The sequence below is a fragment of the Allorhizobium borbori genome (assembly GCF_014196535.1).
GTDB lineage: Bacteria > Pseudomonadota > Alphaproteobacteria > Rhizobiales > Rhizobiaceae > Ectorhizobium > Ectorhizobium borbori.
This window is the reverse complement of record NZ_JACIDU010000008.1, coordinates 56,691-113,624: the sequence shown is the minus strand read 5'-3', so window position 1 is coordinate 113,624 and position 56,934 is coordinate 56,691. Positions and strand designations below refer to the sequence as shown.

50 protein-coding genes (2 of these 50 running past the window's edge) are annotated in these 56,934 nt (G+C 62.1%); 33 read left to right on the top strand and 17 right to left on the bottom strand.

Annotated features, from left to right (window positions below; all coding sequences use genetic code 11):
• The 4 genes in view from GGQ66_RS11410 to GGQ66_RS11395 are tightly spaced (at most 3 nt apart) and all read left to right on the top strand, a layout consistent with a single transcriptional unit that may run on beyond the window.
• Positions 1–88: the 3' portion of a sugar ABC transporter ATP-binding protein gene (locus GGQ66_RS11410; protein WP_183792560.1), read on the top strand. It extends 1,433 nt beyond the left edge of the window; the window shows 88 of its 1,521 coding nt (coding positions 1,434–1,521); its start codon lies beyond the left edge, outside the window; its stop codon occupies positions 86–88.
• A complete protein-coding gene (locus GGQ66_RS11405) occupies positions 85–1,122 on the top strand; it encodes an ABC transporter permease (RefSeq protein WP_183792558.1) in 1,038 nt (345 codons plus the stop codon). The genes GGQ66_RS11410 and GGQ66_RS11405 overlap by 4 nt, the downstream gene beginning before the upstream one ends.
• Positions 1,119–2,114, top strand: a complete 996-nt coding sequence (gene yjfF, locus GGQ66_RS11400; protein WP_183792556.1) for a galactofuranose ABC transporter, permease protein YjfF — start codon at positions 1,119–1,121, stop codon at positions 2,112–2,114. The genes GGQ66_RS11405 and yjfF overlap by 4 nt, the downstream gene beginning before the upstream one ends.
• Before the next feature lie 3 nt (positions 2,115–2,117).
• On the top strand, positions 2,118–2,846 hold the full coding sequence (locus GGQ66_RS11395) for a FadR/GntR family transcriptional regulator (RefSeq protein WP_183792554.1): 729 nt from the start codon (positions 2,118–2,120) through the stop codon (positions 2,844–2,846).
• 35 nt (positions 2,847–2,881) lie between these two features.
• Here the strand turns inward: GGQ66_RS11395 and glpK are convergent, their stop codons facing one another.
• The 8 genes from glpK to GGQ66_RS11355 all read right to left on the bottom strand — a co-directional run bounded on the left by glpK (position 2,882) and on the right by GGQ66_RS11355 (position 12,068).
• On the bottom strand, positions 2,882–4,387 hold the full coding sequence (gene glpK / locus GGQ66_RS11390) for a glycerol kinase GlpK (RefSeq protein ID WP_183792552.1): 1,506 nt from the start codon (positions 4,385–4,387) through the stop codon (positions 2,882–2,884).
• Between the two features lie 70 nt (positions 4,388–4,457).
• Entirely contained in the window at positions 4,458–6,179 is a 1,722-nt protein-coding gene (locus tag GGQ66_RS11385) for an ABC transporter substrate-binding protein (protein WP_183792550.1), read from the bottom strand.
• 79 nt (positions 6,180–6,258) lie between these two features.
• Positions 6,259–6,552, bottom strand: a complete 294-nt coding sequence (locus GGQ66_RS11380; protein WP_183792549.1) for a DUF2160 domain-containing protein — start codon at positions 6,550–6,552, stop codon at positions 6,259–6,261.
• Positions 6,553–6,555: 3 nt separating this feature from the next.
• On the bottom strand, positions 6,556–7,428 hold the full coding sequence (locus tag GGQ66_RS11375) for a carbohydrate ABC transporter permease (protein ID WP_370686338.1): 873 nt from the start codon (positions 7,426–7,428) through the stop codon (positions 6,556–6,558).
• Between the two features lie 48 nt (positions 7,429–7,476).
• A complete protein-coding gene (locus GGQ66_RS11370) occupies positions 7,477–8,343 on the bottom strand; it encodes a carbohydrate ABC transporter permease (protein ID WP_183792547.1) in 867 nt (288 codons plus the stop codon).
• A 2-nt stretch (positions 8,344–8,345) separates the two neighbouring features.
• The gene (locus tag GGQ66_RS11365; protein ID WP_183792546.1) at positions 8,346–9,416 is read right to left on the bottom strand and encodes an ABC transporter ATP-binding protein; all 1,071 of its coding nucleotides are present in this window, start codon (positions 9,414–9,416) and stop codon (positions 8,346–8,348) included.
• An 11-nt stretch (positions 9,417–9,427) separates the two neighbouring features.
• Complete coding sequence (locus tag GGQ66_RS11360; RefSeq protein WP_183792545.1) at positions 9,428–10,510, bottom strand: ABC transporter ATP-binding protein; 1,083 nt, start codon at positions 10,508–10,510, stop codon at positions 9,428–9,430.
• Between the two features lie 37 nt (positions 10,511–10,547).
• On the bottom strand, positions 10,548–12,068 hold the full coding sequence (locus tag GGQ66_RS11355; RefSeq protein WP_183792544.1) for a glycerol-3-phosphate dehydrogenase: 1,521 nt from the start codon (positions 12,066–12,068) through the stop codon (positions 10,548–10,550).
• Between the two features lie 375 nt (positions 12,069–12,443).
• On the opposite strand from GGQ66_RS11355, the gene GGQ66_RS11350 reads away from it, so the two are divergent.
• Genes GGQ66_RS11350 through GGQ66_RS11310 form a run of 9 tightly spaced genes read left to right on the top strand, consistent with a single transcriptional unit; the run spans position 12,444 to position 22,847 of the window.
• Positions 12,444–13,430: a BMP family protein gene (locus tag GGQ66_RS11350; RefSeq protein ID WP_183792543.1), complete on the top strand. Its 987-nt coding sequence runs from the start codon at positions 12,444–12,446 to the stop codon at positions 13,428–13,430.
• A 7-nt stretch (positions 13,431–13,437) separates the two neighbouring features.
• Positions 13,438–14,829: an amidase gene (locus GGQ66_RS11345; RefSeq protein WP_183792542.1), complete on the top strand. Its 1,392-nt coding sequence runs from the start codon at positions 13,438–13,440 to the stop codon at positions 14,827–14,829.
• Positions 14,826–16,349: an ABC transporter ATP-binding protein gene (locus tag GGQ66_RS11340; RefSeq protein ID WP_183792541.1), complete on the top strand. Its 1,524-nt coding sequence runs from the start codon at positions 14,826–14,828 to the stop codon at positions 16,347–16,349. Before GGQ66_RS11345 ends, GGQ66_RS11340 begins: the two co-directional genes overlap by 4 nt.
• On the top strand, positions 16,339–17,388 hold the full coding sequence (locus GGQ66_RS11335; protein WP_183792539.1) for an ABC transporter permease: 1,050 nt from the start codon (positions 16,339–16,341) through the stop codon (positions 17,386–17,388). Before GGQ66_RS11340 ends, GGQ66_RS11335 begins: the two co-directional genes overlap by 11 nt.
• A complete protein-coding gene (locus tag GGQ66_RS11330) occupies positions 17,385–18,329 on the top strand; it encodes an ABC transporter permease (protein ID WP_183792536.1) in 945 nt (314 codons plus the stop codon). The genes GGQ66_RS11335 and GGQ66_RS11330 overlap by 4 nt, the downstream gene beginning before the upstream one ends.
• 22 nt (positions 18,330–18,351) lie before the next feature.
• Complete coding sequence (locus GGQ66_RS11325; RefSeq protein WP_183792534.1) at positions 18,352–19,647, top strand: amidohydrolase family protein; 1,296 nt, start codon at positions 18,352–18,354, stop codon at positions 19,645–19,647.
• Between the two features lie 56 nt (positions 19,648–19,703).
• On the top strand, positions 19,704–20,378 hold the full coding sequence (locus GGQ66_RS11320) for a response regulator transcription factor (RefSeq protein ID WP_183792532.1): 675 nt from the start codon (positions 19,704–19,706) through the stop codon (positions 20,376–20,378).
• Complete coding sequence (locus GGQ66_RS11315; RefSeq protein ID WP_183792530.1) at positions 20,368–21,771, top strand: sensor histidine kinase; 1,404 nt, start codon at positions 20,368–20,370, stop codon at positions 21,769–21,771. The genes GGQ66_RS11320 and GGQ66_RS11315 overlap by 11 nt, the downstream gene beginning before the upstream one ends.
• On the top strand, positions 21,768–22,847 hold the full coding sequence (locus tag GGQ66_RS11310; protein WP_183792528.1) for an ABC transporter substrate-binding protein: 1,080 nt from the start codon (positions 21,768–21,770) through the stop codon (positions 22,845–22,847). Before GGQ66_RS11315 ends, GGQ66_RS11310 begins: the two co-directional genes overlap by 4 nt.
• 6 nt (positions 22,848–22,853) lie before the next feature.
• Here the strand turns inward: GGQ66_RS11310 and GGQ66_RS11305 are convergent, their stop codons facing one another.
• The 3 genes from GGQ66_RS11305 to GGQ66_RS11295 are packed head-to-tail and all read right to left on the bottom strand — an operon-like array spanning position 22,854 to position 25,395.
• Positions 22,854–23,504: a response regulator transcription factor gene (locus tag GGQ66_RS11305; RefSeq protein WP_183792526.1), complete on the bottom strand. Its 651-nt coding sequence runs from the start codon at positions 23,502–23,504 to the stop codon at positions 22,854–22,856.
• Positions 23,501–24,886, bottom strand: a complete 1,386-nt coding sequence (locus GGQ66_RS11300; RefSeq protein ID WP_183792524.1) for a sensor histidine kinase — start codon at positions 24,884–24,886, stop codon at positions 23,501–23,503. The genes GGQ66_RS11305 and GGQ66_RS11300 overlap by 4 nt, the downstream gene beginning before the upstream one ends.
• Positions 24,883–25,395 carry a putative pterin-binding protein gene (locus GGQ66_RS11295; RefSeq protein WP_183792522.1) on the bottom strand — a complete coding sequence of 171 codons (513 nt, stop codon included), beginning with the start codon at positions 25,393–25,395 and terminating at the stop codon, positions 24,883–24,885. The genes GGQ66_RS11300 and GGQ66_RS11295 overlap by 4 nt, the downstream gene beginning before the upstream one ends.
• Positions 25,396–25,539: 144 nt before the next feature.
• Between GGQ66_RS11295 and GGQ66_RS11290 the strand changes: the two genes are divergently transcribed.
• Both GGQ66_RS11290 and GGQ66_RS11285 read left to right on the top strand, forming a co-directional pair.
• Positions 25,540–26,529, top strand: coding sequence for an OmpA family protein (locus tag GGQ66_RS11290; protein WP_183792520.1), 990 nt, complete (start codon positions 25,540–25,542; stop codon positions 26,527–26,529).
• Positions 26,530–26,654: 125 nt separating this feature from the next.
• Positions 26,655–27,854: an AGE family epimerase/isomerase gene (locus tag GGQ66_RS11285; RefSeq protein ID WP_272872533.1), complete on the top strand. Its 1,200-nt coding sequence runs from the start codon at positions 26,655–26,657 to the stop codon at positions 27,852–27,854.
• 12 nt (positions 27,855–27,866) lie between these two features.
• On the opposite strand, the gene galE is transcribed toward GGQ66_RS11285, so the two are convergent.
• Both galE and GGQ66_RS11275 read right to left on the bottom strand, forming a co-directional pair.
• A complete protein-coding gene (gene galE, locus GGQ66_RS11280; RefSeq protein WP_183792518.1) occupies positions 27,867–28,841 on the bottom strand; it encodes a UDP-glucose 4-epimerase GalE in 975 nt (324 codons plus the stop codon).
• 159 nt (positions 28,842–29,000) lie between these two features.
• Positions 29,001–29,942: a LysR family transcriptional regulator gene (locus GGQ66_RS11275; protein ID WP_183792516.1), complete on the bottom strand. Its 942-nt coding sequence runs from the start codon at positions 29,940–29,942 to the stop codon at positions 29,001–29,003.
• Between the two features lie 141 nt (positions 29,943–30,083).
• On the opposite strand from GGQ66_RS11275, the gene chvE reads away from it, so the two are divergent.
• The 9 genes from chvE to GGQ66_RS11230 all read left to right on the top strand — a co-directional run bounded on the left by chvE (position 30,084) and on the right by GGQ66_RS11230 (position 40,683).
• Entirely contained in the window at positions 30,084–31,145 is a 1,062-nt protein-coding gene (chvE, locus tag GGQ66_RS11270) for a multiple monosaccharide ABC transporter substrate-binding protein (RefSeq protein ID WP_183792514.1), read from the top strand.
• A 70-nt stretch (positions 31,146–31,215) separates the two neighbouring features.
• Positions 31,216–32,754 carry a multiple monosaccharide ABC transporter ATP-binding protein gene (gene mmsA / locus GGQ66_RS11265; protein WP_183792512.1) on the top strand — a complete coding sequence of 513 codons (1,539 nt, stop codon included), beginning with the start codon at positions 31,216–31,218 and terminating at the stop codon, positions 32,752–32,754.
• 41 nt (positions 32,755–32,795) lie between these two features.
• A complete protein-coding gene (gene mmsB, locus GGQ66_RS11260; RefSeq protein WP_183792754.1) occupies positions 32,796–33,938 on the top strand; it encodes a multiple monosaccharide ABC transporter permease in 1,143 nt (380 codons plus the stop codon).
• Positions 33,939–33,943: 5 nt separating this feature from the next.
• Positions 33,944–34,912: an AraD1 family protein gene (araD1, locus tag GGQ66_RS11255; RefSeq protein ID WP_183792510.1), complete on the top strand. Its 969-nt coding sequence runs from the start codon at positions 33,944–33,946 to the stop codon at positions 34,910–34,912.
• On the top strand, positions 34,909–35,685 hold the full coding sequence (locus GGQ66_RS11250; RefSeq protein WP_183792508.1) for an SDR family NAD(P)-dependent oxidoreductase: 777 nt from the start codon (positions 34,909–34,911) through the stop codon (positions 35,683–35,685). Before araD1 ends, GGQ66_RS11250 begins: the two co-directional genes overlap by 4 nt.
• Positions 35,682–37,439: an L-arabinonate dehydratase gene (araD, locus tag GGQ66_RS11245; RefSeq protein ID WP_183792507.1), complete on the top strand. Its 1,758-nt coding sequence runs from the start codon at positions 35,682–35,684 to the stop codon at positions 37,437–37,439. The genes GGQ66_RS11250 and araD overlap by 4 nt, the downstream gene beginning before the upstream one ends.
• Before the next feature lie 201 nt (positions 37,440–37,640).
• Positions 37,641–39,158, top strand: coding sequence for an aldehyde dehydrogenase (NADP(+)) (locus GGQ66_RS11240; RefSeq protein ID WP_183792505.1), 1,518 nt, complete (start codon positions 37,641–37,643; stop codon positions 39,156–39,158).
• Positions 39,155–40,078, top strand: a complete 924-nt coding sequence (locus GGQ66_RS11235) for a 2-dehydro-3-deoxygalactonokinase (RefSeq protein ID WP_183792503.1) — start codon at positions 39,155–39,157, stop codon at positions 40,076–40,078. Before GGQ66_RS11240 ends, GGQ66_RS11235 begins: the two co-directional genes overlap by 4 nt.
• A complete protein-coding gene (locus GGQ66_RS11230) occupies positions 40,075–40,683 on the top strand; it encodes a 2-dehydro-3-deoxy-6-phosphogalactonate aldolase (protein WP_183792501.1) in 609 nt (202 codons plus the stop codon). The genes GGQ66_RS11235 and GGQ66_RS11230 overlap by 4 nt, the downstream gene beginning before the upstream one ends.
• Positions 40,684–40,686: 3 nt before the next feature.
• Here GGQ66_RS11230 and GGQ66_RS11225 read toward each other — a convergent pair whose 3' ends face one another.
• The gene (locus tag GGQ66_RS11225) at positions 40,687–41,424 is read right to left on the bottom strand and encodes a response regulator transcription factor (RefSeq protein ID WP_183792499.1); all 738 of its coding nucleotides are present in this window, start codon (positions 41,422–41,424) and stop codon (positions 40,687–40,689) included.
• Between the two features lie 36 nt (positions 41,425–41,460).
• Positions 41,461–42,675 (bottom strand): sensor histidine kinase, encoded by a 1,215-nt coding sequence (locus tag GGQ66_RS11220; RefSeq protein ID WP_183792497.1) that lies wholly within the window; start codon positions 42,673–42,675, stop codon positions 41,461–41,463.
• Positions 42,676–42,953: 278 nt separating this feature from the next.
• On the opposite strand from GGQ66_RS11220, the gene GGQ66_RS11215 reads away from it, so the two are divergent.
• The 6 genes from GGQ66_RS11215 (at position 42,954) to GGQ66_RS11190 (ending at position 49,368) form a co-directional block, all read left to right on the top strand.
• Positions 42,954–43,973 carry an ABC transporter substrate-binding protein gene (locus GGQ66_RS11215; protein WP_183792495.1) on the top strand — a complete coding sequence of 340 codons (1,020 nt, stop codon included), beginning with the start codon at positions 42,954–42,956 and terminating at the stop codon, positions 43,971–43,973.
• A gap of 126 nt (positions 43,974–44,099) precedes the next feature.
• On the top strand, positions 44,100–45,566 hold the full coding sequence (locus GGQ66_RS11210; RefSeq protein ID WP_183792493.1) for an ATP-binding cassette domain-containing protein: 1,467 nt from the start codon (positions 44,100–44,102) through the stop codon (positions 45,564–45,566).
• The gene (locus GGQ66_RS11205) at positions 45,563–46,495 is read left to right on the top strand and encodes an ABC transporter permease (protein ID WP_183792491.1); all 933 of its coding nucleotides are present in this window, start codon (positions 45,563–45,565) and stop codon (positions 46,493–46,495) included. The genes GGQ66_RS11210 and GGQ66_RS11205 overlap by 4 nt, the downstream gene beginning before the upstream one ends.
• A 9-nt stretch (positions 46,496–46,504) precedes the next feature.
• A complete protein-coding gene (locus GGQ66_RS11200; protein ID WP_183792489.1) occupies positions 46,505–47,455 on the top strand; it encodes an ABC transporter permease in 951 nt (316 codons plus the stop codon).
• A gap of 17 nt (positions 47,456–47,472) precedes the next feature.
• Positions 47,473–48,375, top strand: a complete 903-nt coding sequence (locus tag GGQ66_RS11195; RefSeq protein WP_183792487.1) for an SMP-30/gluconolactonase/LRE family protein — start codon at positions 47,473–47,475, stop codon at positions 48,373–48,375.
• A 69-nt stretch (positions 48,376–48,444) separates the two neighbouring features.
• The gene (locus GGQ66_RS11190; protein ID WP_183792485.1) at positions 48,445–49,368 is read left to right on the top strand and encodes a sugar kinase; all 924 of its coding nucleotides are present in this window, start codon (positions 48,445–48,447) and stop codon (positions 49,366–49,368) included.
• Here the strand turns inward: GGQ66_RS11190 and GGQ66_RS11185 are convergent.
• Positions 49,359–51,329 carry a CHASE2 domain-containing protein gene (locus tag GGQ66_RS11185; protein ID WP_183792483.1) on the bottom strand — a complete coding sequence of 657 codons (1,971 nt, stop codon included), beginning with the start codon at positions 51,327–51,329 and terminating at the stop codon, positions 49,359–49,361. The two genes, GGQ66_RS11190 and GGQ66_RS11185, sit on opposite strands and share 10 nt — an antisense overlap.
• On the bottom strand, positions 51,329–54,988 hold the full coding sequence (locus tag GGQ66_RS11180) for a FecR domain-containing protein (RefSeq protein ID WP_183792481.1): 3,660 nt from the start codon (positions 54,986–54,988) through the stop codon (positions 51,329–51,331). Before GGQ66_RS11180 ends, GGQ66_RS11185 begins: the two co-directional genes overlap by 1 nt.
• 108 nt (positions 54,989–55,096) lie before the next feature.
• Between GGQ66_RS11180 and GGQ66_RS11175 the strand changes: the two genes are divergently transcribed.
• The 3 genes from GGQ66_RS11175 to GGQ66_RS11165 all read left to right on the top strand — a co-directional run.
• On the top strand, positions 55,097–55,651 hold the full coding sequence (locus tag GGQ66_RS11175) for a Pycsar system effector family protein (RefSeq protein ID WP_183792479.1): 555 nt from the start codon (positions 55,097–55,099) through the stop codon (positions 55,649–55,651).
• A 99-nt stretch (positions 55,652–55,750) separates the two neighbouring features.
• Positions 55,751–56,410 carry an ABC transporter ATP-binding protein gene (locus GGQ66_RS11170; protein WP_183792477.1) on the top strand — a complete coding sequence of 220 codons (660 nt, stop codon included), beginning with the start codon at positions 55,751–55,753 and terminating at the stop codon, positions 56,408–56,410.
• A protein-coding gene (locus tag GGQ66_RS11165) for an FtsX-like permease family protein (RefSeq protein WP_183792475.1) crosses the window boundary here: on the top strand, positions 56,407–56,934 show its beginning. Its footprint extends 1,881 nt past the window's final position; the window shows 528 of its 2,409 coding nt (coding positions 1–528); it begins with the start codon at positions 56,407–56,409; its stop codon lies off the right edge, out of view. The genes GGQ66_RS11170 and GGQ66_RS11165 overlap by 4 nt, the downstream gene beginning before the upstream one ends.

Sequence of the window (56,934 nt, the reverse complement as noted above, 5' to 3'; positions counted from 1 at the left end):
TACCCATCTGCGGGAACTGACGGGCGATGAAATCAACGCCGCGACCATCGTCAATGCCATGGCCATGGCCGCCGGAGAAGCTGCATGAGGAAACTGAAGCGCCTTGCCCCGCAAATCGTCGCCCTTGTTCTGGTGCTGTTTGCCGTCACGCTTGCCGTGCCGGGATTCCTGTCGATCTCCGTCCAGAATGGCAGGCTTTATGGAAGCCTCGTCGATATCTGCGTGCGGGCCGCTCCCGTGGCTCTGCTTGCCATCGGCATGACCTTGGTCATTGCCACCCGCGGCATTGACCTTTCGGTCGGCGCGGTCATGGCGATCACCGGTGCGATTGCCGCCACGCTGGTGGCAGACAACCAGCCGCTCGTGGTGGTGCTGCTCGTTTCGCTCGGCATCGGCCTGGCCTGCGGCCTGTGGAATGGTGCGCTTGTCGCGCTTCTCGATCTCCAGCCGATTATCGCAACGCTCATCCTGATGGTCGCCGGGCGTGGCATCGCGCAGCTCGTCACCGGCGGCACCATTCTCACCTTCAACGATCCTGCCTTTTCCTTCATCGGCTCCGGTGCTTTGTTCGGCGTGCCCATGCCGGTGTTGATCTGGCTGGTCGCCGGGCTTGTGGTCGGGCTCGTGGTGCGCCGCTCGGCCCTTGGTCTTCTGATCGAAGCCGTCGGCGTCAACCGACGCGCCTCCAGCCTTGTCGGCGTGCGCTCGCGGTTCCTCATCGTCGCGGCCTACGCCATTTCCGGCCTGTGCGCCGCATTGGCCGGCATGATCGTGACGGCGGACATCCACGGTGCGGATGCCAACAATGCCGGCCTTTGGCTTGAACTCGACGCCATTCTCGCCGTGGTCATCGGTGGCACGTCGCTTTCCGGCGGGCGCTTTTCCATCACCGCTTCGCTGATTGGCGCGCTGATTATCCAGTCCCTCAACACCGGCATTCTCATGTCGGGCTGGCCGCCGGAGTTCAATCTCATCGTCAAGGCTGCGGCCATCGTCGTCATCCTGACGCTGCAATCGCCAACCGTCGCCACCGCGCTCAGCGGCCTGCGCGCGACCTTCGGTTCCGCCAGCCGCAGCAACTCCCATGAACCCACAGGAAAAGCCGGAGCCCGTGCGAAATGATCCGTAACCGCAACCTGCCCTTCGCCGCCACGGTTCTCGTCTTCGCCGGCATCTACCTGCTTTGCGTCCTGCAGTTTCCGACCATGCTGTCGTTTCGCGTTGCCGGCAACCTGCTCACCGACAACGCCTTTCTCGGCGTCGCCGCCGTCGGCATGACCTTCGTCATCCTCTCGGGCGGCATCGATCTTTCCATCGGCGCGGTTATCGCCTTCACGTCGGTGTTCGTTGCCGTTCTGGTGCGCGCTGGCGTCCATCCGGCGGTGGCATTCGCGCTGGCGCTCACGCTCTCCACCGCCTTCGGCGCGGTCATGGGCATGACGATCCACTATCTCGCCATGCCTGCCTTCGTCGTCACGCTGGCAGGCATGTTTCTGGCGCGCGGAGCCGCCTTCCTCATCACGACGGACAGCGTGCCGATCAGCCATGAGTTTCTGGACATGCTGAAGAGCCTTTACATCCAGCTTCCTGGCAAGGGACGGCTCACTTTCATCGGCATGGTCATGCTCGCGACCTTCGTCATCGGCATGGTGCTGGCGCATCGCACACGCTTCGGCGCCAATGTCTATGCGCTCGGTGGTTCGCAGCAATCCTCCGAACTGATGGGGGTTCCTGCAGCGGCAACCACCGTTCGGCTCTATGCATTGTCCGGCTTCCTCGCAGGGCTGGCCGGTCTCGTCTATACGCTCTACACATCTGCCGGCTATTCGTTGGCGACGGTCGGGGTCGAACTCGACGCCATTGCGGCGGTGGTCGTTGGCGGCACACTTCTGTCCGGTGGCAGCGGCCTCGTTCTCGGCACCCTGTTCGGCGTGTTCATCCAGGGGCTCATCCAGACTTACATCGTTTTCGACGGCTCGCTTTCTTCGTGGTGGACGAAGATTGCCATTGGCATTCTGCTCTTCGTCTTCATTGTGCTTCAACGTGCCACCTTGCTTTTACCGCGCAGGAGCGGCAAAGCAGTCGCTTTCACCCCAATCCCACGCGGAGGATGATGCATGGGGCTCCTTGAGCGCCGGATATTCGGACCCACGCAGCGGTCGAGCCACGCCATGGTCGTGGAAGAACTCGGGCGCTCGATCGTGACAGGCCGGTTGGCCGAAGGTTCGATCCTGCCCGGTGATCAGGAGCTGATGGAACGGTTCGACGTGTCCCGCACCGTGCTGCGCGAAGCGATGAAAACCTTATCCGCCAAGCGATTGATCGAGGCGAAAGCGCGGGTGGGTACGCGGGTCTGTTCCAAGGATACGTGGAACATGCTGGATGCCGACGTGATCGACTGGCGGCTGCGCGATGGTATCGATTCCGAGTTCGTAACGCAGCTTGCCGATATGCGTCAGGCCATAGAACCCGCCATGGCCGCGCTCGCCGCCCGCCACGCATCGAGCGAGGAAATGGTGGCGCTCTACGCCATCGCCGCGCGTTTCGACGATGCCAACCACACCCGGGAAAGCATCGCGCGGGTCGATCTTGAATTTCACCTTGCCATTGCCCGTATGTCACGCAATCCGTTCATGCGGTCGGCGTCCAGCCTTATTGAAGCGGCCTTGGCTGTCTCGTTCCAGATCTCCTCACCGGCGCTGAGCCGCGAGGGCATTGCACGCTGTGCGGCGGATCACCTCAAGATCGCGCACGCCATCGCCTCCCGCGATGAAGGCAAGGCGAGGGCCGCAATGATCCACGTAATTGACGAGGGTGTGGTCCGGACACTGGCGGCGCTCAGTTAGGGCATGTCCGGTGATCCTGTAGTTACCGGAATACTCTAGGCGCGGGTCAGGCAGCGTCGGACGCTGTCGCGCCAGCCATCGATGGCCGTTTCGCGTGCCGCATCATCCATCCCCGGCTCGAAACGGCGGTCGCGGTGCCAGCGGGCGGCGAAGCCAGCGCGGTCTGGCCAGATTTTCGCGCGCGACGCAGCAAGCCATGCGGCACCCAGAATGGTGGTTTCGAGGAAGACGGGGCGATCCACCGGGGCCGCCAGAATGTCGGCGAGGCGCTGCATGGTCCAGTCGGAGGCAACCATGCCGCCATCGACACGCAGAACCGTCTGGCCCTTGTCCTGACCGGTGTCGCCCGCCCAGTCGTGGCGCATCGCTTCCAGCAGGTCAAAGGTCTGGTAGGCCACGCTTTCCAGTGCGGCGCGGGCAAATTCTGCCGGGCCTGTTCCGCGGGTCAGGCCGAAGATCGCTCCGCGCGCTTCCGCATCCCAATAGGGCGCACCGAGGCCGGTGAAGGCGGGCACGAGGTAGACGCGCTGGTTGGGGTCGGCCTGTTGCGCCAACGCGCTGACTTCGGAGGCGACCTTGATGAAGCCGAGTTCATCGCGCAACCATTGCACGGCAGCACCGGCAATGAAGATCGAACCTTCCAGCGCATAGGTCGTGACGCCATCCAGCCGGTAGGCGATGGTGGTGAGCAGCCGGTTCGAGGAGGTTACGCGTTCGGTGCCGGTGTTCAGCAGCGCAAAACAGCCGGTGCCGTAGGTGGACTTCATCATGCCGGGTTCGAAGCAGGCATTGCCGATGACAGCGGCCTGCTGATCGCCTGCTACGCCGAGGATCGGGATTTCTGCCCCGAACAGAGCGGAATCCGTCACGCCGAAATCGGCGGCGCAATCGAGAACCTCCGGCAGCATGGCGCGGGGGATGTCGAGGATCGACAGTAACTCGTCATCCCAGACATTGCGTTCGATGTCATAGATCAGCGTGCGCGAGGCGTTCGTGGCATCGGTCACATGCCGGCGGTGGCCCGTCAGCCGATAGATCAGAAAGCTGTCGATGGTGCCGAAACAGATTTCGCCGCGTTCGGCGCGGTCTCTCAGCCCCTCGACATGATCAAGAATCCAGGCGAGTTTCGTGCCGGAGAAATAGGGGTCGAGCAGCAGGCCGGTGCGCTCGGAAAACAGCGGTTCCAGCCCCCGCTGCTTCAGGAACTCGCAGATCGGCGTGCCGCGCCGGTCCTGCCACACGACGGCGCGATGCAGTGCCACGCCGGTTTTCCGGTCCCAGACCACGGTCGTTTCCCGCTGGTTGGTGATGCCGATGGCGGAAATCGCAGCGGCTGAAAGCCCGGCATCGGCCAGCGCCAGCCGGATGGTTTCAAGCACGCTCTGCCATATGTCTTCAGGTTCGTGTTCGACCCAGCCGGAGGCCGGAAAATGCTGCGGAAACTCGCGCTGGCCCAGACCAACGACCCGCATGTCCCGATCGAAGATCATTGAGCGCGTGGATGTCGTGCCCTGATCTATCGCCAGAATGTAACCGCTCATGAACCGAACTCCTTGCTCCATGCCTGAAACCGGGGCGGCGAACCGCCCCGGTCGTTTTTACATGTCGGCCTTACTTCTGCCAGCTCTTGACCAGTTCGTCGTAATTGACGGTGACCGGCTTTTCCTTTTCGTTGGCGATCTTTAACTGCGGCGCCAGGTTGCCCTTCGAAACGGCATCCTTGTTCCAGTAGGCGAGATCATGCTCTTCCGCGAGCTTCGGGCCGAATTCGCCCTGCACGCCGGCGCGTTCAAGACGCGACATGACCTTTTCCTGTTCGGCGCACAGCGAGTCCATTGCCGCCTGCGCGGTTTTGGCACCCGAAGATGCGTCGCCGATCGCCTGCCACCAGAGCTGAGCGAGTTTCGGATAGTCCGGAACGTTGGTGCCGGTCGGTGACCACTGCACACGGGCCGGAGAACGGTAGAACTCGACCAGACCACCAAGCTTCGGCGCGCGATCGGTGAAGCTCTTGTGGTGGATTGTCGTGTCACGAATGAAGGTGAGGCCGACATGGCTCTTCTTCACATCGACGGTCTTGGACGTTACGAACTGCGCGTAAAGCCACGCAGCCTTGGCGTTCTTTTCCGGCGTCGATGTCATCAGCGTCCAGGAACCCACGTCCTGATAACCGAGCTTCATGCCGTCCTTCCAGTAGACGCCGTGCGGCGAGGGGGCGACGCGCCATTTCGGCGAACCGTCCGCGTCCACCACGGGCAGGCCGGGCTTGGCCATATCGGCGGTAAACGCCGTGTACCAGAAGATCTGCTGGGCGATATTGCCCTGCGAGGGAACCGGGCCGGATTCGGAGAAGGTCATGCCCTGGGCTTCCGGCGGGGCATATTTCTTCAACCACTCAAGGTATTTCTCGATGGAGTAGACGGCGGCAGGGCCGTTGGTGTCGCCGCCACGAGCAACACACGAGCCGACCGGTTGGGACTTCTCGTTGACCTTGATGCCCCATTCATCGACCGGCAGGCCGTTTGGCAGGCCCTTGTCCCCGTTGCCGGCCATGGAAAGCCAGGCATCGGTAAAGCGCCATCCCAGCGAGGGGTCCTTCTTGCCGTAGTCCATGTGGCCGAAGATCTTCTTGCCGTCGGCTTCGCGGCCGGTGAAGAATTCGGCGATGTCCTCATAGGCCGACCAGTTGACCGGCACGCCGAGTTCGTAGCCGTATTTGGCCTTGAAGTCGGCCTTGTTCTTCTCGTCGTTGAACCAGTCGTACCGGAACCAGTAGAGGTTGGCGAATTGCTGATCGGGCAACTGGTAGAGCTTCTTGTCCGGCGCGGTGGTGAAGGACGAGCCGATGAAGTCCTTGAGGTCGAGGCCTGGATTGGTGACGTCCTTGCCCTCGTTGGCCATGAAATCCGTCAGGTTGCGCACCTGCTTGTAGCGCCAATGGGTGCCGATAAGATCGCTGTCGTTGACCCAGCCATCATAGAGGTTCTGGCCGGTCTGCATCTGCGTCTGGATCTTTTCGACCACATCCCCTTCCTGGATGAGGTCGTGCGTCACCTTGATACCGGTGATGGCGGAAAAGGCGGGCGCCAGCACCTTGGACTCATATTCGTGGGTGGTCAGCGATTCCGAAACCACCTTGATTTCCATCCCGGCAAAGGGCTTGGCGGCATTCACGAACCATTCCAGTTCCTTTTCCTGCTCGGCACGGGACAGCGACGAAAGATCGCCGATTTCCTTGTCGAGGAACTGTTTGGCCTCGTCCATGCCGGCAAAGGCCGAACCCGTCATTGCCAGCAGCATGGCTGCCGTCGTTGTCATCAGATGCCGTCGCATTTTGTCCTCCCAAATGTTGCGATTGCCTGAAGTCTCAGAGAATGCGGATCTCCTCCCCGCATCCTTTCGTCGTCTTGCCCTAGACCAGACGGAACACGCCGATAACGTAGACCGCGGAAAGGGCGAGAGCCCACCACAGGTTCGGGCCAACCAGCCCGAGCCATGCGAGATTGATGAAGGCGCTGCCCAGCAGCGAGATGAAAAGCCGGTCGCCGCGCGTGGTTTCGAAGTGCAGGATGCCGAAGCGCGGCGCGCCGCCGGGCACGAGATATTCCCACAGGCCCATGCCGGCGATGATGACGGCGATGGCGACGAAGAACACGGCCGTTTGCCAGGTCCAGGCCATCCAGGAAAAATCGGGCAGAAAAGACATGGATCAAACCCTCCCGAGGGCAAAGCCCTTGGCGATGTAGTTGCGGACGAACCAGATGACGAGCGCGCCGGGGATCAGCGTCAGCACGCCGGCGGCGGCGAGCAGGCCCCAGTCCATGCCGGCAGCAGAAACCGTTCGGGTCATCGTGGCGGCAATCGGCTTGGCGTCGGTCGTGGTCAGCGTGCGGGCGATCAGAAGCTCCACCCACGAGAACATGAAGCAGAAGAAGCAGGCGACGCCGATACCGGAGGCGATGAGGGGGGTGAAGATCTTCACGAAGAATTTCGGGAAGGAATAGCCGTCGATATAGGCGGTTTCGTCGATTTCCTTCGGCACGCCCGACATGAAGCCTTCGAGAATCCACACCGCCAGCGGCACATTGAAAAGGCAGTGCGCCAGCGCCACGGCGATGTGCGTATCGATAAGGCCGAAGGCTGAATAGAGCTGAAAGAAGGGCAGGGCGAAGACGGCGGGCGGGGCCATGCGGTTGGTCAGCAGCCAGAAGAACAGGTGCTTGTCGCCGAGGAACCGGTAGCGCGAGAAGGCATAGGCCGCAGGCAGCGCCACCGCCACCGAGATCACCATGTTCATGACGACATAGAGGATCGAGTTGATATAGCCCGAATACCAGGAACTGTCGGTGAAGATCGTCCGGTAATTATCGAGCGTCGGGTTTCGCGGGAAAAGCGTCATGGAAGAGACGATTTCCGCATTTGTCTTGAAGCTCATGTTCACGAGCCAGTAGATCGGCACCATCAGCAGCAGGATATAAATGGTCGGAACCAGCCAGGAAAAGCGCGACGGGCCGTGGTGACGGCGCGACCTTGAAAGCGGGCGTGCCCGTTCTGTGCCGTGTGCGGCCTTGCTGCCGTTCATGTCGTTTCTCTTCATGCCGAGGGCGGTTGCGTTGGAGGTGCTCATGGCTCAGGTCTCCGCGTCGTGGCTGGTCATGACGGTGTAGAACACCCAGGACATGAGCAGGATGATGAGGAAGTAGATGAGCGACATGGCGGCGGCGGGACCGAGGTCGAACTGGCCCAGTGCCATCTTCACGAGGTCGATGGACAGGAAGGTGGTCGAGTTGCCCGGACCGCCGCCGGTGACGACGAAGGGTTCGGTATAGATCATGAAACTGTCCATGAAGCGCAGCAGGAAGGCGATGAGCAGCACGCGTTTCATCTTCGGCAACTGGATGTAGCGGAACACGGCGAAGCGCGAGGCGCCATCGATGCGGGCCGCCTGATAATAGGCATCCGGGATGGAGACAAGGCTGGCGTAGCAGAGCAGCACGACGAGGCTCGTCCAGTGCCAGACATCCATGACGATAACGGTGACCCAGGCGTCGAAGGGATCGTTGACATAGTTGTAATCGAGGCCGATCTGGTTGGCGACATAGCCGAGAAGGCCGATATCGCTGCGCCCGAATACCTGCCAGATGGTGCCGACCACGTTCCATGGAACGAGAAGCGGCAAGGCCATGGTGACGAGGCAGATCGGTACGCCGATGCCCGATTTCGGCATTTTCAGTGCGATGAAGATGCCGAGCGGAATTTCGATGGCGAGAATGATGCCGGAGAACAGAAGATTGCGGCCGAGCGCATCCCAGAAGCGGTCGGAGGTCAGGATCTGCTCGAACCATTCCGTTCCCGCCCAGAAGAACTGGTTGTTGCCGAACGTATCCTGAACCGAATAGTTCACCACCGTCATCAGCGGAATGACTGCCGAGAAAGCCACCAGCACCAGAACCGGCAGTACCATGAACCAGGCCTTGTTGTTCCAGGTCTTTTCCATGTTCACGCCTCCATCTCCACGCGCCAGCTATCGGCATAGACACCTATGGCGGAAGGGTCGAACCGCACGCCGGCCTCTGCCGGGATGGCCTCGTCTTCCGGCACGACGATGGCGAGCTTCTGCCCGGCAAATCGGGCGCGGACGATCTTCTGACGGCCGATATCCTCGACCTTCTCGATCGAGACCGGCAGCCCGCCGCGCTCCAGCTTGATGAACTCCGGGCGGATTCCGAGTTCGATGCGGCTCTGGGCGGCAAGATGCGGGGCACCGGACAAAGGCACGGCCATACCGCCGACCATGGCGGTCGCGCCGGTGATTTCAGCCGGCATGACGTTCATGCCCGGCGAGCCGATGAAATAACCGACAAAGGTGTGGCTCGGCCGCTCGAACAGTTCTGCAGGCGTGCCGATCTGCACGATCTGGCCGTCATACATCACCACCACCTTGTCGGCGAAGGTCAGCGCTTCCGTCTGGTCATGGGTAACATAGACCATGGTGAAGCCCGACTGACGGTGCAGGCGCTTCAGTTGCGAGCGAAGCACCCATTTCATGTGCGGATCAATCACCGTCAGCGGCTCGTCGAACAGGATGGCGTTGACATCGCCGCGCACCAGCCCGCGGGCCAGCGAAATCTTCTGCTTCTGGTCGGCGGTGAGGCCACGGGCCCGGCGCTTCGCCATGCCGGCGAGATCCGTCATTTCGAGAATTTCGCGCACGCGCTGATCAACGGTTGCTTCCGGCACCTGTCGGTTGCGCAACGGAAAAGCGAGATTGTCGTAGACCGTCATCGTGTCGTAGACGACCGGGAACTGGAAGACCTGCGCGATGTTGCGGTCTTCCGTGGCCAGATCCGTCACATCGCTTCCGTCGAAGAGGATGCGCCCTTCCGAGGGGCGGATGAGGCCGGAAATGATGTTGAGAAGTGTGGTCTTGCCGCAGCCGGAAGGACCGAGCAGCGCATAGGCACCGCCGTCTTCCCATTCATGGTGAACCTCCTTCAGCGCATAATCGCCGGCTGCTTGAGCCCTGGCGTTATAGGCGTGGCGGATGTGGTCGAGCGTGATGCGTGCCATGGTCCTTCTCCTCACGCCCTGCCGAAGGCGGTTTCGCCGATGGCGCGGCCCGCGCCGTCGAACGCCATCAGATGGCGGGTGTCGAGATAGAGGTCGATCTCGCGGTCGGGTTCGATATCGTGAATACCCTGGGCCAGCATCACCCAGCGCTGGCCGGAGAAATCCACATGCACGAAGCTTTCCGAACCGGCGATTTCCGAGATCATCGTGCGCGCCCGGATATGTTCGGCGAGGTGGCCTGTCTGGCCCGGATAGAGATGATGCGGCTGGAAGGCGATGGTCAGTGGCCCATCCGGCACGGTGGAGAGATGCGAGGGGACGGGGATCACCGGCTGTTCGGCCCGCAGGAACCGTCCGTCCGTCTTCACCACGTCGATGGTGTTGAGCGGCGGATCGGCAAAGGTGCGGGCGGTGAGGATGTCGACGGGATGACGATAGACGTCGATCGTCCTGCCGAACTGGGTGACGCGGCCTTCGCTGAGGGTTGCCGTGGAACCACCGAGAAGCAGCGCCTCGGAGGGTTCCGTCGTGGCGTAAACGAAGATCGTTCCGGTCTCGGCGAAGAGGCGGGGCAGTTCCTCGCGCAGTTCCTCGCGCAGTTTGTAATCGAGATTGGCGAGCGGTTCATCGAGGAGGACCACAGTGGCCTTCTTGACGATGGCGCGGGCCAGCGCCGTGCGCTGCTGCTGACCGCCGGAGAGGTTGAGCGGCGTACGGTCGAGATAGGGCGTCAGCCGCAGCAGATCGGCGGCCTTGCGGACTTCACGGTCGATCGTTTCCTGATCCTTGCCGGCAATGCGCATCGGCGAGGCGATGTTCTCGTAAACGGTCAGCGCCGGATAGTTGATGAACTGCTGGTAGACCATGGCGATGTTGCGCTTCTGCACCGGCCAGCCGGTCACGTCCTCGCCGTCGAACAGGATCGTGCCCTCGCTCGGGCGATCGAGCCCCGCCATCAGTCTCATCAGCGATGTCTTGCCGGACAGTGTCGGTCCCAGAAGGACGTTGAGACTGCCGCGCTCCAGCGTCAGGTTCGTCGGGTGGATGTGGCACGCGCCACCCACCGTCTTCGAGACGTTCCGCAATTCAAGCATTGTAACCCAAAGCCTCCTCCAGCCTTCGGGATGATGGTCAGCCCGCCTTCAAGCGTTCGCCGACACCCTCCAGATATTCCTCCAGTGCCGCCGCTTCCTCCCGCGTCAGGAACAGGCCCTGCTTGGTGCGACGCCACAATATGTCCTGGGCCGTTCGGGCCCACTCATGCTCCATCAGCCAGCGCACTTCCGCCTCGAAAAGCGTGCCGCCGAAATGTCTTCCGAGCCCGGCCTCGTCCGTTGCCTCGCCCAGAAGGGTCTTCGCATCCGTCCCGTAACAGCGGATCAGCCTTTCGGCGTGGCGGCGGTTCAGGAACGGATAGTGCGCAATGAGAACCCTGACCTCGTCGTCATAGGCTCCCGTCGGGAAATCGCCACCGGGCAGGTGCGAACCTGCCGTCCAGGGGCGACCCTTCGAGCCGAGCGCCTCGCCGATCTTTTCCAGCGCATGCTCGGCCAGGCGCCGATAGGTGGTCAGTTTGCCGCCGAAAACGTTGAGTAGCGGCGCCTGACCGGCATCACCCTCCGTTTTCAGCACGTAATCGCGGGTTGCCTCCTGCGCCTTCGACGCTCCGTCATCGAACAGGGGGCGCACGCCCGAATAGGTCCAGACGATGTCTTCCGGCCGGACCGGCTCCGCGAAATACTCGCTGGCAGCCTTGCACAGATATGTCATTTCGTCACCGGTGATTTCGACGGTGCGCGGATCGCCGGTGTAATCGCGGTCCGTGGTGCCGATCAGCGTGAAATCGCGCTCATAGGGAATGGCGAAGATGATGCGGCCATCCGGGTTCTGGAAGAAATAGGCGCGGGGATCGGCAAACTTCCGCTTCACCACGATGTGGCTGCCCTGCACGAGCCGCACATTATGCACGTTGTTGCGTCCCAGTACGCCGGAAATGACGTTATCCACCCAAGGGCCTGCCGCGTTGACCAGCATCCGCGCGCGGTGATCCGAAACATCGCCGGAGGATGACCGGGTTCTGATGAGCCACAGCCCATCGTCGCGCCGGGCCGAAATGACCTGCGTGCGGTTGAGGATCAGGGCGCCACGGTTGGCCGCGTCGCGGGCGTTGAGCACGACGAGGCGGGCGTCATCCACCCATCCGTCGGAATATTCGAAGGCGCGGGCAAACAATGGCTTCAGTGGCTTGCCGGCCGGATCATGCCGAAGGTCAAGGCTGCGGGTGGGGGGCAGAAGCTTGCGGCCACCAAGATGATCGTAAAGAAACAGCCCGAGCCTCACCAGCCAGGCCGGGCGCACGCCGCCTTTCTGGAACGGCAGGACAAAACGCATGGGCCAGATGATGTGCGGCGCCATCGACCAGAGCACTTCCCGCTCCATGAGGGCTTCCCGGACCAGGCGAAACTCATAATGCTCGAGATAACGCAGGCCGCCATGGATCAGCTTGGTCGCGGCGGATGAGGTGCCGGAGGCAAAATCGTTCATCTCGGCCAGCGCAACGGAATAGCCGCGGCCAATCGCATCGCGGGCAATGCCGCAACCATTGATGCCGCCCCCAATCACGAAGAGATCGTGAATCGTCTCGCCTGACATGCATCCTCCCCGTGGCTGCGTTGGCGCTCTTTTTAGTGCCTTTTTGAAAGCCTTGAGCATCTAAATCGAATGCAAAACGAATGTCAAACGAAGATTTATGCTGCAATTGCGAAAATGCAGTGCAGCCATCGCCGATGTTGGCTGGGTCGTTCACGGCTGATTGGCGCAGATAATTGGGGGCAGTCAACGACTTGCGGGTTTCATTCCGTTTTCGTTTTCTTCGCATTATGGCAAATGGCTGGATTGGCGCCCGCAATCCGGCAAAAAAATAGCAGTTCTTGTCCGTGATTTGTCGTTGAGGCGCGCTTGACACATTTTTATGCGCCGCCTAAAAATGAACCAAATGGTAAAATTTTATCACAAGGGGAACTCCGTATGACCAAAGACATTCTTCTTTCCCGCCGCGCAGTGCTGGCAACGGGCCTTGCCCTTGGCGCCAGTGCATTTGCGCCCGCGGTTCGTGCTGCCGGGCCGGTCAAGGTTGCCGGTATCCACGGTTCCCCGGTGGAGAACGCGTGGAACTCCGTTCTGCATAAGGCGCTGCAGGATGCCGCAAAGGAAGGCGTGATCGAATATGTCTTCTCGGAGGGTGTTTCCGGCACCGATTATCCCCGCGCCATGCGCGAATATGCCGAACAGGGCGCCAAGCTCATTATCGGCGAAGCCTACGCCGTTGAAAAGCAGGCGCGCGAAGTGGCGGCCGATTACCCGGAAACCGCCTTCGTTCTCGGCTCTAGTGGCAAGGAAGCGGGTGACAATTTCGGTGTGTTTGGCACCTGGAACCAGGACGGCGCCTACCTCGCCGGCATGCTGGCGGGCAAGATGACCAAGTCGAACGTCGTCGGCTCTGTTGGCGCCATGCCGATCCCCGAAGTCAACCAGCTCATCAACGCCTTCGCCGCTGGCGTCAAGGCCGTGAACCCGAACGCAAAGCATCTCGTAACCTTCATCGGCACCTTCTTCGATCCGCCGAAGGCTCGTGAGGCCGGTCTGGCCCAGATCGACGCCGGTGCGGACATTTTGTTCGGCGAACGTATTGGCACGGCCGATGCCGCCAAGGAACGCGGCATCAAGGCGGTCGGCTCGCTGATCGATTATACGCCGCGCTATCCGCAGACCGTGTTCGCCAACGCGCTCTGGGGCTTCCGCCCGATCCTCAACGCAGCCCTTGCCGATGTCGCCGCTGGCAAGCCGGTCGGTCGCGATTACACGGCCTATGGCCTGCTCAAGGAAGGCGGCTCGGATATCGCCTACGTCAAGGATGCCGCCCCGGCAGACGTGATCGCCGCGATGGAGGCCAAGCGCGCCGAGATCAAGGCGGGCACCTTCACCGTGCCGCAGGATATGAGCGAGCCGAAGTAAGCGTGTGATGCGTCTCGACGCAACCGCGCTTGCCGAAACCATTTTCGCCGGCCGGTTGACGGCGGCGGAGGTTATGGAAGCATCGCTTGCCGCTGCCGGGCGCTTTGCCGCGCTCGGCGCCATCGCCTGGAGCGATCCGCAAAAGGGACGCCAGTCAGCAGAGGCCTTTGACGCCCTGCCAGCCGAACGCAAGGCGCTGCCTTTTGGCGGTGTGCCAACGCTTGCCAAGGATCTGGGTGGGCCGTTCGAAGGCTTTCCCGTCAGCGCGGGCTCGAAAATGCTGCCGCGTCGCGGAGGTATGGCCGATTCCGATCTGGCCGCCCGGTTTCGTGCCGCTGGTTTCTGTCTGTTCGGGTTGACGACCAGCCCGGAATTCGGCCTTTCGCTGGCCAGCGAACCGGCCATCGGGCCGATGTCCCGTAACCCGCTCGATCCCGCGCTCAGTTCCGGTGGTTCCTCCGGCGGTGCGGCGGCTGCCGTTGCCGCGGGGATTGTTTCCATTGCCCATGCCACCGATGCCGGCGGTTCGATCCGAGTGCCCGCCGCCTGCTGCGGCCTCGTCGGCCTGAAGCCCGGTCGCGGCGCGATGCCGGGTGGCCCCGGTTTCGGTAATCATCTCGGCGGTATCGCCACCGAACTGGCGGTCTGTCGCTCGGTGCGCGATGCGGAGCGGGCCTTCGCGGCCCTGTCAGGCAATGCGCGCGGTCCGTTCCCGCCGCCGGCTCCGGAACCGGTTCCGGGTGGTGGCTTGCGGATCGGCGTTCTGCTCGAAGCGGGCGCCACCGAGCCGGCTCGTCTTGAAGCCGTGGAGGCGGCGGCCCGTTCGCTGGAGGCTGCCGGCCATAGCCTGCATCCGATCCACTTTGCCGACGTGGAACAGATGGTGCAGGCCAGCAATCGCGCTTTTGCCGATGTCGTCGCCATCAATCTGGCCGAGACCGCCGAACGGTTGTCCGCCGATTTTTCCGGTACCGAACCAATGACGCAGGCGGTGCTGGCGCGCGGTCAAACTTTGCGCGGCACCGAGGTCTGGCGGCTGATGAACGCCATGGTCTTTGTCTCCCGCGATCTCTGGCGGTTGTTCGAAGGGATCGACTGCCTCGTCACGCCGATGCTGTCGGATGCGCCGAAGCCTGTCGGCTCCTTCCCCACCGATCACGCCGATACCGATCTTCATTTCGCGCGCATGGTGGCCTTTGCGCCGCTCGCAGCCCTTGCAAATATCTCCGGCTTTCCGGCGCTGACGCTTCCGTTCGGAGCCGATCGTGCCGGTTTGCCGCTGCCCGTGCAGCTTGTTGCGCCTATGGGCTGCGAGGCGCTTCTTCTTCATCTAGCCCGTTACCTCGAAAGCGAGGAGCGTTGGCAACATCCCTTTCCCATCGCGGGGCTTGAACCATGAGCGAAGCCGTTCTCGAAATCTCGGGCGTCAGCAAGCGTTTCGGCACCAACCTCGCCAACGACAATATCTCGCTCTCGCTTGCCAAGGGCGAGATCGTGGCGTTGCTTGGCGAAAACGGCGCGGGCAAGACGACGCTGATGAGCATTCTCTTCGGCCATTACGTGCCCGATACCGGCAAGGTGTCGGTGATGGGTGAGGACCTGCCGCCCGGCAAGCCGCGTGCGGCGATCCGCGCCGGCATCGGCATGGTGCACCAGCATTTCTCGCTGGCCCCGAACCTGACCGTGCTCGAAAATGTCATGACCGGCACGGAAAGCCTGTGGTCGCTGGCTTCGAACGTATCCGCCGCGCGTAAGAAACTGATGGCCATTTCCGGGCGCTTCGGCCTGAGGGTCGACCCGGATGCGCGCCTTGGCGATCTCTCGGTCGGCGAGCAGCAGCGCGTTGAAATCCTCAAGGCGCTTTATAACGACGCCCGTATTCTCGTTCTCGATGAGCCGACCGCGGTGCTGACCAATATCGAGGCGGAAAAGCTGTTCTCGACGCTGAAGGACATGGCGCGGCAGGGGCTTTCGCTGATCTTCATTTCCCACAAGCTGGACGAGGTGATGGCGACCGCCGACCGCATCGTCGTGCTGCGCGGCGGCAAGCTGGTGGCCGAACGCAAGGCGGCAGACACCAGCAAGGCGGAGCTTGCCGAACTCATGGTCGGTCGCGCCGTGCACCGCCCGGTGCGCGATGCCGCTACGCCCGGCGAAACCGTGCTGGAAGCCGTTGGCGTGACCGTTCGCCAGGATGGCGTTGACCGGCTGAAAGCGGTGGATTTCCACCTGCGCGCCGGCGAGGTGCTGGGCATTATCGGCGTTTCCGGCAATGGCCAGACGGTGCTCGCCCAGCTTCTGAGCGGAACGGCGCAGCGCAGCGCCGGCGATCTGGTTTTGTATGGGCACGGCATTGGTGATCTCACGGTGGCGGAGGCGGTTGAGGCGGGCATCGGACGCATTCCCGAAGATCGCAATCGAGAAGGGGCCATCGGCGAGATGGCCATCTGGGAAAACGCCGTTCTGGAACGCATCCAGCGCTTTTCCCGCCACGGCCTCGTGGATCGCAGGGCGGGCATCGCCTTCGCGAAGAAGATCATCGAAGGCTTCGACGTGCGCGGCGGCACGCCGGTGAGCCGCATTCGGCTTCTGTCCGGTGGTAACATGCAAAAACTCATTCTCGGCCGGAACCTTATCGAGCGACCGCGCATCCTGCTCGCCGCCCAGCCGGCGCGCGGGCTGGACGAAGGGGCGGTCGCCGCGGTTCACGAGCGCATTCTGGAAGCGCGCCGCGCCGGAACCGCCGTTCTCCTGATTTCGGAAGACCTGGAAGAGGTGATGGCGCTCGCCGACCGCATTCAGGCGATCGTTGGCGGCAGGCTTTCGCCGCCGGTGAAGGCAGAGGACGTCGATGCGCGCCGGCTTGGCCTGATGATGGCCGGCGAGTGGGAAAAGGAACAGGTGGCCCATGCGGTTTGAACGACGCGAACACCGCCCGGCGGCGCTGGTTATCGCCACCCCGGTCATCGCCGTCATCGCGGCACTGGCCGTGGCGGGCGTGCTGATCGCCTTTGCCGGTGCGCCGGTCCTGACCGCCTATTGGAAAATCCTGACCGGTGCCTTCGGCTCGCGGCTTTCCACGACCGAAACGCTGACGCGTGCGGCTCCATTGATGCTGACCGGACTTGCCGCGGCCATCGCCTTTCGCGCACGGCTCTGGAATATCGGCGCGGAAGGCCAGTTCTATTTCGGGGCGATTGCGGTTGCAGCGGCATCTGCGCATCTTTTCGGCGGGCTTCCCTCACTTCTCCAGATCCCGATTCTTTTTGTGGTCGGCGCCATCGCCGGCATGGTTCTGCTGCTCTTTCCGCTCTGGCTTCGCCTGCGCTTCTCGGTCGATGAAGTGGTGACGACGCTACTTCTGAACTTCGTCGCCATCCTCTTCGTTTCCATGTTGATTGACGGCGTTCTCAAGGACCCGACCGCCTTTGGCTGGCCGCAATCCGAAGCTGTGGCTGATGCAGCGCGCCTGCCGAAGCTTCTGGCGCGCTCAAGGCTTCATATAGGGCTGGCGATTGCTGTCGTCCTTGCCCTTGTCGTTCATTTCGTTCAGTCGCGCACGGTGTTCGGCCTGCAATCGCGGGCGGCGGGGCTCAATCCGGCAGGGGCCGGCTTTGCCGGCGTGCCTCTGGCGCGCACGCTGGTCATCGTCGCCATGATGTCTGGCGGTCTCGCCGGTCTGGCCGGCGCCATCGAAGTGATGGGCGTCAAGGGTTATGTCACCACGGACCTATCGCCCGGCTACGGCTACTCCGGCATCGTGGTGGCCATGCTCGCCAACCTCAATCCGCTTGGCGTGGTGCTTGCCGCGCTCTTCACCGCCATCATGTTCGTCGGTGCTGACGGCATGAGCCGCAGCATGGGAATTCCCACCTATATCGCTGATGTCACGGTCGCGCTGTCTTTGATCTCGATGCTGATCGCCGTGTTCTTCACCCAATACAGGATAAGCCGATGAGCGCGTTGATGGATATTCTCGCTTCCGCCGGCCTGTGGGCGGCCGTGCTGCGCATTGCCACGCCGCTTATTCTCGGCACGCTCGGCGCGCTGTTGTGCGAACGCTCCGGCGTATTGAACCTCGGGATCGAGGGTATCATGACCTTCGGCGCGATGATCGGCTGGCTGGCCGTCTATAATGGTGCCGATCTGTGGACCGGGATTCTGGTAGCAGCGGTGGCGGGCGGCGTCTTCGGTTTCCTGCATGCGGTGCTCACTGTCACGCTCGGGCTTTCGCAGCATGTGTCGGGTCTCGGCGTCACGCTGTTTGCTTCGAGTTTCAGTTATTATGTTTTCCGCCTGATGGTGCCCGTGGCCGGCACGCCGCCAACGGTGGAGCCGTTCCAGCCCATCGCCATCCCCGGCCTGTCCGATCTGCCCTTCTTTGGTCCGGCTTTCTTCACCCAGACGCCGCCGACCTATCTGGCGATTCTGATCGCGCTCATCCTCGCTTATGTCATCTTCCGCACGCCACTTGGCCTTGCCATCCGCATGGCCGGTGAAAATCCGCATGCGGCGGAGGCGCAGGGTATCAACCCCATGGCGGTGCGTTATGGCGCGGTGATCGCCGGTTCGGCACTGATGGGCGTGGGCGGTGCGTTCCTCACGCTCTCGGCCTTCAACAGCTTCTTCCCCACCATGGTGCAGGGGCGCGGCTGGATCTGCATCGCGCTCGTCGTCTTCGCCTCGTGGCGGCCGGGGCGGGCGCTTCTCGGCGCGCTGCTCTTTGCCTTCTTCGACGGTTTCCAGCTTCGCCTGCAAACCGCGCTGAACGGTGCCGTGCCCTATCAGCTCTTCCTGATGATCCCCTATATCCTTTCCATCGTGGCGCTGGCCGTGATGGCGCGCCGGGCTCGTGTGCCGCAGGCGCTGATGCAACCCTACCGGCGCGGCGAGCGCTGATACCCTATTTCGCGAGGCTTCCATGTTCGATCTCATCATCCGTAATGCCAATCTCTCCGATGGCCGCAAGGGCTTCGATATCGGCGTGACCGCCGGGCGGATCGCGGCCATCGAAAAGCGCATCGAGGCTGTGGCTGTCGAGGAAATCGACGCCAGCGGCCGCCTTGTCAGCCCCGCCTTCTGCGATCCGCATTTCCACATGGATGCTACGCTCTCGCTTGGCCTGCCGCGCATGAACGTCTCCGGCACGCTGCTGGAAGGCATTTCGCTGTGGGGTGAACTGCGCCCGACGCTGACGAAGGAGGCATTGATCGAACGGGCGGTGCGTTATTGCGATCTCGCCGTCAGTCAGGGACTGCTTTACATTCGTAGCCACGTCGATACCTCCGATCCGCGTCTCGTGACGGCCGAAGCGCTGCTGGAAGTGCGCGAGATCGTGAAACCCTATATCGACCTGCAACTCGTCGCCTTCCCGCAGGATGGCTATTACCGTGCGCCGGAAGGGGTGGCCTCGCTCGCCAGAGCGCTGGATATGGGCGTCGAGATCGTCGGCGGCATTCCGCATTTCGAACGCACCATGGATGAAGGCCGCAAATCGGTGGAAGCGCTCTGCCGCATCGCCGCTGACCGGGGACTTGCGGTCGACATGCACTGCGACGAAACTGACGATCCCCTGTCGCGCCACATCGAAACACTGGCGGCGGAAACGGTCCGTTTCGGTCTTCAGGGCCGCGTCGCCGGTTCGCATCTCACCTCCATGCATTCGATGGATAACTATTATGTCTCGAAGCTCATTCCGCTGATGGCGGAGGCCGAAATCAACGTCATCCCCAACCCGCTCATCAACATCATGCTGCAAGGCCGGCACGATACCTACCCGAAGCGCCGTGGCATGACGCGGGTGCGGGAACTGATGGCGGCGGGCCTCAACGTGTCCTTTGGTCATGATTGCGTGATGGACCCGTGGTATTCCATGGGCTCTGGTGACATGCTGGAAGTGGCGCATATGGCGCTGCATGTGTCGCAGATGGGCGGCATTGAGGAAAAGAAGCAGCTTTTCGATGCAGTGACCGTCAATTCCGCGCGCACCATGGGCATCGAGGGTTATGGCCTCGCTACCGGCTGCAAGGCCGATCTCGTCGTGTTGCAGGCCGCCGATGTGCAGGAGGCGCTGCGATTGAAGCCGGCGCGGCTCTATGTTCTCAAGGCCGGCAGGGTCATCAGCCGCACGGCCCCGCGTATCAGCGAACTCTTCCTGAAAGGCCGTCCGGCCACGATCGATGGCGGGCTCGATTTCGTCCCGGTCGCGGCGGGCTGAGGTCGCTGCGCACAAGCCACCTTGATCGGGCCATGGGCGGCGTGCGATGAACGCGCATGAGGATTTTTCTGGCCGAGGACACACATGACGTTGGCGAGGCGATCTGTCGGCGCTTTCAGCAGGCGGGGCATACCGTGGACTGGGAGACTGACGGCGCCGTTGCGGGCGACATCCTGTCGTTCACAGACTACGATCTCGTGATCCTCGATGTCATGCTGCCGGGCCTTGACGGTTTTACGCTGCTCAAGGCCATCCGCCAGCGCGGCAATGGTGTGCCGGTTCTGGTGTTGACCGCCCGCTCGGAAATCGATGACCGGGTGAGCGCGCTCGATCTCGGGGCCGACGACTATCTGGTCAAGCCTTTCGACTTTCGTGAGCTGGAGGCGCGTGCCCGCGTTCTGATGCGCCGCCGCGCCGGCGGTGAGGCGACCAATGTCATCGTTTGCGGGGACGTGACGCTCGACATGACGAATCGCAGCGTACGCGTCGGGCGCCGCGAAGTGCAGTTGAAGCGACGCGAGATGGCGCTTCTGGAAATTCTGGCGTCACGCCCCGGCAGGGTTTTCACCAAGGAAGAATTGCTGGAACGCCTGTTCGGCTTCGATGAGGCTGGCGGGCCGAATGCCGTTGAACTCTATGTCGGGCGGTTGCGCAAGAAACTTGAAGGGGCGAGCGCCCGTATCGTGACGCTGCGCGGCATCGGTTATCAGTTGGTGGCCGATGTCGGGTAAGGGGTCGCTTTTCTCGCGCCTCATGTGGCGCATGTCCATCGTTCTGGCCATCAGCGCCGCCGGCCTCATCACCGCGGCGTGGTTTTATGCCCGCGCCGCCGCCGACGAGGCCTATGACAGGCTTTTGCTCGGTTCGGCCTTCCAGATGACGGAAAGCCTGACAGTGCGCGATGGTGAATTGCAGTTCGAGCTTCCCGCCTCGGCCTTCGAGCTTCTGGGTCTCGCCGAAAGCGATCGCATTTTTTACCGGGTCATCGCGCCCGGTGGAAAGACGCTGACCGGCTACACCGACCTCGACACTGGCGCGGATATCGATGCCAGCCGCAAGCAACCGCGTTTCGCCGACGGTTCATATAAGGGCGAGGATATCCGTACGGTTACCATCGCCCGTGCGCTGAGCCTGCCTCAGGGTGTCGGCTGGGCGAATGTCATCGTGGCGCAAACGGTGGAATCGCGCCGGGCGCTGGCATCGGAACTCACGGTGCGTGCGACTGTTCTCGTGGCGGTCATGAGCCTTCTGGCGCTGGGCGGCGCTGCGCTCGCCGTGCGCTATTCGCTGGCGCCGGTGGCGCGGCTGGGTGAGGCTCTGTCGCGTCGCGAACCGCAGGACCTGACACCGCTCGATGTGTCAGTCCCCGCCGAGCTTTCGCCTTTCGTCAGCTCGATCAATCATTTCATCACGCGGCTTTCGGAGCGTATGCAACTCATGCAGCGCTATATCGCAGACAGCGCCCACCAGATCCGGACGCCGCTGACGGCGCTCAATGCACAGGTGAGCCTGATCGATGAGGATCAACTGCCGCCTGAAGGTCGCCGCCATCTGGAGCGGGTGCGTCGCCGCGCTGCCGAACTTGCGCGGTTCACCAACCAGCTTCTGAACCACGCGATGGTCATTCACCGCTTCGATTCCGTACACCTGACGCCGGTCGCGCTGAACGATGTGGCCCGCAAGGCATTTCGGGCCGCCATTCCGATCACCGTCGATCCCGATCTCGTTGTCTCCTTCGAGGCGTCGGAGGAAGCGCTTTATGTCACGGGCGACGAACTCAGCCTGCGCGAGGCCATCGTCAACATCATCGATAACGCCCTGCGCCATGGTGCAAGCGCCCGGCTGGACGTCAAAGTCTGGCGTGATGGCGATTTCGGTGTCGTGGAAGTGAGTGATGACGGGGCGGGGATTCCCGAGGCGGAATGGAGCAACGTGCTCAAACGGTTTCATTCCAGCCAGAGCGATGGGGCAGCCAGCGGGCTGGGCTTTGCCATAGCGGCCGAGGTGGCAGGAGCGCTGAAGGGGGGGCTGCGGTTTCGCACGAAATCCGAGACGGCACCCTTTGCGATCCAGATTGCATTGCCGCTCTCAAGCGCGCCGATTGAGAAGGGGGATGCGTCATGAGGTTGTCCGCTTCCCTCGCGACGCTTGCCTTGTGGTTCACAACCTTAGGCCCAGCCGGTGCGCTGGAGGGCGCGCGGGAAATCTTCCCGGCGCCGGGGCCGGAGGCGGGCCGGCTCGTCATCCATGCCGCGACCGATCTCGACGCGATGCGCCCGCTGATCGAGGACTTCCAGCAGATGGCTCCGGGCGTCACCATCGAATTCGTCGAGTACGTTACCAATGACCTGTTCCGCCAGGCGCAGGAAGCCTGCACCGGTGCGGTGGAAAGCGGAGACATTCTGCTGTCCTCGTCGGTGGACCAGCTTGTTCGTCTCGCCAATGACGGTTGCGCCCAGCCGCATCGCTCGACCGAAACATTGACGGTGCCGAGCTGGGCAAACTGGCGCAACGAGATCTTCGGCTTTACCTTCGAGCCGGTCGTCTTCGTTTATGATCGCCGGTCAGTGCCGCCGGAGGATGTGCCGCGCAGCCATGAGGCGCTGGCCGATCTGCTGCGCCGCAAGCCGGATGCCTATCGCGGCCGGATCGGGACCTATGACATCGAGGCGTCCGGGGTCGGCTATCTGCTGGCCTTCCACGATTCACGCCAGGCGCCCACGACCTATGGACGGCTGATCGAGAGCCTGAGCCGGTCGGATACGGTCACACGCTGCTGCAACAGCGAGGTTCTCGGCGAAACCGCGGCGGGAAATGTCCGCATCGCCTATAATGTGCTGGGGTCCTATGCCTATGCGGCGGCGCGGGCAAACCCTGCGCTTGCCATCGTCGTGCCGCAGGATTACGCGCTGGTCCTGTCGCGCGGGGCGATGATCCCCAACAATGCACCGCGTCCGCAGATCGGCAAGGAGTTCCTCAACTACCTGCTTTCGCCGCGAGGTCGGCGCGTGGCGAGGGAGCGGGCTTTCTTCTTCGATGAGGGCGAACCCTTGCCGGAAGGGGTGGATGGGCCGGAATCACTGATGGAATCGGGCATCGGAAGGCCTATTCGCATCGGCCCTGCGCTTCTGGCAGCGCAGGACGCCATTCAGCGGTCGCACTTCATTGCCGACTGGAAACGGTTGATCCCGCGGCGCTGACGCATTTCAGCCGGGCTCGCCGTCCCTGTCGAGTGCGATAAGCTGGCGGCGCAGCGCTTCGCGCACTGCCTCGGCGCGCGAGGAAATACCGAGCTTGGAATAGATGGCCTTCACATAGTCGCTGACGGTGTGTTCGGACAGGCTGAACTTGGCCGCGATCTCGCGGGTGCGGTTGCCAAGCCCCAGTTCCCGCAGCACTTCCGTTTCCCGCCGGGAAAGGTGGATAAGGCCATCCGGGCCGGGCGGCGCGATGGCGGCGGTGCGGATGCGCTCGACCAAAGCCACCTTGTTGCGGATCACGGCATGCAGAAGGTCATAGTCAATTGGCTTCACCAGATAATCGTCGGCGCCGGCTTGCCGGCCTGCCAGTTCGTCGCGCCGGTCTGCCAGCGCCGTCAGGAGCACGATCGGCACGGCGGCAAGGGCCGGACGGAAACGCCGGATCTCGGAAATCAGGTCGATCCCGTTGAGGCCCGGCATCATGACGTCGCAAAAGATGAGATCAGGCGTCTGCTGGGAAAGAATGCCAAGTGCCGATGGGCCATCGCTTGCCGTTAGAACATTGTAGCCGGACGCGCCCAGCTCCTCCGCCAGTTCGGTGCGCAGGTCGCACTCGTCCTCGATACAGAGAATGATGACGCGATGCGGCATGGTCATGCCTCCTTTCGGCGCGGCAGTGTCATTGTGAAGACCGTCCCGACATCGGCCGCAGGAGCGAAATCGAGGGTGCCACCATGCAGGGCGACGATGGCCCGCGACAGATTCAGGCCGAGACCGGTACCCGGAATATAGACGGCATTGCCGGCCCGGAAGAAGCGGGTGAATATTTTTTCGCGATCGGCGGCGGGAATGCCGATGCCCCTGTCCGACACCGCGCAACGAACATGATCCGCATCGCCCGTGATGCTGACGACGATCGGTTCGTTGGCAGGTGAATATTTGGTGGCATTGGACAGGAGGTTGAGAAGCACCTGTTCGATCAGCGCCGAATCCGCCCGGCAGGAAAAATCACGGCTTTCGGCTTCCAGCAGGATACGGCGTTCGGGTGAAAGCTCGCGCTGGTAGGTGCAGGCATTTTCGGCGATGTGGGCCAGGTCATCGTTGACCATTTCCACGGGAACCGCGCCACCATCCAGCCTCGCCGCATTCGTCGTACTCTCCAGCATCCGCATGAGCCTTATACAGGCGTTGCGGATGCGAAGCGCCTTTTCCGCCACGATTTCGGGCGGAAATGCCGCCGGTCTGCGGATAAAGCTTTGGGCGACCATATCGATGATCGAAAGCGGCGTGCGGAACTGGTGCGAGACGGTGGTGATGAAACTGCGGTAGATTTCGCTGGTGGTCTTTTCCTTTTCGAGCGCTGTCGAAAGAGCGGCTGTTCGCTCCTGCACCATTGCCTCCAGCCGGGCCTTGTGTTCGGCGAGTGCGTGACCGCTCTGCACGGCGGCACGGGTGCTGGCCAGCAGCCGCCAGATCAGGAACGCACCGGTCAGCATCAGCCCAACGACGGCAGCGATGGCCAGCGTCAACGCCTTGCTCTGGTTCTGGCGGTTCTGGCTGGCATCGTCGAGTTCCGCAAGCGTCGCGCGATTGGCGAGACGCCCCAAATCGTCCATCATGGGCACGAGGACGGCGCGTACCCGATCGGCCTCTATCCGTCCTGCAACGATTCCCGGGTCCAGAATGGCAGTTATGTCACGCATGGAGCGGGTGCTTTGTTCCAGCTTCGGACCGAGCCCGATTCGCAGGAAATAATCGTGTTGCGGCCCCTCGTTGAACATGGCGATACGACTGACGAGAATATCGAGCCGATGGGACACCTCGGTGAGGCCGTCGGGCCGGCCTCCTGCATCCAGAAGTGCATTGTCCAGCTTCCTGGCCTCGCGCTCGGCCTGTGAAATGGTCCACAACATGTTCTTGCCAGTGCCCGTATGAACGGCCTGCTGGATCTGCACCAGTTGATGGAACGCATAGATGAACAGCAGCACGAAGCCGGCAATAGTCAGGGCTGTCAGGCTGTAAAGCGGAGAGGGCTTCATAAGAGCTTGAACTGCCGCAATTGCCAGACCCACCTGTGATTGTAGCTCTTGTCGAGAAGCGCGGAGTCCTGGTCGCGGGGATAGATGATCCACAGTGGTCCCTTGTCGCGCAATGTCAGGACCTTGCCGTTCATGCGCCGTGCCAGAATCACATCCCAGGTCATCGCATCGGAAATGGGAAGGGCAACGGTGTATTCGTTGTAGGCTTCCGCCTCGATGTTTCCGGTCTCCCCGGACGGATCTATCCCCGCCAATGCCAGGACATCGCGCAACAGGACGCCTTCGAAATGCTGCACGCCGTTGGTCCAGAACGTCGTCGTGTCGAGGTTCACCTGTTCCAGACGGTCGAGGTCAGCATCCGTCAATCGTGTTCTGGTGCCGTTGCGGCCGACAATCGTCAGGCGGACCGATGCTTCGCTTGCGGTCGCCTTTGCGGCCACGGCAAGGGCCATTGCGGCTGCGCTCAGCCCAAAACTGCGGCGGGAGAATTTTCTGGTAAAAAGCTGCATCTTGCCGGACCCCTTCCCGGCAAGACTAAGAGCATTTTGGCAGAAAGGGAACGACACAAAGCAGTGCTTGCTATCAAAAACGGTTATGGCGGGCGCCGGCCAGCTTCGCTAGGATTGCAGCTATCCCGGGAACCGGAGGAAACCATGATCCTGACCCTTCGTACGCTAGTTGCCACCTTGCTTGTCTTGTCGATCCTCGGCGGCTCTTCACAGGCCAAGGATCTTCCCGGCACGGCGGATCATCCCCTCGTCGGGCGCTATGATGGCTCCTCGATTACCGGGTATGCCGAAAGGGCATTCGAGGAAGTGCGTTTCCTCAATGGACCGATCACGCCGCAGGCCAAGCGAGCGACCGGCCGCTACATGAACGGCGAAAACAGCGTTGGCGCCGCCGGGCGCGCCTGGCGAATCGGTTATGACGGGCCGGCTGACAGTTCGGCGCTCGATGTGATGAAAACATTCGAGGCATCGCTCGCGGCCAAGGGATTTTCCGAAATTTACACCTGTCAGGGAGCGGTCTGCGCCGATATGGGCGGCGCCACGCTTTATGTGGCGCTGACCGATGAAAGCGCGCTCGGAAAGGTGCCGCTGCACCAGGTTCCGGACCGGCAAACCTATGCGTCCTTCGTGCTCAAGCGGACAGAGGGCGACGTGTATGCCAGTATCTACGCCACCGATTTCGAAGGGCACGCCGAGATTCTCATCGATGTCGTGGAGACCGCGGCAATCGATACCGGCAGAATCGAGTTTGTTGACGCCGCGAAAATGGCAAGCGACATCGGTGACGGTGGACGTGTTGTGCTTTACGGGATTCTCTTCGATTTCGACAAGGCTACGATCAGCGATACATCGAAGCCGACACTGGACGAGATTGCCAAGTTCATGACATCCAATCCCTCGTTCAATCTCGTTGTCACAAGTCACACGGACGCCAAGGGCGGTTTCGACTACAATCTTGAACTGTCGCAGCGAAGAGCGGAAGCCGTGGTGGATGCGCTGGTGAAGACCTATGGCATTCCCGCAGCACGCCTCCGGCCCTTCGGTGCCGGGATGGCGGCGCCTATCGCCTCGAACGAGACGGAAGCGGGACGCTCGAAGAACCGGCGCGTCGAGTTGGTCCGTGTGCCGAACTGAGAGGATTGTCTCTCCCGCAATACACATGCGTGACACACAGATAGTGGAAAGCATGTTTTAACGTTGGTTTGAATGACTGCGCTATTCTTGCTAGGGTCGACGCAAATCTGAATTCTGGAGCCGGAATGAACATGACGATCCCCGTTGCCCGCGAGGCATTGAGCCAACGAACGGCACGATTGAAGACATGGCTTGAAGATGCCGCTCTTCCTTTGTGGTGGAACGTTGGCGCAGACAAGGCAGGCGGCGGATTCTACGAACGGATCGGGCAGGATGGCGCCCCCTGTGTGGACGATAACCGACGTTCGCGCGTGCAGCCGAGGCAGGCCTATTGTTTCGCCGCCGCGGGCAAGACCGGTTGGAATGGTGTTCCGTGGCAGGAGGCGGTGGCCCACGGCCTTTCGTGGTTCGATGAGGTTTATCTGCTGGAGAGCGGGCTCTACGGCAATCTCGCCGACAGCAATGGCAGGCTGGTTGACCCCTCCTTCGATCTTTACAATCAGGCCTTTGCGATCTTTGCCGGCGCGGCGCGTTCAGAGGCACTGCCGCAACAGGCTGAGGCAGCGCGGGCGAGGGCCGAAGAGTTGCTGTCGCTTCTGAAGAGGGACTATGCGCATGCCGAGCGCGGTTTCCACGAGGCAAAGCCGCCACGCGTGCCGCTCTGCTCCAACCCGCACATGCATCTCTTCGAGGCGGCTCTCGCCTGGGAAGCGGTGACGGCCGGCGATCCCTTGTGGAGGGATCTGGCCGATGAAATCGGGACGCTGGCGCTGACCCGCTTTATCGATTCCGAAAGTGGCGGGCTTCGCGAGTTCTTCGATATGGACTGGAAGCCGCTTCCCGGACCAAAGGGCCGGATCATGGAGCCGGGGCACCAGTTCGAATGGGCCTGGTTGCTGGCCCGCTGGGGCGGTGCGCGCGGTCATGACGAAGCCATCGCCAAGGCCAGGCGTCTCTTTGAAATCGGTGAACAGTACGGTATCTGCCCTCGTCGCAAGGTCGCGATCATGGCGCTCAACGACGATTTTACCTGGGCCGACGGCCTTGCGCGCCTCTGGCCGCAGACGGAGTGGCTCAAGGCCGCCGTGAGGCTGGCGAGCCTCAGCGAAGGCGAGGCGCGTCAGGCCTATCTGGTTTCGGCCAATCGCGCGCTGGACGCGCTTGCGCCGTTTCTGGCAACACCCGTCTCCGGCCTCTGGTACGACAAGTGGCCCGCCGAGGGCGACATGATCGACGAGCCAGCCCCGGCTTCGACGTTCTATCACATCCTTTGCGCCATCTATGAGACGGACGAGGTTCTCGGCGCGATCAACGCGGAGGGATGATAGCCCTCGCGTTCAATTGTGATGACGGCGAAGCCAGTCGGCAGCCGTCTTCACGATGAAGTCGATATCGGTGTACTGCGGTACCCAGCCGAGCACTTCGCGGGCCTTTTCCCCGGTCGCATAGAGGATGGGCACGTCACCGGCCCGACGCGGCACATAGTTCGCCGGAACCGGGGCTCCGACCGCCTTTTCAACGGCCGCCAGTATTTCCCTGACCGAGATCCCACGCCCGGTTGCGAGATTGAACGCTGTACTTTCGCCTCCGCCCTGAAGATAGGGGATGGCGCGGACATGGGCATCAGCCAGATCGCAGACGTGGATATAGTCGCGAATGGCGGTGCCATCCGGCGTGTCGAAATCCGTGCCGAAGACTTCGAACCCGGTTTGGCGCATGGCCGCCATAATCGCCACCGGGATAACGCGGGTTTCAGGGTCGTGCCGTCCGCCGAGGTCACCTTCGGGATCAAGGCCGGCGGCGTTAAAGTAGCGCATGGCGACCCATTTCAGTCCGTAGGCGCGACCGTAATCGCGCAAGGCATTTTCCACCACCAGCTTGGAAAAGCCATAGGGGCTGACCGGGTTCTGCGGAAGGGTTTCGACGATTGGCAGCGTATCCACCTCGCCATAGGTGGCGCATGTTGAGGAAAACACGATCGAATCGATGCCGTTGCGGCGCATTGCGTCGAGAAGGGAAAGTGAGCCGGTGATGTTGTTGCCGTAATACTTCGCCGGGTCCAGGACCGATTCACCGACATATGCGAAGGCCGCGAAATGGATCACACATACCGGCTTGTAGCGCGCCATGACGGCATCAAGACGCCCGGCATCAAGGAGGTCGCCCTTCTCGAGAGGACCCCACTGTACGGCGTCTTCATAGCCATTCACCAGATTGTCGTAGGTAACAGGCGTGTACCCGGCCTTATGTAATGCCTTGCAGGTGTGGCTTCCAATATAGCCGGCTCCGCCGACAACAAGTACGTTGCTCATGGATCGCCTTCCTGTGAATTCAGGATGTTCGCGAATGAAGAGCTACAGCATATTACGAATTTTTATTTTGTCGATGGCTTAACAAATTGCCGTATTTCCATGTATGGCGCTGTCGCAGAATGAAACTGCGTTCTGGATTCGCGTTTGCGCTGCAGCATTTCATTCACGAAGTCGCGTCATTTCTTCCAGCGTCAGGGCATAAAGACGGCTTGCCGCAGGGGACAGGCGGCGGTCGCGGCGGGTGATGATGTGGTACGGCGCGACTTCGATCGGTATGTCCAGGTCGAGTGAGGCAAGAACGCCATCACTGGTGGCTTCCATCAGGCGGGCGACCTCGAGCGACATCGGCGCAATCATGTCGGAATCGGTGATCAGCGCCATCATCAGAACCAGCGATGAGGTTGCCACCACATCGGCGGGGACGGTCAGGCCCTTGCCGATAAAGGCGGCCTCGACGGCCTGGCGAATGGGCGTGCCTCGCTCCTGAATGATCCAGGGATGCTCCTTGAGGGCAGAGAGCGGGACATGGTGCAATCCGGCCAGCGGGTGGCCTCGCCGCACCAGACAGCGCACCCGCTCGATCTTGCCCGGCACGATCTGGAAAGCTTCGGCATCCGATTCCGGCAGGAGACGGCCGATGATGAAGTCGTAATCGCCTTCTTCCAGCCCGCGCATGAGCTGTATCGACGGGCCGACATCGATTCTCAGTTCCACATGCGGGCTCACGGCCTTCAGTTTGCGGATCGCGGGGACGAGACATCCGACGGCGGGACCGGTCACGGCGCCGGCCTGCACCAGGCCTGAAAGCCCGGCGCGCTCCTGTTGAAGCTCGTGGGCCAGATCCTGCATTTCCATCAGCATCGTGTGCGCCCGCCGCACGAAGATCATTCCCAGCGGCGTTGGTGTCATGCCGCGGGGGTGCCGTTCAAAGAGAACGCCGCCGACCAGCTTTTCGACCTCTGCCAACGTTCTCGAGGCGGCCGGCTGGGTCAACGTCAAAGCCTGGGCCGCCATCTGGATTTGCCCGTGCTGGGCAATCGCTGCCACGAGGCGCAGATGTGACAGTTTGAGAAAAGGAAGGGGTGCGAGCGGAAAGGCCATTTTCAATATACCAATTTTGATATGAGCGAATGATTTAATTCGATTTGATCGGCATGTCGAGAGGCACTATTCCTCACCCATCCGTAAAGCGGATGAGGTTTCGGGGTCGGAGGATGATCCCGACCACCCAGGGAGGATAGTATGAAGTTGAAGTTTCTCGCGGCGACTGCCGCGCTCGCTTGCCTTTTTGTCGGTCAGGCTTGGGCCGAAGGCAAGGGGCTCGTCGGTATCGCCATGCCGACCAAGTCGTCGGCCCGCTGGATCGATGACGGCAACAACATGGTCAAGCAGCTGAAGGAAGCCGGTTACGACACCGACCTTCAGTATGCGGAAGACGACATTCCGAATCAGCTCAACCAGATCGAGAACATGATCACCAAGGGTGTGAAGGTTCTGGTCATCGCCTCTATCGATGGCACGACGCTGACCAACGCGCTTGAAAACGCCGAAGCTGCCGGCATCAAGGTTATCGCCTATGACCGCCTGATCCGCGAAAGCGACGCTGTCAGCTACTACGCCACTTTCGATAACTTCAAGGTTGGCGTGCAGCAGGCATCTTCGCTGGTGAAGGGCCTCAAGGAGCGGTTCCCGGACGCCAAGCCGTGGAACGTCGAACTGTTCGGCGGTTCGCCAGACGATAACAACGCCTTCTTCTTCTACAACGGCGCCATGTCTGTTCTCCAGCCGATGATCGACAAGGGCGAAATCGTCGTCCCGTCGGGCCAGATGGGCATGGACAAGGTCGGCACGCTGCGTTGGGACCCGGCCACGGCCCAGTCGCGCATGGATAACATCCTCTCGGCGCAGTATTCGAAGAAGCAGCTTCACGGTGTTCTCTCGCCGTATGACGGCCTGTCCATCGGCATCCTGTCGTCGGTCAAGGGTGTGGGTTACGGCTCGGGCGACCTGAAGATGCCGATCGTCAGCGGTCAGGATGCTGAAATTCCGTCCGTCAAGTCGATCATTGCCGGCGAACAGTACTCGACGATCTTCAAGGATACCCGTGCTCTGGCCGGTGTAACCGTGAAGATGGTGGATGCGGTGCTCAAGGGTTCGCAGCCGGACATCAACGACACCAAGACCTATGACAACGGCAAGAAGGTGGTTCCGTCCTACCTGCTCGAGCCGGTTCCGGTCGACAAGACCAACTACGAAAAGGTTCTCGTCGGCTCCGGCTATTACAAGGCTGACCAGCTCAAGTAAGCCTCGGCTTCCCATGGGAAAGGGCGCGTTTGCGCGCGCCCTTTCTTCCGTTCAGTATGTGGAGGCGCTTATGACGGCACTTCTGGAAATGCGGGGCATCGGCAAATCCTTCCCCGGTGTCCGGGCCCTGAACCGCGTCGATCTCAGGATCGAGCAGGGCGAAATCCATGCAATTTGCGGCGAAAACGGTGCCGGCAAATCGACGCTGATGAAGGTTCTTTCCGGCGTCTATCCCCATGGCAGCTATGAGGGCGATATTGTCTATGAAGGCCGCACCATGGCTTTCAAGGGCATTCGCGACAGCGAGGCCGAGGGTATCATCATCATTCACCAGGAACTGGCGCTCGTGCCGCTTCTTTCGATTGCCGAAAACATTTTTCTGGGCAACGAAGTGGCGAAGAGTGGCATCATCAACTGGCCGCTCGCCTTTCAGAAGACGGAAGAACTTCTGGCCAAGGTCGGTTTGAAGGAAGCGCCGGGCACGCCGGTCGAAAAGCTCGGCGTCGGCAAGCAGCAGCTTGTCGAAATCGCCAAGGCGCTGGCCAAGCATGTGAAGCTTCTGATCCTCGACGAACCGACGGCCGCGCTTCAGGAAAACGACAGCCAGAAACTGCTCGACCTGATGCTGGAACTGAAGGCGCAGGGCGTCACCTCGATCATCATTTCCCACAAGCTGAACGAGATCCGCCGTGTCGCGGACCGCGTGACCGTGATTCGCGACGGCTCCACCGTTTCGACGCTCAACCGCGACGAGGTCACGGAAGAGCGCATCATTCGCGACATGGTGGGCCGTGACATGGAAAACCGTTATCCGCATCGGGAGCCTCAGATCGGCGAGATGCTGATGGAGGTGAAAGGCTGGAACGTCGGTCATGCCGACCAGCCCCGCCAGATGATCAAGGACTGTTCCTTCAACGTGCGCCGCGGCGAGATCGTCGGCATTGCCGGCCTCATGGGCTCGGGCCGCACCGAACTGGCCATGAGCCTGTTCGGCCGCTCCTATGGCCGTTTCCAGTCCGGTGAAGCGACGATTGAGGGCAAACCTGCCGATCTCTCGACGGTTAGCCGCGCCATCGATGCGGGACTGGCCTATGTGACCGAGGACCGCAAGGTGCTGGGCCTCATTCTCGACGAGCCCATCACCCGCAACGTCACGCTTGCCAACCTTGCCGGCGTCGCATCCGGCTGGGTGCTTGGCAAGGGGCGGGAACATTCGGTTGCCGAGGATTATCGCAAGGCCCTGAAAATTCGCACGCCCGGTGTCCACCAGCGGGTCGTCAACCTGTCAGGCGGCAACCAGCAGAAGGTGGTTCTGTCCAAGTGGCTGTTCACCGATCCGCAGGTGCTGATCCTGGACGAACCGACACGCGGCATCGACGTCGGTGCGAAATATGAAATCTACGCCATCATGAACGATCTCGCCGCGCAAGGGCGAGGCATCGTGATGATCTCGTCGGAAATGCCGGAACTGCTCGGCATGTGCGACCGAATCTTCGTCATGAACGAGGGCAAGATCGTCGGTGAGCTTTCCCGCCAGGAAGCCAGCCAGGAACGCATCATGAGCCTGATTATTCGTGACGGTAACGAAAACGGGGAGAAAGCAGCGTGACAAGCGCCAAGGAAACCCTTCGCACCCAGCTTGGGGGCAATATGCGGGAAAACGGAATGATGCTGGCGCTGCTCGCCATCGTCTTCTTCTTCCTCGTCGTCGTTCGTGCTGTTCAGGATGTCGATTTCCTGTCGGCTCAGAACATCACCAACCTCTTCTTGCAGAACTCCTACGTCATCATCATGGCGCTGGGCATGCTGCTGGTCATCGTCTCCGGCCATATCGACCTGTCCGTCGGGTCGGTCGCCGCCTTCACCGGCGCGATTGCCGCCACGCTGACCGTCAATTCCGGCTGGCCCGTCTGGGCCGTGATGCCCGCCGTGCTGGTCGCCGGAGCGATGATCGGCGCAGCGCAGGGCTACTGGATCGCCTTCTGGCGTATTCCGTCCTTCATCGTGACGCTTGCCGGGATGCTTGTGTTCCGCGGCCTGACGCTGTGGCTGCTCGCCGGCCAGAATATCGGTCCGTTCCCGCGTGAATTCCAGGCGCTCTCCACCGGTTTCGTGCCCGATCTCTTCGGCGTCGGTCGGCCCAACATGACTGCGATTGCCGTGATCGTCGTCGCCATTCTCGCCATCATCTGGCAGAATCTGCGGGCCCGCAATCACGATACGGCTTTCGGCATGCAGACGGGTTCGCCCGCCATGTTCTGGATGAAACACGCCTTCATTTCCGCTGCGCTGCTGTTCGTCGGCTGGAAGCTTGCAACGTTCCGCGGCCTGCCGAACGTGCTGATCGTCATGTCCATCCTGATCGTCGCCTACAACTTCTTTGCGAACCAGACGACCACGGGTCGGCGTATCTATGCCGTCGGCGGCAATGAGAAGGCGGCGAAGCTGTCGGGTATCAAGACCGATCGGCTGGTATTCTTTACCTTCGTCAACATGGGCGTTCTGGCCGCGTTGGCCGGTATGATCGTGACGGCGCGCCTCAACTCGGCAACGCCGAAGGCGGGCGTCGGCTTCGAGCTGGACGTTATCGCGGCGGTCTTCATCGGCGGCGCCTCCATGTCCGGCGGTTCGGGCAAGGTCATCGGTGTCGTGGTGGGTGCGCTCATCATGGGTGTCATGAACAACGGCATGTCGATCATGGGTATCGGTATCGATTACCAGCAGGTCATCAAGGGCCTGGTGCTGCTCGCCGCCGTCATCTTCGACGTCTACAACAAGAATAAGCAGGGATAAGTCACATGCTGCTCAGTCAGATCAAAACCGGCGGGGTCGCAGTCCGTGACCACGCAACGGCCTCGGCTCGCCTGATTTCGGGCGCCACCATTCTGGGCTTCGCCCAGGAAGCCATCGCTTTGGGCAAGCCGCTGGCAGCCGTTATCCCCGCCGGAGGAGAGCCGGTCAACGTGGCGGACCTCGCCGCTAGGGGCGCACTGGATGTACCGCTTCGTCACCCGGAACCGGCCCGCATGTTCCTGACCGGAACGGGCCTGACCCACACCGGTTCGGCCTCGACGCGTGATGCCATGCACGCCCCGGCGGAAGGCCTTTCGGACTCGATGAAGATGTTCCGCATGGGGCTTGAAGGTGGCAAGCCGGCAGCTGGTGAAGTCGGCGTGCAGCCGGAATGGTTTTACAAGGGCACCGGCGTCAATGCCATTGCTCCCGGTGCCCCGCTCGTTTCTCCCGCCTTCGCTCTTGATGGCGGCGAAGAGCCGGAGATTGCCGGTTATTACGTGATCGGCCCGGATGGCACGCCGTTCCGCGTCGGCTTCTCGCTCGCCAACGAGTTTTCCGACCATGTGACGGAACGGATCAATTACCTGTTCCTCGCCCATTCGAAGCTGCGCCCCGCCGCCTTTGGTCCGGAGCTTCTGGTCGGTGATCTGCCGCGCGACATTCGCGGCACCTCGCGCATTCTTCGCGATGGCAAGGTTCTCTGGGAAAAGCCCTTCCTCTCTGGCGAGGCCAACATGTCCCATACCATCGCCAACCTTGAGCACCATCACTTCAAATATGGCCTGTTCTGCCAGCCGGGCGACGTGCACGTTCATATGTTCGGTACGGCGACGCTGTCCTTTGCCGACCAGATCAAGCCGGAAGCCGGCGACGTGTTCGAGATTTCAGCCCCCGATTTCGGCCTCGCGCTCGCTAACCCGCTGGCGGTTGCCGAAGGTGCTGCCGGCGCCGTTAAGGTCAGCGCGCTATGAGCGACGCGGCTCGACCGATTGCGATCTATCCCGATCTCGCCGGCAAGGTGGTGTTCATCTCCGGCGGGGCAACGGGTATCGGCGAGGAACTGACAGAAGCTTATGCCCGTCAGGGCGCCGTTACCTGCTTTGTCGATATTGCCGAGAAGGAAGGCGAGGCGCTGGAAGCGCGCCTCAATGCCGAGGGTCTGAAAGCCCGTTTTGCCTATTGTGATATCACGAAGACGGCGGATCTACAGGCAGCGATCCGGCAGTTTGCCGCCGAGGAAGGGCCGATCCGCGTTCTGCTCAACAACGCCGCCAACGACAAGCGGCATGACCTTGAGGGTCTGACGGAAGAGTTCTTCGACCAGACGATTGCCGTCAACCTGCGCCATCAGATGTTCGCGGCGCAGGCCGTGGTTCCGATGATGAAGGTGGCGGGCGGTGGCTCCATCGTCAATTTCGGCTCGGTGTCGTGGATGATCAAGAACCCCAACCTGGCCGCCTATGCCGCCTGCAAGGCCGCCGTCCACGGCATGACACGGTGCCTCGCCCGCGACCACGGCGCCGATGGCATTCGCGTGAATACGCTCGTTCCCGGATGGGTGATGACGGACAAGCAATTGAAGCTCTGGGTCGATGACGCCGCGCGCGAGACGATCAAAATGAACCAGTGTCTTCCGGGACAACTTCTGCCCCGACACATCGCACAAATGGCCCTGTTCCTCGGTTCCGAGGCCTCCGCCATGTGCACCGCGCAGAATTACATTGTCGATGGAGGCTGGACATGACCGGCACGAACAAGAAATTCACCCCCGCACCCTGGCCACGCCAGCTTCGCTCGCAGCACTGGTATGGTGGCACGAGCCGCGACGTGATCTATCATCGCGGCTGGATGAAGAACCAGGGATACCCGCACGACCTGTTTGACGGTCGCCCGGTGATCGGCATTCTGAATACCTGGTCGGACATGACGCCGTGCAACGGCCATCTGCGGGAGCTGGCAGAGAAGGTCAAGGCCGGCATCTGGGAGGCCGGCGGTTTTCCGATGGAAGTACCGGTGTTCTCGGCCTCCGAAAACACCTTCCGCCCGACCGCGATGATGTTCCGCAACCTCGCGGCGCTGTCGATCGAGGAAGCCATTCGCGGCCAGCCGATGGACGGCTGTGTTCTGATGGTTGGTTGTGACAAGACCACGCCGTCGCTGCTGATGGCTGCCGCCTCGGTCGATCTGCCCTCGATTGTCGTCACTGGCGGGCCGATGCTGAACGGCTACTTCCGCGGTGAGCGCGTCGGTTCCGGCACGCATCTGTGGAAGTTCTCCGAAATGGTGAAGGCCGGCGAGATGACGCAGGCCGAATTCCTCGAGGCCGAGGCTTCGATGAGCCGTTCTTCCGGCACCTGCAACACCATGGGCACAGCCTCCACCATGGCCTCCATGGCCGAAGCGCTCGGCATGGCGCTGTCCGGCAATGCCGCTATCCCCGGCGTTGACAGCCGTCGCAAGGCGATGGCGCAGCTTACGGGCCGTCGTATCGTGCAGATGGTAAAGGACGATCTGAAGCCTTCCGACATCATGACGAAGGAAGCCTTCGAAAACGCCATTCGCACCAATGCGGCGATTGGCGGATCGACCAATGCCGTCGTCCACCTGCTGGCCATGGCCGGTCGCGTCGGTATCGATCTTACGCTGGACGATTGGGACCGTTGCGGGCGCGATGTGCCGACCATCGTCAACCTCATGCCCTCGGGCAAGTATCTCATGGAAGAGTTCTTCTATGCCGGCGGCTTGCCGGTGGTGCTGAAGCGTCTGGGCGAGGCGGGTCTTCTGCACAAGGATGCACTGACGGTTTCCGGCGAGTGCGTCTGGGATGAGGTGAAGGATGTTGTCAACTGGAACGAGGACGTCATCCTGCCGGCCGAAAAGGCGCTGACGCAATCCGGCGGCATCGTGGTGCTCAAGGGTAACCTTGCGCCGAAGGGCGCGGTGCTGAAGCCATCCGCCGCTTCGCCGCATCTTTTGGTGCATCGCGGCCGGGCCGTGGTGTTTGAAGATATCGACGACTACAAGGCCAAGATCAACGACGACGCGCTCGATATCGATGAAAACTGCGTCATGGTGCTGAAAAACTGCGGTCCGAAGGGTTATCCCGGCATGGCCGAAGTGGGCAATATGGGGCTTCCGCCGAAAGTGCTGAAGAAGGGCATCACCGACATGGTGCGCATTTCAGACGCCCGTATGTCCGGCACGGCCTATGGCACGGTCATCCTGCACACAGCGCCCGAAGCCGCCGTCGGTGGCCCGCTCGCTGTGGTCCGGAACGGTGATTTCATTTCGCTCGACGTGCCGAACCGCTCGCTGACGCTGGAAATTTCCGAGGCGGAACTTGCCGCACGTCTGGCCGAATGGCAGCCGAACCACGATCTGCCGGCCTCCGGCTACGCCTGGCTGCATCAGCAGCATGTGCAGGGTGCGGATACCGGTGCCGACCTCGACTTCCTCAAGGGTTGTCGCGGCTCGGCTGTGGGCAAGGATAGTCACTGACACAAGCACCCGGCGGGCAGAAGGATGCGTCCTGCGGCCTGCCGGCTCTCTCCCCACCAATGGGAGGAGAACATATCTGGCGGACGTTTCAGTCCGAGGGGCCGACCGTCCCTGCATCTATCGCTTTCGCCCCTCTTGGGCAGAGGGCCGGCAGGCGGGAGGGGCAAGCCCCCTGTTCATATGCTTGAAAAGGATAACGACATGGTTTTCACACCCCACGGCAAACACCTCATCGCCGGGGATTGGGTGGCGGGCGAAACGACATTTGTGTCGTCGCCATCCTCCGGCACACCGCATGCCTTTTCCGCAGGTACGGCGGCGCATGTCGATGCCGCGGCTTTGGCCGCTGAAGAAGCGTTCTGGACCTACGGCTACCTGCCACGCGAAACGCGCGCAAGCTTTCTGATGGCGATTGCCGCCGAGATCGAGGCGCGCGGCGATGTCATCACCGAAATCGCCATGCAGGAAACCGGCCTTCCCGCTGCCCGTCTTGAAGGCGAGCGCGGGCGCACCACCGGCCAGCTTCGACTGTTTGCCTATCACATTCTCAAGGGTGAGTTTCTGGACCGGCGTTTCGATGAGGCACTGCCCGACCGCAAGCCCTTGCCGCGCCCCGAAATCCGCCTCATGCAGCGCCCCATCGGCCCTGTCGCGGTGTTCGGCGCATCGAACTTTCCGCTCGCCTTTTCTGTTGCGGGCGGGGATACCGCATCGGCGCTTGCCGCCGGTTGCCCGGTCGTGGTGAAGGGGCATCCCGCCCATCCCGGAACCGGTGAAATCGTGGCTGAGGCCATCCTTGCAGCCATCGAGACCTCCGGCGTGCCGAAGGGTACCTTCTCCTTCATCCACGGCCAAGACCGGTTGGTGGGCGAGGCGCTGGTGCAGCATCCGCTCATCAAGGCGGTCGGCTTCACCGGTTCGCTGGCCGGTGGGCGTGCCCTCTTCGATCTCTGCGCCCGTCGCCCGGAACCCATTCCCTTCTTCGGTGAACTGGGCTCGGTGAACCCGATGTTCGTTCTGCCGGAAGCGCTTTCTGCCCGTGGCCCTGCCATCGCCGAGGGCTGGGCGGGGTCGCTCAGCATGGGCGCTGGCCAGTTCTGCACCAATCCCGGGATCGTGGTCCTGCCGGATGGTGAGGCGGCTGACCGCTTTGTCGCCACGGCGAAATCGGCTCTCGAAAAAGTCGGGCCCCAGACCATGCTGACGGATGGCATTGCCGAAGCCTACCGGCGCGGCAAGGAACGTTTTTCGACCCGGAATGCCGTTCGCCCCGTTCTCGAAATGGCAAGCGAGGGACGCACCGCGACGCCGAACCTTTATGAAACATCTTCGGAGGATTTCCTGCAGGATCACGCACTGGGCGAGGAAGTCTTCGGCCCGCTCGGTCTCGTCATCCGCGTGCCGGATGCGCAGGCGATGGTCGACCTTGCCAAGGGCTTTGAAGGACAGTTGACCGCGACACTTCATCTCGACAAGGCCGATGCGCCGATGGCCCGCAAGCTTCTGCCGGTGCTGGAGCGCAAGGTGGGCCGTATTCTCGCCAACGGTTTCCCGACAGGTGTCGAGGTATCGGACGCCATGGTCCATGGCGGACCCTATCCGGCCTCCACCAATTTCGGAGCGACTTCGGTCGGCACGATGGCCATCCGCCGCTTCCTGCGGCCGGTGTCCTATCAGAACCTGCCGGATGACATCCTGCCCGCGGATATTCGCCCATGAGTGTGGCGCCCGTGAGCTTTGCCGCAAGCATCGCTGCCGACTGGGGCACCAGCAACCTGCGCGTCTTCGCGCTGGATGACACTGGCAAAGTGATCGCTGAAGCCGCCAGCGACAAGGGCATGGGCAAGCTGACACCGCCGGACTATGAACCGGCCCTGCTTGCGCTGATTTCCGGCTGGCTTGATCCGAACCGCGTAACGCCGGTTCTCGTCTGCGGCATGGCGGGCGCGCGTCAGGGCTGGATTGAGGCGGCTTATCGTGCCGTGCCCTGCACACCCGTTGGCGGCCCGTTCGCCAGACCGAAGGTCGAAAGCCCGCTGATCGATGTCTTCATCGTTCCCGGGCTCTCGCAGGCAGAACCCGCAGACGTGATGCGCGGCGAGGAAACGCAGATTGCCGGTGTTCTCGCCGGGCGGCCGGATTTCGAAGGTGTGATCTGCCTGCCCGGCACCCATTCCAAATGGGCGGTGGTGCATGGCGGGCGTGTCGAGCGCTTCCTGACGCTGATGACCGGTGAGCTTTTTGCACTTCTGTCCACGCAGTCCGTCCTGCGCCACGGCATGCCGGGCGAGGAGACGGATGAGGATGCCTTTGCGGCGGCGGTTCGCAAGACCGTTGTCGCGCCTACGGATTTTGCTGCCTCGCTTTTTCGCCTGCGCGCGGAAGGATTACTTGCGAACCTTTCGCCCGCGGCGGCGCGCAGCCGCCTATCTGGCCTGCTGATCGGCCTTGAAATGGCGGCTGCGCGCGCTTTGTGGCAGGATGAGAAAACGCTGGTCGTTGGAACGGGCATGCTCGCCCGGCTCTATGGTCGCGCGCTGATGCTTCTGGGCGCGGATGCCGAGCTTGTTTCCGGCGAGGCGATGGCGCTGGCCGGTCTGGCGGAAGCGTTCAAGGGATTTGGGAAGGAAACAGCATGAGCCGCAACATCATCGCCATCCTGCGCGGCGTGAAGCCGGATGAGGTGGAAGCCCATGTCGAGGCACTGATTGCCGCCGGCGTGACCGTGATCGAGGTGCCGCTCAACTCGCCCGAGCCGTTTGACAGCATCGAGCGGTTGATTGCGCGCTTTGGCGGGCAGGCGAAGATCGGCGCTGGCACGGTGCTTGACGTTGCCGCCGTTGAGCGGTTGTCGAAGATGGGGGCCGCCATCGTCGTGTCGCCGAATGCCGATGCCGATGTGATTGCGGCCACCCGCGCTGCCGGCATGGAAAGCTGGCCGGGCGTGTTCACGCCGACGGAATGCTTTTCCGCGCTGAAGGCCGGTGCGACGGGGCTGAAATTCTTCCCGGCGACGCTGATCGGACCGGCAGGTCTTGCCGCCATCAAGGCGGTCATGCCCAAGGGTACACCACTTTATGCCGTCGGCGGTGCGGGTGCCGATAACTTTGCCGAATGGCTGAAGGCGGGCGCAACGGGCTTCGGTATCGGCACGTCGATCTACAAACCCGGCCAGAGCGTCGAGATGACAGCCGCGCAGGCGGCCAGGATCGTTGCGGCTTATGACGCGGCGGTCACCGGCTGAGGGTCAGGACCTCGGGCCATTTCCGTCCTTTTCCAGCCAGCGGGCCAGTTCGATCTCGGCCCGCTCCAGCGCGGTATAGTTCACCAGCTTGCGCAGCAACGATACGGTGACGGCGCGTGAGCGCAGGTTGAAGCGGGCCTCCGCGTCACCATCGTTCGGCTGGTAGACGCCCAATTTTTCGTAAAGCTGTTGCAGCCGGTTCTGCACGCTGCGCAGCGAGAGATTGCGGCGTCGCGCGATGGTGCGGTCCGTCAGCCCCAGCGCGATGTCGATCAACACCTCATATTCCGAATCCGTGAAGCCGCTGACGGCACCCGTGCTTTTCTGCTGCAATCCGCGTACCTCGCGGTCGATGACGCATTGGTCCTCGATGAAGACCGAGCGCAGCGCCAGGCGTAACCGCTCGTCGGAAGCGGATTTCAGCACATAGCCATAGGCGGCCCCCGCCGGAACAATGCGGGAAATGCCGCGCACATTGGCTTCGTCGGCGTAGTTCGACCAGAACAGGATGCGGGTATCGGGCCGCTCGCGCCAGATGGTGCGCGCCGCCTCGATGCCGTTGCGTGGGCTCATCTGCAGATCCATGACCACGCGGTCGGACGCGTGCTCGCGGGCAAGCTTCTCCCCGGTCGCGCCGTCGGCGGCCTCCAGCACCATGTCGCATTCGGGAAGGGCGGCGCGCACCGCCTCGCCGAGATAGGCCCGGTGCAGCGCATCGTCTTCGACGATCAGAATTTTCATGACGGTTTCCTTTGTCGAGAGGCGCTCCACATCCACTTACCCCTCCTTCGGCACGGGCAGTGTCACCTTCACCACCGTTTCCGCCATTTCCCGGCGGCAGGTAAATTGAGCGCCAATCAGGCGGGCGCGGGTTTTCATGTTGCCGATGCCGCTGCCAGTGGTTTCCACATCGGGGTCGAAGCCGACGCCATCGTCGCGGATTTCGATCAGGAAACGCCCGCCGGCATGGCCGAGCCGGACACCGATATGGTCGGCCTGCGAATGACGCACGGCGTTGTTGATCGCTTCCTGTGTGATGCGGAAGAGCGCGGTCAGAACCGGTTTCGGCAGCCGTTCCACCATTCCGTCGCTTTCATCGCGCAACGTCCAGCCGATGGAAAGGCCGCTGTCATGCACCGAGCGGTCCAGGTGATTGTCGATGGCTTCGACCAGGCCGAACAGCGCGAGAACGGAAGGCCGCGCCTGTTCGATGATCTGGCGCAGGTCGCGCATGGATTGCTGCAGGCTCTGGAACAGCGGCGCCAGCATTTCGCCGGGCACATTCTTCATTTGCGACAGGCGTTCGAGGCGACGGGCAAAACGGGTCATGTCAGCCAGTGTCTGGTCGTGCAGGTCCATGCCGATGCGCTGGCGCTCGGCCTCCAGCGCCTGTGTCAGTTTCAGTGCGCCGATGCGCAAGCCCTCGGCCCGCACGCGCGTTTCGGCCTCGGCAATCGCGGCGCGCCTGGCCTCGTCGGAGGCGCGCAGTGCGAAGAAATAGGGGGCGATGAGATCGGCGATCCAACGGGCGCGCTCGACATCGACCACGGTGTACACATTCGGCTTCAGGTCCGAGAAGGACAGGGCTCCGATGGTTTCGCCGCGCACCTTGAGCGCCACATGCACGCGCGATTTCAGCTTGTACTCCATGATCGGCTGCACGAAGGAGCCTTCGAAATGGAAGGCCGGATCGACCATGGCGTCGTCTGTCAGCATCGTATCAACCTCGCCGGTGAGCAGGCGCTTCAGCGGGCTTTCCTCGATGCGCGCCTCGGTCCGCTTGCTCCATTGCGTCTCGAAGCCGCTTTCATAGGCCATATGAAAGCGGCTGCCGGGCATGATGATGCAAACGTCCATATGGTCATGCGGCACGATCAGCGCTATGTGTTCTGCGACAGCGCGGATCGCGGAATGAAAATCGAGCTTGCCGGCGAGATGCCAGGCAATGGTCAGATACTGCTGGAACAGCGGCGATGTGGAACTGTCGAGCACGGTTCTTCCTCCTTGACCGTTCTCTTGTATCGGGCTTTGCGGACCCGCTTTTCCCCTCCCTGAGAATAGCGCCTCCGATACCCGGTTCGTCTTGCGGTTTGCCGCAAATGACCTGCGGGAACCCGCAATTTCCCTGTTCCAATTCGCCTATACAGCTTTTGCCGTTTGCGCCATCCTTTTTGTCGCGGATCGGAGTTCCGCAGGTGTTGAAGTCCGGGAAATGACCGTTGAGGAGCGGGCCCGTGACAAGCCGCAATGGGCGGCGTTTGGGAGGAAATATGACTATCCGTAAAATTCTCGCGGCATCTGCCGCCGTTCTAGTTTGCGCGCTCGCGCCGCTTTCTGCGCAGGCGGATACGGCGGGCAAGAAGATCGCGCTCTCCAACAATTATGCCGGCAATTCCTGGCGGCAGGCCATGCTGACGAGCTGGGACAAGGTGACGAAGGAGGCCGTGAAGGCTGGTGTCGTTTCTGCCGCCGACGCCTTCACCACCGCCGAAAACCAGGCGACGGAACAGGCTGCGCAGATCCAGAACATGATCCTGCAGGGTTATGACGCCATCGTCATCAATGCAGCTTCGCCGACGGCGTTGAACGGCGCGGTCAAGGCTGCCTGCGATGCCGGTATCACCGTAGTCTCCTTCGATGGTATCGTCACCGAACCCTGCGCCTGGCGCATCGCTGTCAACTTCAAGGAAATGGGCCGCAGCCAGGTCGAGTATCTTTCCAAGAAGCTGCCGAAGGGCGGCAACCTGCTTGAAATCCGCGGTCTGGCCGGCGTCTTCGTTGACGACGAGATTTCAGCCGGTATCCATGAGGGCGTGAAGCAGTTCCCGCAGTTCAAGATTGCCGGTTCGGTGCATGGCGACTGGGCGCAGGATGTGGCGCAGCGCGCCGTGGCCGGTATTCTGCCGAGCCTGCCGGACATCGCGGCCGTGGTCACCCAGGGCGGTGACGGCTATGGCGCGGCACAGGCGTTCGAGGCCGCCAAGCGTCCGACGCCGGTCATCGTCATGGGTAACCGCGAGGATGAGCTGCAGTGGTGGAAGAAGCAGAAGGATGCCAACGGCTACGAGACCATGTCGGTCTCCATCGCACCCGGTGTCTCGACGCTCGCCTTCTGGGTCGCCCAGCAGATCCTCGATGGCAAGGACGTCAAGAAGGACCTCACGGTTCCCTTCCTGCGCATCGATCAGGATACGCTGGACGAGAGCGTGAAGACCACCCAGAAGGGCGGCGTTGCCAACGTGGAATATTCGCAGGCCGATGCCGAAAAGGTTATCGCCGGCGCCAAGTAATCCTCCCGGAGAAGGGTGGCCGGCAGGTGGAGGGATCCAACCCCCTTCGGCCCGCCGGCCATCTCCCCAACGGGCAAGGTGGCCGTGGCCAAATGGGGCCTTTCTCAACACACGGATTTGAAAAGCATGAACAATTCCCTTGAACCGCAGCCGGTTGTCGCCGCGCGCGGGGTTCGCGTCGCCTTTGGTGCGGTCACGGCGCTCGATGGCGTCGATCTCGATATTCGCGCCGGCGAAGCGCTGGGTCTTGTCGGCCATAACGGCGCCGGCAAATCCACCATCGTCAACGTCATCAATGGTGGCCTGACCCCGCATCAGGGCACGATTTCCTACGGCGGCGTCGATGCGGCCGGTGGTGGCGTTGCAGCAGCCCGCGCCGGTGGCGTGCGTTGCGTGTTCCAGGAGCTTTCGCTCTGCCCGAACCTCACCATCGTCGAAAACACCCGGCTGATGCATCAGGGATTGACCGGCTTCGGCTGGCGCAAGCGGGCGCTGACGTTGATCCGGGCCAAGCTCGATGAGGTGTTTCCCGCAAACCGCATCGATTGCACTGGTACCGTGGGCGAACTCTCTATCGCCGAACGACAGATGGTGGAAATCGCCATCAACTTCATCGAGGTCACGGAAGCGCCGCGCCTCGTCATTCTCGATGAACCGACCTCCTCGCTCGATGCGTCGCTGGCTGAGCAGTTGATGGCGCATGTACGCCGGTTTGTTGCCGCCGGTGGTTCGGTGCTGCTTATCTCGCATATTCTCGGTGAAATTCTCTCCACTTCTACCCGCATCGTCGTGATGAAGGACGGCAAGGTGGTGGTGACGAAACCGGTGGCTGATTTCACGGCGAAAAGCCTCGTCGAAGCCATGGGCAGTGTCATCAAGGAAAAGACCCATGCGGCCACCCGTACAGGCGCGAACGCCGCGCCGCTGGTGGTGGATCTGCCGGTGGCCCCCGGTTCCGCCTTTGGCTTTGCGGCCCGCAAGGGTGAAATCGTCGGGCTCGCCGGTCTCGGCGGCCACGGCCAGACGGATATGCTGCTGTCGCTTTATCGCGCTCGTTCATCCAACTGGCGACCGCAGCGGCCCGAAGAAATTGCTTTCGTCGCCGGCGATCGTTCGCTGAACGGCACGTTCCCGCTGTGGAGCATTCTGCGCAATCTTTCCATCGGTGATCTCGGCGCGCTGTCGCGCCTCTTTGCCATCGACCGCGACCGCGAGGATGCGCTGGGCGCCGACTGGAAGGCGAAGACGGCGATCCGCACGCCGGATATGCACAACCCCATTCTTTCCCTTTCCGGCGGCAACCAGCAGAAGGTGCTGTTTGCCCGCGCGCTTTCGACACCGGCGGCCATCGTGCTGATGGACGATCCCATGCGCGGCGTCGACATCGGCACCAAGCAGGATGTCTACGCCATTCTCCGCTCGGAAGCCGAAGCGGGGCGCACTTTCGTCTGGTACTCGACCGAGATGGACGAAATCTGCCTGTGCGACCGGGTTTATGTCTTCCGTGACGGTGTGATCGTTGCCGAACTGAAAGGGGAGGAGATCAGCGAAGAACATGTTCTCGCCGCTTCCTTCTCGGGAGAAGCCGCATGAAAAAGGGACTTTCCGCCAACACGCTCCGCCTGATGATCCCGGTCGTCTCGCTCGCCGTACTGCTTATGGCCGTCTTCTGGCTGCAGCCGCGTGCCATGAGCTACATGGGCATGAACCTGCTGTTCAATCTGGCGGTGCCGATTGCGCTTGCCACCATCGCCCAGATGCTCATCATCGCCGTCAACGATCTCGACCTCTCCATCGGCACTTTCGTCAGCTTTGCGGCCTGCGTTACCGCTGTCTATCTACCGACCGCACCGGTCACGGGCATCGCCATTCTGGCGGCGGCCATCGCTGCCTATGCGGTGATCGGTATCGTCATTCATCTGCGCGACCTGCCGTCCATCGTCGTCACGCTCGGCATGAGCTTCGTCTGGGGTGGGCTGGCCGTGCTCATTCTGCCTGCACCCGGCGGCACGGCCCCGGTCTGGCTGCGTTCGTTGATGACGGCGGCAATTCCCGTCGTGCCGCTTGCCATCGTCGCCAGCATCGTCATTGCCATCGTTGCCCATCTTGTCGTCATGCGCTCCACGCTCGGGGTTGCCATTCGCGGCGTCGGAGGCAACAGCCGCTCGGTCGCGCGCGCCGGCTGGTCGGTGCTGCGCATCAAGGCGGCAGCCTATGCATTGTCCGGCCTGTTCTCGGTGCTTGCCGGCATGGCGCTCGTGGGGCTCACCACCTCGGCGGATGCGAATATCGCCTTGCGCTACACACTGCTTTCGATTGCCGGCGTCATTCTCGGCGGCGGCGAATTCGTCGGCGGCCGTGTCTCTCCGCTCGGCGCGGTCGTCGGCGCTCTCACGCTCACGCTCGCCGGTTCCTTTCTCTCCTTCCTGCGGATTTCGCCCGACTGGCAGATCGGTGCGCAGGGTGCGGTGCTTATCATCGTGCTCGGCCTGCGCCTTCTTCTCAGCCGGCGCGAAGCGTGAGGTGACATCATGAACGCTCTGAAACCCGTTCTTTCGAAGCCTTGGATCTGGTCCTGGCTGGCGGCGCTCGCCACCTTTGCCGCGACTGCCCTGTTTACCGGCGGCGCGTCTGCCTTCGGCCTTTCCCAGGCCACGCTTACCTTCGCGGCCTTTTCCGTCATGGTCGGGCTCGGCCAGATGCTGGTCATCACGCTCGGCCCCGGCAATGTCGACCTCTCTGTGCCAGCCACGATCACGCTGTCGGGCACGCTGGCGCTCAAATTCATGGAAACGGAGGGATCGCTCGTCCTGCCGGGCCTGTTGATCGCGATCGGCATCGGTTTCGCCATTGGGGCGGCGAATTATGCGCTCATCAAGCTTCTGCGCATTCCGCCGATCATCGCCACGCTGTCCATGAGCTTTCTCGTGCAGTCACTGGCCATCTGGTCGAACCGGGGCCTGCGCATCAAGCCGCCTGAAGCGCTGGCCGCCTTCACCACCGGCACCACTGGCGGTGTGCCGAACATCGCGCTGGCCGGTCTCGTTCTGTCGGTCATCGTCTGGTGGCTTCTGGAACGGTCGATCTATGGCCGCTGGATTTCCGCCATCGGCCAAAGCCCGTTTGCGGCCCGCATGGCCGGCATTCCGGTGGATGGCACGCGCTTCGTCACCTATGTTCTTTGTGCCGTGCTGGCTGCCGTCTGCGGCTATCTGCTGGCGAGCTTTTCCGGCGGCGCGGCGCTCAACATGGGCGCGGAATACCTGCTCATGTCGATTGCCGTCGTCGTCATTGGTGGCTCGGCGGTGGCAGGGGGCAACTCCAACGTGCCGGGCATCTGGGGTGCTTCGCTCTTCATGTTCCTCGTCGTTTCCATGCTCAACACCTACGGCTTTGGCGCGGGCATTCGCCTCATGCTGACCGGCCTCATCATCATCGCCGTCATTGTCGCGGCCAGCCGTCCCGCCGGCGGCAAGCGTTAAAACAGGGCAGTCTCGCCATGAGTCATTCCGTCTATCAGATCAACGATCCCCGCTTCGCCAACATGATCGTGCCCAGTGCGGCGCTGGAGGAACTCTATTCCGGCTGCCGCTGGGCCGAAGGCCCGGTGTGGTTCGCGGACCATGAGCTGTTGATCTTCAGCGATATTCCCAACCAGCGGCTGCTGCGCTACGTGTCGGGGCAGGGCGTCTCGGTGTTCCGGGAGCCATCGAACTTTGCCAACGGCAACACGCGTGATCGCCAGGGTCGGCTTGTTTCCTGCGAGCATGGCGGACGGCGCGTGACCCGCACCGAATATGACGGCTCGATTACTGTTCTCGCCGACAGCTATCAGGGCAAGCGGCTGAACTCTCCCAACGATGTCGTGGTGAAATCGGATGGCTCGATCTGGTTCTCCGATCCCACCTATGGCATCCGCTCGGATTACGAGGGTTACAAGTCGGACGTGGAGCAGCCCCGTCGCAACGTCTTCCGTCTCGACCCGGCAACCGGTGATCTGACCGCGGTCATAGACGATTTCGGTCAGCCGAATGGTCTCGCCTTCTCGCCGGACGAAACGAAGCTCTACGTCGCTGATTCCGCTGTCAGCCACGATCCGTCCGCCGAACCGATCATCCGGGTCTTCGACGTGGTGGATGGCAGGCGTCTCGCCAATGGACGCGTCTTCTGCCGGCTTGATGCGGGCCTGCCGGATGGATTCCGGCTGGACACGCAGGGCAATCTTTGGACCTCTGCCGGTGATGGTGTCCATTGTTTTGCGCCGGATGGCACGCTTCTCGGCAAGATCCTCGTGCCGCAGACGGTGGCGAATCTCACCTTCGGCGGGCGGAGGAAGAACCGGTTGTTCATCACCGCCACGCAGTCCCTCTATGCGGTTTATGTGGATGTAAGCGGCGCCTGATCCAGTGCGGATTGTACTTTCGTAGAAAGGATGCAATCTCGCAGCGGAAGAGCTTCCGGAGGAGAGGAAATGAGCCGCAAACTGTTCGTATCGGCGGGCGAATGCATGCTGGAAATGGCAACGCAGGCCAATGGCGATTTCAGGCTCGGCTTTGCCGGCGATACGCTGAACACCGCATGGTATGCGCGGGCTTGCCTGCCGCATGCGACATGGGATGTGGCCTATTTCACCCGGCTCGGTACGGACAGCTATTCGGAAAAGATGAAAGCCTTCTTTGCCGAAAACGGCATCGATACCCGCTTTGTTTCCGCCGATCCCGTGCGGCAACCAGGTCTTTATCTCATCGAGATCAAGGATGGCGAGCGCAGCTTCACCTATTGGCGCAGCCAGTCGGCGGCAAAGCTTCTGGCCGATGATGCCGCGGCCCTCGAAGCGGCGTTTTCCGCCGCCGATGTGGTCTATTTCTCGGCCATCACGCTGGCGATCCTTGCGCCGGAGCGGCGCGAGATCTTCGTGGCGGCCGTGAAGGCAGCGCGCGATGCTGGCAGGCTGACGGTGTTCGACACCAATATTCGCCTGCGTCTGTGGGAAAACCCTGATGTCATGAAGACGGCCATCATGGCGGCGGCGGCGAGTGCCGAAATCGTTCTGCCGAGCTTCGATGACGAGGCGGCTGTCTTCGGCGATGTCTCGCTCGAGGCCTGCGCCGAACGCTATCGCGCCGCCGGCGCGGGAACCGTCGTCGTCAAGAATGGCGGCGGGCCGATGCTGGCGTTCGGCCCGGACGGGTTCGTTCGGGTCGATGGCGTGGAAAAGGTGCAACCCGTGGATACGACCGGGGCGGGCGACAGCTTCAATGGCGGATTTCTGGCGGCGCTGGCTGAAGGGGCTGACCTGCGGGCGGCCATGGCGCAGGGCCATGCGGTATCCTCACAGGTCATCATGCAGCGCGGCGCGCTGATGCCGATGGCGGCGTTCGCACGTCAGGCCTGATCCGCTTCCGGGATCACCAGCATCATCTCGTAATATTTGCGAAGTCCGGGGATATCTGCGGCAAGCGCCGTGGCCATCGTCCGGCAGACGGCAGTATCGCAGCGGTAACGGGCTGCGATGAAGTCGGCGTGACGCCCCTGGATTTCCGGCGAGAATGATCCGCGTAACGCGGTGAAGACCGGTACTTCTTCCATCTTGCCTTTCACGCGGATGCGGTCAAGTTCGAAGATCGCAAAGGCGTGAGACGCCGCCCGTGCCGTCCCCTCGCCGAGCAGAAGCGACACACCGTAAAGCTTCGATGAGCCTTCAAGACGGGCGGCAAGGTTTACGGCATCGCCCAGTGCCGAATAATCGAAGCGGCTGGTGGAGCCCATGTTGCCGACCACGCATTCGCCGGTATTGATGCCCGCGCCGATTTGCAGGGGATAGTGCACGCGGCCTTCCGCTTCGGCCTCCGCCTTCAGTGTCAGGTTCAGCGCTTCCATCGATTCCAGCATGGCAAGGGCGGCGCCCACTGCATTGACGGCGTGGTCGGCATCGTCCAGCGGTGCGTTCCAGAAGGCCATGATGCAGTCGCCGATATATTTGTCGATCGTGCCATTATGGGCAAGGACGATGTCCGAAAGCGGTGTCAGCAGCCGGTTGATCAGCGTTGTGAGCTGTTGCGGATCGCCCTTCAATTGCTCGGCAATAGTGGTGAAGCCGCGCACATCGCTGAACAGGATCGACAATTCGCGCTTTTCGCCGCCGAGTTTCAAACGCGAGGGATCGCGGGCCAATTGCTCGACGAGCGCCGGCGCGAGATATTGCGAGAAGGCCCGCGTCACATAACGGCGGCTGCGCCGTTCCCCGGCATAATCCAGAGCCGCCTGTCCCATGGCTATGCCAGTAAAGGCCAGTGCGGGCGCCATGGGCGACACGAAGACACGGCCAAAGCGCAGCGCCACATAACTGCCGGCGACGAGGGCAATTAGCGCGCCTATACCCGCGATGGCAGTGATCCAGCCGGTATCCCGCCACACGATGGCGGCGGCGAAAAGCGCTGCGGCCGCCAACACCAGGCCAGTCAGTGTGGCGCTTCCTATGCCGATCGAACGACCAAGCCTAAGATTGTCGAAGATCGTTGCGTGTACCTCCGCACCCGCCGTCAGCTTGCCGGTGTGGATGGTGTCGGATGTGGCAAAAGCGTCCGTGCCGCCCGCAGCCAGTGTTGGGGCATTCTGCAGGCTGAGGCCGACGATGACCACTTTGTCCCTGAAGAAACCCGGCGGCAGGAAGTGTTCCGGGTCGAGCGCCTGATAATAGGACACGGTGGGATAGGTGCGCGCGCCGCCGAAGGTCTGAATGCGGTTGCCCTCGGGGGGCATCTCCACGGCCAGGCTGGCAACGGAGGCAAGCGTTGCGGCAAAGCCGTCAAAATAGTTGGGCATGGTCCGTAGCACGCCGTCATGTCCGAGATCGACAGAGGCGATGCCGCTTTGCGCGCCTGCATCGCTGAAGATCTGGAGCGGCAGGACACGGATGAACTGGTCGGCCTGCGCGGATTTCACCAGTGTTTCATCACCAGCCAGAACAATGTCGGAACCGAGCGCGGCGGCAAGCGCGGCGTCCTCCTCCGGCTTCGAGGGTTCGGAGAAGATAATGTCGAGCCCTATGGCGCGGGCGCCCGCCGCTCGCAGCGCCGAAACCAGCCTGCCATGCAAACTGCGCGGCCAGGGCCATTGCTTGTTGATTTCCGCGAGCGAGGGTTCATCGATGGCGACGATGACCGGACTGTCGTCGGGGCGCGGCTCAGCTCCCAGCGTCGAAAGGTAATCGAAAGCGCGGTCGTCGATCAGCGCCCATGCAGGAAGCCGGGCGATGAGGCCCGTCAGGGCCAGCACCAGTGCGGCAAGCAGGATAATCTGCACCGGACGCGAGCGAATGAGCGTGTTCGGATTAAGCGGATCTTGCGACGCCATCAGAAGCGGACTTTGAGCGAGCCCTTGAACGAGCGGCCCCAGCCGGGAATGCCGGCCGTGAGTTCCGTGTCCTCATTCAGGAGGTTGTAGGCTGCGAGATCGAGTTCGATGTGCTTGCCGAAGGGTTCCCAGGTCAGCGCGGCATCGAGCGTCCAGCTTTCATCGAGTTCCACGTTGACCTCATCAACCCGCTTGCCGATATAGTTGGCGGCAAGGGTCGCCTTTACATTCGCTTCATTCACCCATGTCAGCGCAATCTGCCCCATCCAGTCCGGCACATAGGGAAGCGCGCCCCCGAAGAGCGGCGAACTCGGGTCGGTGTCCTTGGTGTCCGCATAGGCTACCGTGGAGGACAGGCCGAAGCCGTGGCCGATCAGGTAATTGGCGCTGACACTTGCGCGGTCGATACGGCCCTCGCCAGTCGTGTAGGCCACGGCTGTCAGTGGCACCTCGATTTGCAGCTTCTTCGCTTCCTGATGCTGGAACTCCACGGCGGTGAAGAAATCCGGCGTCCATTCCGCATCCCAGCGCACGGCAAGTGTATCCGTGTAACCGCTATCGTCGGTTGACGTCTGGTTCGGCTGGAGGTTGACAATGCCAATGGGTGACAAGGTGGGCACGGTCGTGTCGAGCCCGTCACGCATGAAGCCCGCTCGAAGCGATTGTCCGTCGGCGAAGGACCAGGCAATGCCGGCTCGCGGATCAAGCCGCTGCACATCCGTTCCGCCGCCGGAAATGAGCGTGCCGAACAGGGCGTATTCGGCCCTGATATCAGGTGTGATCTCGTGCAGCACATCCACATAGGCACGGGCAAGTCCCGACGTTTGCGATGCCGAGGCGCTGACAGTGGAGCCGGGCACCAGCCAGTCGATATAGGTCTGGTCGGTTTCGGTTCGCATCAGGCCGCCCTCGATGCCATAGCGCCATGTGAAGTCACCGGTCGCCACCGTGTGGTTGAGGGCGGCGATGTAGTAGCGCTCACGATAGTCGTTCAGCCTGGAATCGCTCTGCACGAATGCCGGGGTGCTGTCGATGATCGTCGTATCTTCGCGGCTGTTGATATTGGAAGCACTGAACAGAAGAGCCGCGTTGACGACGTTCTGGTATTCGACCGTGTGGCTCCAGCCGAGGCCGGCATTATAGGTTTCCGTGTCCAGGGTCTGTCCGCCGAGAAATGCTCCGCCGATCAATGGCGTGATCAGCCGGTCGCCGCTGAAGCGGTTTGTCGAACCGTTGAAATAGCTGATGACGCGATCATAGGGCGTTGGACTGGCTGTGACATAGGCGATGCCATGCCGAAACCGCTTGTTCGTGTCGAGCTGGTCGGTGGAGGCAATGGTGCGGTTATCCGGCACATTTTCCCAGCTCAGGCTGGAATAGAAGCTCACCGGGAAGGGCCGGTTGTTGTAGCCCTGCACCTCGGCTTCCGTCGTGTAGCCCATGTCGCCGCCGCCATGGGTGAAGCCGCCGCCAATCGAACTCTCGATGAAGGGCCGGCTGAGCAGTTCCGGGGTCAGCGAGCGGCTGGCGATGACGTGCGGCTCAAGCATCAGCCCCTGAACCAATGAGGAAAAGGTGCGGCTGTTTGCGGAATTGTTGAAGATATCGGTACCGTAGGCGAAGTCGTTGGCGAAGATATCGGTGCTGCCGCGCACTGTCTGGTCGATATAGGACGTGCCGGAAAACGGATCGAAGACGGAATCGCTGTAATATTCGGCCCAGGCGTTCATGCCCTGAAAACGGAAGGCCCCGTTCAGCGAAGAGCCGGCTTCCTGATTGGCACCCAGCGCGCTGTACTGGCCGCCCCGGGCGCGGGCCCGCTTCACATAATCCTGCGCACTGCGAATGGCGCCGACAGAATCGTAATTATCGATTGCCACGGCCGTGCGCACAGCGGCGATAGCTGGATCGTTGTCATCAAGGCGATTGGCGTTGTCGAGGGCCTGCGCGCCGGGTACCCGGTCGCCCTTTTCGAAATGGGCGGCGGCCAGAAGAAGCTGGCCCTGCGAATAGCTGGGATCGGCCACCGTTCCCGCCAAAAGGTCGTCAATCGCCTGGTCCACCTCGCCGGATTGCAGGTGATACATACCGCGCACGATGAGGCCGGGACCCAGCGACGGATCGAGTTCGACGGCCTTGTCGATGGCGCGCTTCGCCGCATCCATGCGACCGGTCTCGAGATAGAACACGGCGAGATTGATCAGGACGACCGGCGAATCCGGCTCCAGTTCGACGGCCCTGAGGTAAGCCGCCTCAGCCTCGCGGTTGGCTCCGCGGTCGGATTGCAGCGTGCCGAGCAGGTTCCATGCCGAGGATGAGCCCGGCGCGACGCCGATAATTTGCTGCACGTCGTCAATCGCGCCGTCGCTGTCACCTTCTATGCCGGCGCGATAATGGGCACGCACTTCAAGCGCCACCGGCTCCTTCGGATCGAGTGCCAGCGCCCGGTCGATGGCTTCCTTGACCTGTGCGCGGTCGTTGAGGAAGAACGCCAGCCAGGCGCGATAGGCAGGGAGTTCGGCTCTCTCGCCAAACCGCCGTTCCGCCTCGGCCAGAACCTTGATGGCGGCCTTCGTGTCCTGCAGGAAGCCGACGGCATAGGCGCGAAGGAAGACCTCCGAGACGTCGCCGGTCGGGTGCGGCAGGCTGATGGTCTTGTTGGGATTGGCAAGCGAGCGGGCGTAATAGCCACCATAAAGGGCGATGCTCCGGCGCTGCTTGTCAAGACGCGGCTCGACCCTGGCGAAGAGGGCCGCCGCCTCCGCATAGCGCCGTTCGGAAGCGGCGATCACGGCTTCGATCAGCCCGACGCGGGCCTGCTGCACGGACGTGAGCGATTTGCCCCGAAGGACTGTCAGCGTCTCACGCGCTTTCTGCCGTCCCTCCAGCGCAAGCTGGCTTTCCGCCAGTGTCAGCCATTCCTCAACAGTTCGGCTGTTGATGGGCCGTGCATCGATACGGTCGGCATCGGCTCTCAGCTTTGCAATGGGCTCTGGCGAGGGGCGCATTTGGAGAAAGGCTTCGCGCGGCTGCAAGTAGAACAGCATCTGCTCGCGGTCGTCGGACTCCACGATGGTGACGCGGTGCGGCGCCTGCCCGAGCGTCGCCGCTGCCGCCTGCCCCTGCTTTACCTGCAAGCTACCATGCGGGTTGGAAAACTCGACTTCACCTTCGAGCACCGACAACGAGGTTTTGGAACCATCGACCGTCATCGTCCAGTCAGTGCCGCGAATGGCGGCGGTCGCAGCCGGCGTTTCGACTGAAACAGCCGTGCCACCGCGCTCGGCACGGGCCCAGATCGAGCCGGATTGCAGTTCGAGCACCGTGTCGGCGCTCGTGCCGGTCGTGATCTGTTTGACGACGAGCGAAGAGTTTCGGCCGAGGCGAACCTGCGTGCGGTCGGAAAACAGGATGGCAAGCTGGCCGTTGCCGTTGGTACGCAGCACGTCGCCGCTGACAAGATCCTGCTTCAGGTCGACATAACGCCAGTCGGACACGTCGATGAACCGGATTTCCTCTTCCGATTTGCGCGCAATAACGGCCCCGGCAATGGAGCCGGAGCGCGCAACAGTTTCGGCAGAGGCTTCCAGACTGGAAGCCATGACGATGAAGGGCAACGTTGTCGCTGCCATAAGAATACGATTTGTCACCCCGAGCATGAGTTAACAAATCCTTTAGCAACGTTAAAGTGTCAAGCGGACTTTGACATCCACCCAGTTTTCACTATGGAGTATCGGTGCGGCAAAGGATTGGGGGAGGTTGAAAACGTGAGTGATTTTGATGGGACGCCGACGGAAATGTTGGGGGAACCCGAGGCGGCAGTCGAAATAAACGGCGAATATTTTAATCACATCAAGAAGATAAACGATATTTTCTATGATCAGATCAAAATTTCCGACCAGAAGGCGGCCTATATCTTCACTTTCATGGTGGCCTTTCTTGTTTCGTCTGCGGAAGGCCGAGGTGTGTTCAACTGGACCCGCTATGTCCATGGTTCCTGGTCGGAGGCTTTCGTTTCCGCGGGTCTCGCCGTCGCTTCGATATTCTCCGTCCTGTTTGCCGTCATGGTGGTTCTGCCCCGCCATGTGCCGAAATCAACCTCGTTGTTCTGGGGCACATGGTCGATCCACCGGCCGATTTTCGAGAAATCGGCCCAAAATCCCGACATCGGCTACCTATTTCGCGAATATCTGGAAAACGCCGACATTCTGGCCTTCATCGCCAAGCAGAAATATCGCTTCGTGGCCTTTGCCTTCCGCGGCCTGATGTTCACCATCATCTTCTACATGCTGCTTCTTTTGGTGACCGAAACGAAGGGTTGACGGCAATCTGCGGACAAGGTTCGCGCGTAGGGGCTTTGTCTTCGCGTGCACTTGCCTTTAAGACAGTGTCGTCCGCTTCAATCGATGAGGTTTGCCGTCATGGTGCTTTCGCTGCGTTCCGTCACCAAGCGGTATCAGACGGCGGAGGGGCCGCTTACGGTGCTGAACACCGTCGATCTCGATCTGGCCGCCGGGCAGAGCCTGGCGCTGACCGGTGAATCCGGCAGCGGCAAGAGCACGCTTCTGCATCTGGCCGGTGCGCTTGATGCGCCCGACGAGGGTGAAGTGACCGTCGCCGGGCACAGGCTTTCCGGTCTCAATGACAGCAGCCGGGCCGAAGTGCGACGCACGCGTGTCGGCATCATCTTCCAGCAATATAATCTCGTTCCGTCGCTTACCGTCGCCGCGAACCTTTCCTTCCATGCCCGGCTGGCGGGGCGGCGCGATGTCGGATGGGAAAAGGTGCTGGCGAACCATTTGGGCCTGACCGCGCTTCTGGAGCGCTATCCCGAACAGCTTTCGGGTGGCCAGCAGCAGCGCGTGGCCATCGGCCGGACGCTTGCCGCCCGCCCGCCGCTCATTCTGGCGGACGAGCCGACCGGCAATCTGGACGAGGCCAACGGCGATACCGTGATGACGCTGCTGCTCGATCTCGTGCGCGAAACCGGCGCGGCACTTCTGATGGTCACGCATTCGGCCCGGCTTGCGGCCATGCTCGACCGGCATGTTGTGCTGACCGGCGGGCGCATCCAGCCATGATGGTCGCCAGCTTCAGCGCGCTTCTTTCCCACTGGCGACGTCACCCCTTCCAGCTTGCCATGCTGCTCCTTGGCTTGTGCCTTGCCACCGCGCTCTGGTCCGGCGTTCAGGCCATCAATACGGAGGCTCGCGCCAGCTATGACCGGGCAGGGGCACTGATCGGGCAAGACCGCTTCGACACGCTGACGGAGCGCGACGGTGGTGAGATCGACCAGGAAACCTATATCGCGCTTCGCCGCGCCGGCTGGCGAGTATCACCGGTGGTGGAGGGGAACTGGCGGGTGGAAGGCCAGCGCCTGAGGCTGATCGGCATCGAGCCGGTCTCCATGCCGGCGGACGGCACGGCTGCAGGACTGGCAGGGGCAGGCGCACTGGTCGATTTCATCACGCCGCCGGGCTTCGTTCAGGTTGCGCCTTCCGTGCTTGAGACCTTGAGGGGGGTGGACACTCCGCCGCTCAGGGTCAGCGCAGATCTTCTGCCGGGCATGGCGATCGCCGATATCGGTATTGCGCAGCGCTTGCTT

Bases quoted from the DNA above. Each gene is read 5' to 3' on its own strand.
- GGQ66_RS11320 (WP_183792532.1), top strand. From the start codon at position 19,704: ATGAGGATTTTTCTGGCCGAGGACACACATGACGTTGGCGAGGCGATC.
- GGQ66_RS11210 (WP_183792493.1), top strand. From the start codon at position 44,100: ATGAACAATTCCCTTGAACCGCAGCCGGTTGTCGCCGCGCGCGGGGTT.
- GGQ66_RS11250 (WP_183792508.1), top strand. From the start codon at position 34,909: ATGAGCGACGCGGCTCGACCGATTGCGATCTATCCCGATCTCGCCGGC.
- GGQ66_RS11185 (WP_183792483.1), bottom strand. From the start codon at position 51,329: ATGGCGTCGCAAGATCCGCTTAATCCGAACACGCTCATTCGCTCGCGT.
- GGQ66_RS11405 (WP_183792558.1), top strand. From the start codon at position 85: ATGAGGAAACTGAAGCGCCTTGCCCCGCAAATCGTCGCCCTTGTTCTG.
- GGQ66_RS11215 (WP_183792495.1), top strand. From the start codon at position 42,954: ATGACTATCCGTAAAATTCTCGCGGCATCTGCCGCCGTTCTAGTTTGC.
- GGQ66_RS11180 (WP_183792481.1), bottom strand. From the start codon at position 54,988: ATGCTCGGGGTGACAAATCGTATTCTTATGGCAGCGACAACGTTGCCC.
- GGQ66_RS11275 (WP_183792516.1), bottom strand. From the start codon at position 29,942: ATGGCCTTTCCGCTCGCACCCCTTCCTTTTCTCAAACTGTCACATCTG.
- GGQ66_RS11330 (WP_183792536.1), top strand. From the start codon at position 17,385: ATGAGCGCGTTGATGGATATTCTCGCTTCCGCCGGCCTGTGGGCGGCC.
- mmsA (WP_183792512.1), top strand. From the start codon at position 31,216: ATGACGGCACTTCTGGAAATGCGGGGCATCGGCAAATCCTTCCCCGGT.
- GGQ66_RS11310 (WP_183792528.1), top strand. From the start codon at position 21,768: ATGAGGTTGTCCGCTTCCCTCGCGACGCTTGCCTTGTGGTTCACAACC.
- mmsB (WP_183792754.1), top strand. From the start codon at position 32,796: ATGCGGGAAAACGGAATGATGCTGGCGCTGCTCGCCATCGTCTTCTTC.
- GGQ66_RS11200 (WP_183792489.1), top strand. From the start codon at position 46,505: ATGAACGCTCTGAAACCCGTTCTTTCGAAGCCTTGGATCTGGTCCTGG.
- GGQ66_RS11170 (WP_183792477.1), top strand. From the start codon at position 55,751: ATGGTGCTTTCGCTGCGTTCCGTCACCAAGCGGTATCAGACGGCGGAG.
- chvE (WP_183792514.1), top strand. From the start codon at position 30,084: ATGAAGTTGAAGTTTCTCGCGGCGACTGCCGCGCTCGCTTGCCTTTTT.
- GGQ66_RS11345 (WP_183792542.1), top strand. From the start codon at position 13,438: ATGCGTCTCGACGCAACCGCGCTTGCCGAAACCATTTTCGCCGGCCGG.
- galE (WP_183792518.1), bottom strand. From the start codon at position 28,841: ATGAGCAACGTACTTGTTGTCGGCGGAGCCGGCTATATTGGAAGCCAC.
- GGQ66_RS11355 (WP_183792544.1), bottom strand. From the start codon at position 12,068: ATGTCAGGCGAGACGATTCACGATCTCTTCGTGATTGGGGGCGGCATC.
- GGQ66_RS11300 (WP_183792524.1), bottom strand. From the start codon at position 24,886: ATGAAGCCCTCTCCGCTTTACAGCCTGACAGCCCTGACTATTGCCGGC.
- GGQ66_RS11230 (WP_183792501.1), top strand. From the start codon at position 40,075: ATGAGCCGCAACATCATCGCCATCCTGCGCGGCGTGAAGCCGGATGAG.
- yjfF (WP_183792556.1), top strand. From the start codon at position 1,119: ATGATCCGTAACCGCAACCTGCCCTTCGCCGCCACGGTTCTCGTCTTC.
- GGQ66_RS11295 (WP_183792522.1), bottom strand. From the start codon at position 25,395: ATGCAGCTTTTTACCAGAAAATTCTCCCGCCGCAGTTTTGGGCTGAGC.
- GGQ66_RS11380 (WP_183792549.1), bottom strand. From the start codon at position 6,552: ATGTCTTTTCTGCCCGATTTTTCCTGGATGGCCTGGACCTGGCAAACG.
- araD1 (WP_183792510.1), top strand. From the start codon at position 33,944: ATGCTGCTCAGTCAGATCAAAACCGGCGGGGTCGCAGTCCGTGACCAC.
- GGQ66_RS11235 (WP_183792503.1), top strand. From the start codon at position 39,155: ATGAGTGTGGCGCCCGTGAGCTTTGCCGCAAGCATCGCTGCCGACTGG.
- GGQ66_RS11225 (WP_183792499.1), bottom strand. From the start codon at position 41,424: ATGAAAATTCTGATCGTCGAAGACGATGCGCTGCACCGGGCCTATCTC.
- GGQ66_RS11365 (WP_183792546.1), bottom strand. From the start codon at position 9,416: ATGGCACGCATCACGCTCGACCACATCCGCCACGCCTATAACGCCAGG.
- GGQ66_RS11325 (WP_183792534.1), top strand. From the start codon at position 18,352: ATGTTCGATCTCATCATCCGTAATGCCAATCTCTCCGATGGCCGCAAG.
- GGQ66_RS11195 (WP_183792487.1), top strand. From the start codon at position 47,473: ATGAGTCATTCCGTCTATCAGATCAACGATCCCCGCTTCGCCAACATG.
- GGQ66_RS11350 (WP_183792543.1), top strand. From the start codon at position 12,444: ATGACCAAAGACATTCTTCTTTCCCGCCGCGCAGTGCTGGCAACGGGC.
- GGQ66_RS11395 (WP_183792554.1), top strand. From the start codon at position 2,118: ATGGGGCTCCTTGAGCGCCGGATATTCGGACCCACGCAGCGGTCGAGC.
- GGQ66_RS11285 (WP_272872533.1), top strand. From the start codon at position 26,655: ATGAACATGACGATCCCCGTTGCCCGCGAGGCATTGAGCCAACGAACG.
- GGQ66_RS11315 (WP_183792530.1), top strand. From the start codon at position 20,368: ATGTCGGGTAAGGGGTCGCTTTTCTCGCGCCTCATGTGGCGCATGTCC.
- GGQ66_RS11190 (WP_183792485.1), top strand. From the start codon at position 48,445: ATGAGCCGCAAACTGTTCGTATCGGCGGGCGAATGCATGCTGGAAATG.
- GGQ66_RS11385 (WP_183792550.1), bottom strand. From the start codon at position 6,179: ATGCGACGGCATCTGATGACAACGACGGCAGCCATGCTGCTGGCAATG.
- GGQ66_RS11240 (WP_183792505.1), top strand. From the start codon at position 37,641: ATGGTTTTCACACCCCACGGCAAACACCTCATCGCCGGGGATTGGGTG.
- GGQ66_RS11290 (WP_183792520.1), top strand. From the start codon at position 25,540: ATGATCCTGACCCTTCGTACGCTAGTTGCCACCTTGCTTGTCTTGTCG.
- GGQ66_RS11205 (WP_183792491.1), top strand. From the start codon at position 45,563: ATGAAAAAGGGACTTTCCGCCAACACGCTCCGCCTGATGATCCCGGTC.
- GGQ66_RS11370 (WP_183792547.1), bottom strand. From the start codon at position 8,343: ATGGAAAAGACCTGGAACAACAAGGCCTGGTTCATGGTACTGCCGGTT.
- GGQ66_RS11360 (WP_183792545.1), bottom strand. From the start codon at position 10,510: ATGCTTGAATTGCGGAACGTCTCGAAGACGGTGGGTGGCGCGTGCCAC.
- GGQ66_RS11305 (WP_183792526.1), bottom strand. From the start codon at position 23,504: ATGACCATGCCGCATCGCGTCATCATTCTCTGTATCGAGGACGAGTGC.
- GGQ66_RS11335 (WP_183792539.1), top strand. From the start codon at position 16,339: ATGCGGTTTGAACGACGCGAACACCGCCCGGCGGCGCTGGTTATCGCC.
- GGQ66_RS11340 (WP_183792541.1), top strand. From the start codon at position 14,826: ATGAGCGAAGCCGTTCTCGAAATCTCGGGCGTCAGCAAGCGTTTCGGC.
- glpK (WP_183792552.1), bottom strand. From the start codon at position 4,387: ATGAGCGGTTACATTCTGGCGATAGATCAGGGCACGACATCCACGCGC.
- GGQ66_RS11375 (WP_370686338.1), bottom strand. From the start codon at position 7,428: ATGAACGGCAGCAAGGCCGCACACGGCACAGAACGGGCACGCCCGCTT.
- araD (WP_183792507.1), top strand. From the start codon at position 35,682: ATGACCGGCACGAACAAGAAATTCACCCCCGCACCCTGGCCACGCCAG.